The sequence below is a fragment of the Paenibacillus sp. CECT 9249 genome (assembly GCF_918697855.1).
GTDB lineage: Bacteria > Bacillota > Bacilli > Paenibacillales > Paenibacillaceae > MSJ-34.
The window spans coordinates 57,672-115,342 of record NZ_CAKKLI010000007.1 but is presented as its reverse complement, the minus strand read 5'-3'; the positions used below and the strand labels follow the sequence as shown (position 1 = coordinate 115,342).

Genomic DNA, 57,671 nt, shown 5'->3' with positions numbered 1-57,671 from the left:
GCCTCCACCGCCGGAAGCGCGATGCCGGGAATCGGACCGAGCGCAGAATATTTCTCCAAAAGCAGTTCGATTTGTTCCATATTCAGATGTGTAAGAAAACGGTACGCTTGTTCAAACCAGTTTGCCATAAATGCTCCAAATGCTCCTTGTCGTCATAATACATCCACTACTATATTATAGCGGATCGATGTCCAATTCACATCATCCGGCGCCGGGGATCCGCTTCGGACTATCGTCGGGTTGAAAACTGGACTATCGTCGGGAACGGCGCGAAACAAGATCGTTCATGTTTGCTTGAATTGTTCATGTCCAGAAATGCCGTTTCATTGTACAATGGATGCGAAAGAGGGGATTTTGACGTGAAACCGTTCGCTTTTGCATCTTATGCGCTATACTTTCTTGCAGGCCTTGTCATGACGACGGTCGGGTCTGTCATGCCGCAATTGTTGAAACATTATGAACTGTCGTATACGGACGGAGGGCAGCTCGTTTTTTTAAGCTCGGTCGGTTTTTTGCTTGGCGTGCCCTTTTCCGCCTTGATCATGAGCCGCTTGAGCGTCCAAAATGCGCTGGCGCTGGCCTGTTTGACCGTTACGGTGTCGCAGCTTGGCATTGCGGCGCTCCCGCCTTTCGGTGTGGTGTTGTTGTTGAACTTTATCAACAGCTTCGGCGCCGCGACGGTTGAGGTGACGGTCGCCGCCCTCATGATGGAAGTGTTCGTCGGGCGCCGCGCGGTCGTCATGAGCTATTTGGAAGTTTCCTTCGGGCTGGGCGCATTGCTTATGCCGATCATTGCAAGCATTCTAATAGGAAACGGCGTATGGTCTTATTCTTTTTTCATTACCGGGACGCTGGCGCTCCTGCTGGCCGTCGTCTGGAAGAAAATCGTGTATTCCCAGGAAGGGGCGGACGTTACGGAGGCGGCGGACGCGGCGGAGGCGGCTCCGCCGCAGCATTTGTCGCGCGTTGGCAAAGGGCTGCTGCTATCCTTGTTTCTGCTCATGATCTTTATGTATAGCGGCATCGAAGGCAGCTTAAACAATTTTCTGTCTTCCATTTTCATTGATTATGTCGGAACGGCGCAGAATTACGCGGCGCTTAGCATCGGCGTATTCTGGGCCGCCATGGTACTTGGCCGGCTTGCTACCGGCTGGATTATCCGCAAGGTCAATTACAGCCGGTTTTTGCTCGCCAGCATGCTGGGCAGTTTGGTGATTTGGACCGTGTTTATCGTTTCGCATAGCGCGATTGCGAGTTTCCTGCTCATTCCGGCTCTCGGCTTGACGTTATCCGGCATTTATTCCATTACGATGGTATACGCCAATCATACGTTTCCGGGAAAGGCGAGAGTCGTCACCAGTTTGGTCACGGGATTTGCGGGCATTGGCGGAGCGGTCTTTCCCGCGCTTGTCGGCTATACGATGGACCGCGCCGCGCCGGCGGCGGCCCTTTGGCTCGTTGCAGCGTATATTGCGGCTTATCTTCTTCTCTTGTCCACGGTCATCATGTCCTATCGAAAAAGGGCGGCGGTTGCGCTGGAGCAGGGAATAGATTCGAAAATATGGAAATAAAATGGCATATTTCTGTTTTATTTCCAATATGATTGCATTGAGATGCCTGTCCTCCGTCTATATAATGACAAGGGAAAGGAGGACAAGCATGAAAAAATTGTATTGCCTTTCCTAGCGGCCATCATTTGTTTGTCGACCATCGTGCCGGCGGCAGCGGCGGCTCCCACCATTCAGCACGGAAGCTATAGCGGCGATGTGTGGGACTTGCAATTTCGACTGCAAATACTGGACTACTACCGTCAACCGTTGGACGGGGTGTTCGGTTCCAATACAACGCAAGCCGTCAAGCGGTTCCAGCAAGATTACGGTTTGCGGGTGGACGGCATTGTCGGTTCGCAAACATGGCAAGCCTTGAAACGAGTGTCGGTCAACGCCGACGAATTGACGATGCTGGCGCGAACCGTGTACAGCGAGGCGCGCGGCGAGCCTTACACCGGACAAGTGGCGGTGGCGGCCGTCGTGATGAATCGCCTGAAATCGCCGGATTTCCCGAATACGGTAGCTGGGGTTATTTTCCAACCGCTCGCATTTACGGCGGTCGACGACGGCCAATATTGGCTGGAGCCGGACAGCACGGCCTATGCCGCGGCATGGGAGGCTGTGCGCGGATGGGATCCGACAGGCGGGGCGCTTTATTACTTCAATCCTGTCACAGCGACATCCAAATGGATTTGGTCGCGGTAGCAAACCGGCAAAATCGGCAGTCATATTTTTGCTATCTAATTCGGATATGGAACAGTCGGGACCTCTTCGGAGGTCCCTTTTATCGTCTTTAACATAACTTGACAGTAATATAACTAATGGGTAATATAAATGTATGAAAAACGATAAATTGTTTGAAATATTGGCCGAACCGAATCGGCGGACGATTCTCGATTTCTTGCGGGAGAAGGAGCGTTCGGTCGGCGAACTGGTCGCCGTATCGTCCTTGAGCCAGCCGGGCGTATCGAAGCATTTGCGGATTTTGCGGGAAGCGGGTCTCGTAACCGTGCGCAAGGACGCGCAGAAGCATGTGTACAGCCTTTGCGCGAAGCCGCTCAAGGAACTCGATCATTGGCTGGAGCCATACCGGCTGTTTTGGTCCGACAAACTGGATGCTCTGGAAATGCATCTCAACGAGGAGGATAACCATGTTAGCAGTGATCAAAAAAAGTAAAGACGGAACGGTCGTCCGTTTCGAACGTCATTTGAAGCATTCGGTCGAAAAGGTATGGGCTTCGTTGACGGAGAACGAGAAATTGGCGAAATGGTTTCCCGAGCTGCGGATCGACGATTTGCGCGAAGGAGGAGTCGTCAAGTTCGACATGCAGGACGGGACGTTCGAGGAGCTTGCGATTCTCGAAGTCAAAAAGCATGCGGTACTCGAGTATATGTGGGGCGAGGACAAAGTCCGTTTCGAATTGTATTCGGAACCGGAAGGCTGCCGTTTGGTACTGGAAGAGACGATTTACAAAGTTACGGATCATTCCCCGAGAGATATTGCCGGCTGGCATGTATGCTTGGATGTGATCGAAGCGTTGTTGGATGGGAAGACACTAGACTCTCGCAAAGAACAATGGAAAAAGTGGTACGAGAAGTATGTGCGCGAATTCGCGGAAAAACAAAGTTAAATTGCGAGGAGCGGGCCTGAAGCGACGGCAAATCGTTTCAGGCCGCTTTCTCGTTTCAGGAGAGCGCACGCATTGGATGAGCCGGGAATTACTTTCGTCCTAAATTTGCATATTATGGATGCCCTTCCGGTCAACATCGTGTATAATTATGGCGATATATGGGCAGGAGGATCATGCATGGAATTGTTTACGAAGCCGATGAGTGTCGGCGCCATTTTAGACCGGAGTTTTCAGTTGTACCGCAATCATTTTACGGTCATTTTTTTGCTTATGCTTTTGTTTTTCGGACCGATCTATTTGCTGCAAAATGTGTTGATGTACGATATGGGCGGAGCGTCGTTCCTGCCGCAACACGGGGATACGGCGGCGGACTCTTTCGATTATTTCCTGAGCGGGAGCGGCGTTGACGACGACTCCGCTATCGGGTCCGTCGTATTTATTTTGCTGCTGATGCCGCTTTATATGGTCGCCGTCTTTCCGGCTGCGATCGCTTCGCAGCTGCATTTGGTCCGCGCGGCCGCGTACGGTTCGGGCGTACGTTTCGGCGAACTGCTCCGCAAATCGTTCTCTCCGTATTGGCGGATGGTCGGCAACACGTTTTTGTACGGATTGATGATGTTCGGCATTTACATCCTGTTTACGTTCGCCGTTCTCATCGCCGTTGGCTTCGTGGGAATGATGATCGCCTTGCTCGGAGTCGGATTGCTTCAGTTAGGTTCTTCCTACGGAGGCAGTATCGCATCCGTCGCCTTGGTGGTCGTCCTTTACTTGTCAATGGTGCTCGGACTCGTCGTCGGATACGGTTTTTTCGTCGTCCGTTTCGGTTTTTATTTGCCTGTGGCGGCGCTGGATAACGGCAGACAAACGCTGCGCCGCAGCTGGAGATTAACGAAAGGGAATTTTTGGCGCATTTTTTGCGTTTATTTTGTCGTGGCCGCGATCGGTACGGTATTGATGATAGGGATTTATGCGCTGCTCATTGCCGTATTCAAAATGTCGCTGCTCGGACAGTTGATTTACATCTTGTGCAGTCTTTTGATCGTACCGATTTATTTGATTCCGTACGGGGTGATCTATCTCGATTTGCGGGTGCGCAACGAGGGGGCGGACATCGAGCGGATGCTGGACGCGGAGGAAGGCGCATATCGTCCTTTCGACCGTTTCGCATTTGCCGGCAACCCGCCGGCATTCGGGGGAAGCGGATTAACGAATCCGTCTGCAACATTCGTCGAACCGGGGCAAAAAAATGAGTAACGCGGGTTGGCAGGAAGATAAAGAAAAGCTGGAGCAAATATTGGGGCGCGACGAATTTACGGCATATGAGCGCGGCGAGAATCGAAACGTTGTGCTTGAATGGCTGGAGAAGATGTGGAACAAACTGTTCGAATTGTTCCCGGATATACCCGTACCGCCGGGTACGCCGAAGGTGCTTGCTTATACGTTGGTTGCCGTTCTGCTTCTTCTCGTTGCCGGCGCCATCGTGTGGCTTGTCAGGAACATCGTCGTCATGCGCCGCGCCGGACGGCGCCATTCGCTCTTGGGCTCCGAAGAACTGGGGAACTCTTCCGCCATGCTGATGCGGAAAGCGCGGGATTGCGCGGCGGACGGCGATTACCGGGAAGCGGTTCGCCATGCGTTTCTGGCACAATTGCTGCTTATGCATGAGCGGGATTGGATTCGTGCGGAGAAATGGAAGACGAATCTGGAATACGTTGACGAACTAAGCGAGCGCAAACCGGCGGCCGTGGCCGCGTTTACCCGAGCCGCGCGCTTGTTCGAAGGGGTCTATTACGGCGGCGACGAGGCGGGAGAACGGGAATATGTACATATGACGGAGCTTCTCGCTCCATACTGGACGGAGGAGGCTGCCGATGACTAGAGAAAATAAGCAACGTATCGCGTTAGCGGTAAGCGTCGTCGCTTTCGTCTTGATCGGACTCGTTCTCATGAAGCCCGACATGCCCGATCTGCCGCCTTATTTGTCTACTTCGGCCGACCGTGACGGGGTGAAGGGATTGTACACCCTTCTGAAAGAGCGGGACGCCCCCGTGAAAGAGTGGAAGCGGGCGTGGAATGGATTGCCCGCTACGAAACGTCATACGCTTGTTTCGATTCAACCTTACGGCATCGGATCGGAAGAAATCGAGGAAATCGAGCGTTGGGTCGGCAGGGGCAACCATTTGCTCTTGTTTGACAGCGCACCCGAGCAATGGGAGAGGTTCCCGTTAACGGAGCTCGATCGTTCCTTGCATTCCGTCGTTCCCATCATGGACGCGAATCGGCCTTCCGGCCATCGGTTGTCGGGCGAAGTCGCTTCCGTATACCGGCTTGAAGAAGCGGACGGCATAGAGCCGCTGCTGCTGGACGAGCGCGGAATGATTGCCGGGCGGATCCCGATCGGCGAGGGAAGCGTCACGCTGTTTCTCGTCCCGGAGTGGACGAGAAACGACAGCATTTTGAAATATTCGCATTTTGAACTTATCTGGCCATATTTGCTCGCGGACAGCGATGCGATTTGGTTTGACGAATACTATCACGGGATCCGTGAACAACCGGGCCTGCTGGCCGTTTATCCGAACTGGCTGCTCGCGGTGCTGCTGCAGCTCGTCATCGGCGTGCTGCTATGGCTCTGGCTGAAAGCCGTCCGCTTCGGTCCGGCCTATACGCCGCGCGCTTGGACGGTGCGGCGCGGGGACGAAACGCTGCTTGCCGCCGCCGGGTGGTATGAGCGAAGGAAGCTGGCGCGCGAAGCGCTGCGGCATCAAGCGAATTATGTGCGCAGTTTGCTCGCCAGGCGCTTTGGCGTTCGCGCCGATGCGAACGACAGCCAGGTGATGGCGGCGGCCAGGCTTCATATGAGCAAGGAGGACGCGGACCGGCTCGAGCAGGTGCTGCAAAGCTGGCAGGATGCGGAGAAGGCGCCTTCCTACACGGTGAAACAGTTTGTGAAGGACAGCCGTAGAGCGGATTATATGATACAGAAACTGGAGAGGGAGTGAACCGATTGCAGCAATTATTGGAGCAGATGGAGCGGATCGTCATCGGGCAGCGCAAAAATATTCGGCTGCTCGTAACCGCATTTTTGGCCGGGGGACATGTATTGCTCGAAGGCGTTCCGGGGCTAGGAAAAACGAAAATGGTGCGCACGCTCGCCGAATTGAGCGACGGCTTGTTCAGCCGGGTGCAATTTACGCCGGATATGATGCCGAGCGATATTACAGGCAGCGTTATTTTCAATATGAAAGAGAATGAATTTCAGACCGTTCGGGGACCGGTATTTACGAATTTGCTGCTTGCCGACGAAATTAACCGCACCCCGCCGAAGACGCAGTCGGCTTTATTGGAAGCGATGGAGGAACGGCAAGTGACGATTCAAGGAACGACGTATCGGCTGCCCGACCCGTTCTTCGTCGTCGCTACGCAAAACCCGGTGGAGTACGAAGGGACGTATCCGCTGCCGGAGGCGCAGCTTGACCGGTTTTTGTTCAAATTAACGGTATCCTATCCGTCATTGGAAGCGGAAACCGATATATTGAAGAATCATGTTCCGTTCTATGCCGAAGAGCGGCGGCCGGCGGAACCGGCGTTGACGCTCGAACGATTGAAGGAGCTGCGCGCGGGCTTGGGGCAAGTGGTCGTGCAGGACTCGCTCGTGGAGTATATCGCCGCGCTGATCCGCAAAACCCGCGAGGACAAACGGCTGTCGCTCGGAGCAAGCCCGCGGGCGGGGATTGCCTTAATGACGGCCGGCCGCGCGTGGGCGCTCCTCGACGGACGGAACTTCGTTACGCCGGACGACATTAAGACGGTGGCCGTGCCGGCGCTGCGCCATCGCCTCATGTTGACGCCGCAAGCCGAACTGGAGGGGGAAACGAGTGACCACTTCATCCAAGAAACGTTGGCAACGGTTCCGGTTCCTCGCTGACGCGTTCGAACGCCGTCTGATCGTTCCGACGATCCGGATGGCATGGCTCGCGAGTGCCGGGGCGGTGTTGGTGGCCGCCGGATACGCTGCGGGTTACGGAACGGCCGCATTGCTGCTCGTCAATGGTGCGCTGCTCGGAGCAAGCGTGCTCGACGTATCGCTGCTTCCGCGGCGCAGAAGCGTTAGCGTCAGCCGCTCCTTGCCGGAGCAGGCGGATATCGGCATGCCTTTCGAAGTGACGGTGCATGCGGAAGCGTCGCGTCCGGTCGACTTAATCTTGGAGCTCGCCGACGATTTGCCGCAGCAATTTATCGCTCCGGCCGAGCCGCTGAAAGTAGCCTGGCGGGGGAAAACGGCGGCGATCCGCTATATGACGGCCGGCTGCGAGCGGGGGGAGTACCGGCTGCGCTTTCTGCGTCTTCGCTTTCGCGGCACCATGGGGCTGTGGATGAAGCAGATGCGGGTTCCGCTGGAGCAGGACGTGAAAATCTATCCGGATTTATCCGGCGTTCGGGGCATTCTCGCTTCCATGCAAAATCACTTGGTGCTGGAAGGGAAGCGAATATACCGCAAGGAACGCGCAGGTTCGGAATTCCACTCGATTCGGGAATACGTGCCGGACGACGATCCGAGGTTTGTCAATTGGAGGGCTTCGGCCAGAACCGGGACGTTGATGGCCAATGTGTTCCGGCCGGAGCGGGGCAAGGTGATTACGATATTGATCGATTGCGGCCGGATGATGGGCATTGAGCTTGACGGCCGCACCAAGCTCGACGTATCGCTCGAGGCGGCTCTGTCGCTCGCGGCTGTCGCCCTGAAGCAAGGGGATAAGGTTGGATTGCTTGCCTTCTCGAGCCGGGTGAAAGCATATGTCCCGCCGGGCGCAGGCTTGCTCCATTTGCAGGCGATGACGGAAGCCGTTTACGACTTGAAGAGCGATTTTGTGGAATCGAGCTACGGCACCGCTTTGCAATATTTGATGCTTGTGCAGAAAAAGCGGAGTTTGACCGTGCTCTTCTCCGATATGGACAACTACATGTTCGAGGAAGGGTTGAAACCGCTCTTAATGCGGTTGAAGCGGCAGCATCATCTGCTCCTGCTCGGACTGCGCGACGAAGCGCTGCACCGCTGGACGCTTGCCGAAACGAAGAGCGCAAGCGACGCTTTCGTCAAGAGCCTGTCGCATAAATTCGCGCTCGATCGGCAAGCGTATACGGCCGAGATGGCGGCCGGCGGCATTGAAGTGATCGACGTTCCCGTAGGAGAACTTGCCTGGACCGCCGTCAACCGTTATTTGGACGTCAAAGAGAAAGACGTGCTATAGCCCGGCGGCCGGGGATTCCGGCTGCGGCGCCCGCTTCTCGGTCAGTTTGCCGTAGAAGACATAGAGCGCCAAGGCCGCAAGCGTTACGGCGGCGACGCCGTACTTCGCTTCCAGCGAGAGCGCGGAAGGCGTAATATAACCTTCGATGATGCCGGCAATGACGAACAGCGGGATCGTTCCGACCAACAGCAGCGCGGATTCTTTAACGGAACGCAGGAACATATACTTGCGCGTGTAAGGCCCGGGATTAATCATCCGGTAGCCCATATAGAGGCCTGCGCCGCCGGCGATGAAGATCGCCGTCAATTCGATGATGCCGTGCGGCAATATATACGCCCAGAATACGTAGCTTTGGCCGGATTGCCAGAACACCGCGGCTAACGCGCCGAGCAGAAGGCCGTTATATACGAGCACATATACGGTCAGCATGCCGAAGGTAATGCCGCTGACGAACGCAAGAATCGCAACCCGAATATTATTCGTCATAATCGACGAGGAGACGATCGCGCTTTGCAAATCTTCGTGGCCTTCCCCTACGCGATGCGGGTCGATCCCGTCGGCGATCTCGGCCGGAATCACGGCATGCAAATGGGACGGCTCCTGCCATACGACGATAAAGCCGGCGAGCGCTCCGACGCCGAACAGGAGCAATGCCAGCAAGACGAACCATCTTCGTTCCAGAATATAGCCGGTAAACCGCCGTTTGAAAAAATCGCCCAACCGGCGGGACGTTTTCCATTGTTCGGCATGCAGCGCGTGATGGGCGCGGGAAACAAGCTGGTTCAAATAGAGTCCGATTTCATCGTTCGGATAATACGTCTGCGCATAAGCCAAATGAGCGGAGGCTGTCTTGTACAGCTGGGTGAGGCGGTCGATTTGGGCCGCCTGCACCGAACGCTTCTGCCGTTCGAACCGGCCGAGCACCCCGTCGAGTTCGGACCAAACCCGCTTATGTTCGCGAATAAATCGTTGAATATCCATGGATCGCTTGGTCTCCTTCCATTATTAAATAAATAGTACCATAAATTCGGGAAGAAGGTGAGAAATGAATGAACGAAAGCTATAACCGCGAAGCGACCGTCGTTACGCCCGAGCATGTCAGGCTCCATTTGCAGACGGCCGGACTCGGCAGCAGGGCGGCCGCGCTGATCGCCGACATGCTCCTGCTGCTTGCGGCATTCGGCATCGTCAGCCTGCTGACGGGTTTGATTCTCATTCCGCTTGATCTCGCGGTCGCGGACCTATTCGGGGAATATGCCATCGCGTTCCTGATCGTCTTCGCCGCGCTATTGACCGGCGCTTATTACGCGCTGGCGGAATATTACATGGCGGGGCAAACGTTCGGCAAAAGATGGCTCGGCTTGCGCGTCGTCCAAGAGAACGGGCAGCCGGTGACATTTCTGTCGGCTTTAATCCGCAATTTTTTTCGTTTGATCGATTTTATGCCGTCGTTCTACATTGCCGGCGCGTTATGGATGTTCTTTCATCCGCTGGACAAAAGGCTCGGCGACCTTGCCGCAGGGACGATCGTCGTCCGCGATTTGGAACACGAGCGGAGAAGGATCCGCCATCGAACGCAGAAATGGCTTGACAAATGGAGAATGCAGCATCGCTTCTCCTTAACGATTCCTGACGCCGCCCGCGGCAAGGTGGAGCGGGAAGACTGGCTGCTCCTCGCCGCCTATGCGGAGCGGTTGCCTTCGCTTGACAATCGGAAAAGGGACGAACTCGCCTGGAGAATTACGCAGCGGTTGCTGCGCAAGCTCGAGCTGGACCTGAATCCGTACACGTTGTATCCGGCCGCCTTCCTCGTCGAGCTGTACATCCTGCTATCCGAAGAATGGTCGCTATGAAACAAGCATGCGGCCAAGACGAAAAACCTCCGTCAACTGCCCAATCGCAGTTGCGGAGGTTTTTGCATTTGTTCATTATACGCTTGCTTCGGCGGCCGTTTCCGCTTGATTTTTTCTTCTGAACAGTCTCTTCAACCAATTCGAGAAATCGTCAAGATACGTATACATGACCGGTACGAGCAGCAAGGTGAATACCGTCGAGCAGGCCAGGCCGAAAATAACGACGATCGCAAGCGGAGCTTGCATTTCCGCGCCTTCCCCGATGCCTAACGCGAGCGGCACCAAGCCGAGCACCGTCGTTAAGGTGGTCATGAAGATCGGACGGATCCGGCTCGGAGCCCCTTGCATGATCGCCTCGTTGCGATCCAGCCCTCTTCTTCGCAAAATGTTGATGTAATCGACGAGAATGATCGCGTTGTTCACGACGATCCCCGCGAGCATAATGACGCCGATCAACGCGGTTACGCTAAGCGCCGTTCCCGTAATAAACAGTCCCAGCAATACCCCGACGAAGGACGTCGGCATGGAGAACATAATAATAAACGGATACAGCAGCGATTCGAACTGGACGGCCATAACGACATACACGAGAAAGATCGAGAAGATGAGAGCAATCCCCAGATCGACGAACGATTCCATCATGTCTTCCGTTTGTCCGCCCATGGAGTAGGAATATCCGTCCGGGAAGTTCATCTTCTCCAGCGTTTGCCCGATCTCGGTCGAGATGCTGCCCAAATCTCTGCCGGCAATGTCGGCTGTAACGTTAATTTGGCGCTGCTGGTTTTCGCGCTGAATCATGACCGGGCCTTGAATCTGCTTGAATTCCGCCACAGCCGACAATGGAATCAATTGGCCGCTTTGCGATTGAATCGTCAACGTTTGCAGCGAAGCGATGCTCGATCTGCTCTCTTCGGGCATGATGACTCTGACATCGTATTCGTTTCCGCCTTCGCGGTATTGCGTCGCCAATTGCCCGTTAACGGCGAGCGAAATTTCATTCATGATCTGTTGGTACGTCAAGCCGTATTGAGCCGCCAGACTGCGGTCGACCGAAATGTTCATTTCCGCGTTTCCTTCCGCCGCCGACGATTCCGCGTTATATACGCCCTCGATGCCGGAAATCATCCAGACAACTTGATTCGCGACTTCTTCCAGCACGTCCTGTTCCTGCCCGTTCAATCGGATTTGGATCGGAGAGCCTGCGCCGAAGCCGGATTCCATCGCCGAAACGGTAATTTCCGCTCCCGCGATATCTTTGGTCTTATCGGTTAATTGCTGCATCATTTCTTTCGTTGTAATCTCCCGTTCCGATGCGCGTATCAGTTGAATCGTAAAGGACGCCGAATTGGCGCCTCCGCCGAACGGACCTCCTCCTCCGATCGATTCGGCCGCAGTTTCAATCACATCCTTGTAAGGGGCAAGCAAGGAGGACACTTCGCCGGCGACTTTCTCCGTCTCTTCCAGCTTCGTACCGCTTGGCGTTTGCACCGAAATTTGAATCTGTCCTTGGTCGCCGCCGGGCATAAACTCCATGCCGATCCCCGGCACCAGGAAGAAGCTTCCGAGCAGCAGGACGATCGTGCCGAATACCGTCGTTTTGCGGTGGCCGAGCGCCCAATTCAGTATCTTTTTATAAAAAGTAATGAAATGGTTGAAAATACCGAACAGTCTTGCCATCCGTCCCTGCTTCTTTTCCTTCAACAGCTTTTTCTCGGATACCAGCTTCGAAGAGAGCATCGGTATAAGGGTAATCGCCACGACGAGCGACGCGACGAGCGAGAAGCAAACCGTCAAGGCGAGCGGGCGGAAGATATCCGCTGTCAGTCCTTGGACGAACACGATCGGCAAGAAGACGACCAATGTTGTTGTGGTCGACGCGATGACGGCCGATGCCAGTTCCGAAGCGCCTTTGACGGCGGCTTCTTTCATCGACATTCCTTTTTGCCTGTACGTAAAAATATTTTCCAAAATAACGATCGAGTTGTCCACCATCATGCCGATGCCGAGCGCAAGCCCGCCCATGGAAATAATATTGAGCGTTTGGCCGGTAAAATACATGAGCGTAAACGTCGAAATGACGGCGATCGGCATCGAGATGCCGATAACGATCGTCGAACGGACGCTGCGCAAAAATAAAATGAGAATAAGCATGGCAAGCGCCGCGCCGCTAATCATATTGTTGACGACGCTGTCGATCGATTGCCGAATAAAGATGGAAGTATCGGCAACCATCGATAATTCGATTCCTTCCGGCAGCTCGTCATGCAGCCGATTCATCGCTTTATGCACTTGATCCGCCACTTCGACCGTATTCGCGTCGGATTGTTTCTGGATCGACAGCACAAGAGCGGGCCCGCCGTTAACGAGCGTTAACGAGCTTTGCTTCTTGAACGTATCGCTGATCGCGGCCACATCGCTAACTTGAATTTGGCCGCCGGCAGGCAGATGAATCAACGTTTGCTTAATGTCTTCCACCGAGGTGAATTCGCCCTTCACCCGAATTTGCAGTTCCTGTATCCCTTTGGAAACGGCGCCGGCGGACGACGATTTATTCTCCATATTTAACGCTTGTACGACTTGCGAAGGCGTTAAGCCGTACCGGGCCAAATTGGCGCGGTCCAGCTCGACGAGAATTTCGCGCGTTTTTCCGCCTTGGACGGATACGGACGCAACGCCGTTTTGTCTTTCCAGGAAAGGCACGATGTTGTTATCCGCGATCTCCTGCAAATTCTCGGGTTCGGCGCCGGTCAAGCCGAGCGTTATAATCGGCATTTGGTTCGGGTCGAACCGGAGTACGGACGGATCGTTCGCATCATCGGGCAGCATCCCTTTGATCTGGTCCACCTTCTCCCGAACGTCAAGCAGCACGTTATCCATGTTGGTTCCGTTTTTAAACTGCAGCATGACAAGCGAAGAATTGGCTTGCGATTGGGATGACACCGTATCGATCCCTTGTATCGTGCTTAACGAAGATTCCAGCGGCCGGGTAATCAATTTCTCGATTTCTTCGGGCGCGGCCCCCTGGTAGGAAGTCGCGACGACGGCAATCGGCAGATCGATTTTCGGGAACAGGTCAATCGCCAAATTGCGCAAACTGACGAGGCCAAGGGCGATGATCGCCAGAACGATCATGAACACGCCGACCGGACGCTTAACGGAGACGTCAATCAATTTCACGTTATCGCGCCCCCTCGATAATTTTCACCTTATTGCCGTCGGCAAGCGTAATCTGACCTTTGACGACGACTTGATCGTTTTCGTTAAATTCGCCCTTCACGGCGGACGATTCCGTTTGCGATTCCAATACTTCCACGGTTTTCTCCACCGCGCGCCCGTCTTTCACGATAAAGATATACGACTCTCCGCCCTTTTCCACGATCGATTCGGTCGGAACGATCAGAGCGTCCTTCATCAGCTCTTGTTCGACAATGAATTTGGCGATCATGCCAGGCTTGATTTTCTCTTCCGCATTATCGAGTTCCGCTTCCATTCGGTAGAAACCGGAGTCGTTCGCAACGGGCGCCAAATAGGTGATGCGCGCGGTTAACGTTTGCCCTAGATCCGGCACGGTCACTTGCGCCTCGGCGCGATCCTGCAGCATAAGCATTTGATTGGTGCTTACGTTCGCGGTCAGCGTCACCGGATTGGTAGATACGATCGTGAACAGCGGGCCGCTCGCGGTAACGAATCCGCCTTCTTCGGCGGTAACGCGAATGACCCTTCCGCTAATCGGCGCCGTCAAATGAGCGTCGTTTAACCGGCTTTGTGCTTGCTTCACCCGCAGTTTGGCCTGCTCGACGCCTCTTTCGGCCTGGTCGAGATCCGGGCCCGATTGCGTTTGGGCGTAGACGGTTTTATATTGGTCTTGCGCTTGTTCAAGCCCGAATTGCTCCAATTGAAGCTGAATCTCCAAATCTTCGGCGTCGATCTTGCCGAGCGAAGCGCCTTTTTTGACGAAATCCCCTTTTTTGACATTCAGTTTCACGAGCTCGCCGTTTAACTTCGGTATGACGTCAACGGATTTGCTAGGTTCGGCCGTGCCGATAATTTCATTCTGTTGGCTAATCGTCCCCTTTTCTATTTTGGCAATTTGAACGGGGGTTTCCTTCTCCTCCGGTGTTTGCGACGTTTGCTGCGGTTCAGGGCTGCAACCTGTTAACGCTGTGGCGATCGCAATCGCAAATATGCCGGCTGCGAACCATTTTTTTCTCACGATTTGTCCCACTCCCTCTAATATAAGGCTTGTCTCTCTTCATCCGAAATATAGCTCTAGTTGCTTCGCATATCTTCCGATTCCTTTCGAATGAAAATCCTGATCAGTAGTTATACGAATGAAACGGGCTGCCGTTTCATGAAATCGTGGGGAGCGTGGTTCGTTTTTCCTAGCAAATGCCTGAAGCATTTACTGTACTTCAAACTGGGAAACAAAAAAGCATCGCGAGGGCGCCTGCTTATGCATGCTTGCCCCCGCCATGTAACTGCGAAATCCATTTACAATAGTCAAATGAGGCGAATTTCGCCTGAGCAGTTGCAATAATCCGGTTATTTCCGCCCAAATGACCATATAATCGGAGAAACAAGCTTGATTAGGCACTAGCGTTGCATCGGGAAATTGCTATCCGGACCGTACGGCCGTTATTTCTCGTCAAAATCGCTTTTTCGCTGTTTAGACGGACATTGGTTCCTTTATTCGTTCGTCGGAGGGCTTATTTTTACGCTTTTGCCGCGAATAAAGGATCGTGTGTCCGCAAACTGTCCGAAATCGGACCGATTGTCACAATTAGCGTATCCAGTGTCCGCGAACTTCGGAGCGGGGAGGTTGAAAGATGTGCTTGGCCTTGACTGTGGATATTTTCAACTTTGCAACTGCTACCTCTAATGCTGTAGGGAAGGCACAATATATTCGCGGAAATAATCGACCGGCCTGCTCGATCGCTTGAAGTTGTCGCTCGCGATCGCCACGACCATATGGCGCGAAGGGACGACAATAATATATTGTCCTCCGTATCCGAGCGCGAAGAAGTAGCGTTCTTCCCGGGTTTCTTGCCCGTCGCCGGCGCGGAAGGAAGACGCCCACCAATGCCGGCCGTAATAGCCGACTTGTTCATAGGTCAGATGCAGGGGAGCCGTGGTCCGCTTCACCCAATCTTCGCCGATCAGCCGCTTCCCTTTCCATTGCCCGTTATTGGCGTACAAGAGGCCGAATTTGACCATGTCCCGGATGGATAGATGGAGGCCGAAACCGCCGATGCTCATGCCTTGCGGATCTTCCTCCCAATAATATTCGCCGAAGCCGAGCGGGGCGAACAGATGAGTGCGCGCGTAATCGCTCACATTCATTCCGGACGTTTGCCGCAAAATGGCTGCGAGCAGATGGGAGCAGCCAGAGTTATAGACCATGCTTTCTCCGGGGTTTGCAATCAGCGGCTGTTTCAATGTATATTGCACCCAGTCTTTGCTGCGGATCATGGCGGGATAAGAAACCCGCTTGCGGTATTCCTCCCATTTGAATCCTGCGGTCATCGTCAGGAGATGATCGATCGTTATTTCTCTTTTCCGGTGGTCTTTATCTTTGTCCAGCACCGGAAAGTAACGGGAAATGGGGGTATGCAGCCCGGGGATAATCCCTTGTTCCACGGCAATGCCGACAAGCGCGGACAAGATGCTTTTCGTGCATGAATTGATTTTATGCAAGCGATTCGCCGAATGAGGGTCGCGATCGTATCGGAACGCGACGGTTTCGTTGATTGCAATGCAGCAGCTTAGCAATTTTTTGGATTTCATCTTCCTCTCCATTTCTTGTAAATAGAGAGGATTCATATGTTGACGTTCCGAATCGGAAATTTCCCAAAGCTCCTTTTTCATACCGCCCATGCTCCTTGCCGACATTTTATCCAATCGTTTGTCAATTTCTCCACATCTTACTTTCCATACTTTACATCATTGTGCCCCTTTGGGCAAAACCGTAGTCGGGCGTTCGGATGGGTTCGGTTCGCAGAAGGGGAAGAGGAGATTGTCGACGAATGGGACGTTCAACATTTGTAAAATAATTGTCTCGGATTCGGCGGCCGCCGTTTATTTTACAATAGTACCTTATTAGTGCTGCGAAATTCGCAAATGAGGACAGGAAATCGTTCAAATCGCCGCCGGAACAATTCAAAAATAGGTTGCCTTTTTCGTCATCGGACGGTAAAATAAACATAATAAAATTGTACGTACAAGTAAATGATTATCGAGTTTATCTAAGTTAATGTATGTACAAGTTGCACCAAGGCATGATAAACATTTTACGGAGGCGATTGATTTGATGAAGTTGAAACCGTGTTCATTTTGGTTCGTGACCGGCAGCCAGCATTTGTACGGTCCGGAAACGTTGGAACAAGTTGCGGAGCATTCGCGCATGATCGCCGAACAGCTCGCGCAAGATCCGATATTCGCTTACCCGATCGTTTTCAAACCGATTGTGAAGACGCCGGATGAAATTTACAGGCTCATTCTGGATGCCAATAGCGACGATTCTTGCGCAGGCATCGTTACATGGATGCATACGTTCTCCCCGGCCAAAATGTGGATCGCCGGATTGTCGCAATTGCGGAAGCCGCTGCTTCATTTCCATACCCAATTCAACCGGGATATTCCGTGGGAAACGATCGATATGGATTTCATGAATTTGAACCAATCCGCTCACGGCGACAGGGAATACGGCCATATCGGAGCTCGGCTCGGCCTTGCCCGCAAAGTTGTGGTCGGCCACTGGGAAGACGGCGAGATTCGCGCAAGCATTGCGGGTTGGATGCGCACGGCGGCCGCGTTCGCGGAGAGCCGCAGCCTGAAGGTGGCGCGTTTCGGAGACAATATGCGCGAAGTGGCCGTAACCGACGGGGACAAAGTAGAGGCGCAAATCAAATTGGGCTGGTCTGTCAACGGATACGGCATCGGCGATCTGGCGCAATTGATGAATGAGGTCGAAGAAAGCGAAGTAAAATCGCTGTTGAACGAATACGCCGAACGGTATACAATTGCCGCAGCGGGACTTGGCGAGGGGCCGGTCCGCGATGCGATCGCGTATCAGGCGCGGATTGAAATCGCCTTGAAACGGTTCCTGGAGGAAGGCGGATTCGGAGCGTTTACGACGACGTTCGAAGATTTGCACGGGCTGAAACAATTGCCGGGTCTGGCGGTACAACGGCTGATGGAGGCAGGCTACGGGTTCGGCGGCGAAGGAGATTGGAAGACGGCGGCATTGACCCGGGTATTGAAAGTGCTCGCCGGCAATAAGAGCACTTCGTTCATGGAAGACTATACTTACCATTTCGAACCGGGCAACCATATGATTCTGGGGGCGCATATGCTGGAGGTATGTCCGACCATTGCGGCCGGACGTCCGACGGTTGAGGTGCATCCGCTCGGCATCGGGGGCAAGGAGGATCCGGCGCGCCTCGTATTCGACGGGCAGTACGGACCGGCGGTGAACGCTTCGCTCGTCGATTTGGGACATCGATTCCGTCTGCTCGTTAACGTCGTGGACGGCGTGAAGGTGGAACAATCGATGCCGAAGCTGCCGGTTGCGCGCGTACTGTGGAAGCCTCAACCTTCCTTGCGCGAATCGGCCGAAGCCTGGATTCTGGCGGGCGGGGCGCATCATACCGTTCTATCGTACGCCATCACGGCCGGGAATTTGACCGATTGGGCGGAAATGGCCGGGATCGAAGCCGTTGTGATCGATAAGGAAACGTCCGTACAACGGTTCAAGAACGAATTGCGCTGGAGCGACGCGGCTTACCGTTTATTAGGTTAAACAAGCTTTGCCTGCGGCCATCCGGGCGGTATGGCGCATCCATTGGACAAATACAAGCTGCGGCGGCTGAGGTGAAAGATGAGCAACGCACGAATTCCTAAATATGTACAATTAAAAAACGAATTGTTGGCATGGCTGCAGGACGGCAAGTTGCAGCCCGGGGAACAGTTCCCGTCGGAAAACGAAATTGCGGAGCAATTCGGTTTGAGCCGTCAGACGGTACGGCAAACGTTCGGGGAACTGGAGCAGGAAGGATGGCTGGAACGGATTCAAGGCAAAGGAACGTTCGCCAGAAACCCTCTGCGGCGCGAAAACGAACAGGTCAAAACGATCGGCATCGTAACGACGTATATTTCGGATTATATTTTTCCGCATATCGTGCGCGGTGCGGAGGCGGAACTGCGAAGCCGCGGCTACCGTCTGCTGCTGTCCAGTACGGACAATAATAAAGAGAAAGAGATGGAAAGCCTGCAATTGATGACGAGCCAGCCGCTCAGCGGGCTCATTATCGAGCCGACCAAAAGCGCGGAGGGCAATCCGAATCTGGAATATTTCCTGAAATTGCAGGAAAAGGGCATCCCTTATTTGATGATCAACGAAAAATACCGCGAGCTCGATTGTCCCTGTTTGAAAGTGGACGACGAAGCGGGCGGATTTGCGGCGGCGCTTCATTTGCTCGACCGTGGCCATCGCTTGATCGCCGGGTTCTTCAAACGGGATGATTTGCAGGGTGTAAATCGGCTGAAAGGCTTTCTCGCCGCGCACCGGAAATACGGATCGGCCGTTTCTTCGCGACATGTGGTAACCTTTACAACCGAACAAAAGCGTGAGGTGCCTTACCGGCAGGCGATCGAATTGCTTAGCGGCAATGAAGAGGAAAGGCCGACCGCGTTCGTATGCTATAACGACGAATTGGCGGTCGTCCTGATGGAAGCGGTCGCCCATTGCGGACTGCGCGTTCCGGAGGATGTGTCCATCGTCGGATTCGACGATTCGAGCTTGGCGACGGCTTCGGGAACGAAGCTGACGACGCTGACTCATCCCAAATCGGCGATGGGCGAAGCTGCGGCCAAGCAACTGGTCGGCATGATCGAGCAAGGGGACGTCTATGAAGATACGATATTCGAACCTGTATTGATCCGCCGCGATTCGGTGATCGACAGAAACTGACATTTTACATGGAAAGGAAGTGGGGGCAATGCTGGAGGCCCTGAAGCAGCAAGTGCTGGAAGCGAATTTGGAGTTGCCCAAGCACGGGCTCGTTACTTTTACTTGGGGGAACGTAAGCGGCATCGACCGGGAGAGCGGGCTGTTCGTCATTAAGCCGAGCGGCGTGCCGTACGAACAATTGAAGGCGGAGCATATGGTTGTCGTCGATCTGGATGGCCGCGTCGTCGAAGGGGAATTGCGCCCTTCATCCGATACGCCTACCCATATGGTTCTGTACCGGTCGTTCCCGGATATCGGCGGCGTCGTGCATACGCATTCGCCTTGGGGAACAAGCTGGGCGCAGGCGGGACGCCCTCTTCCTGCGTACGGCACAACGCACGCGGATTATTTCTACGGGGAAATACCGGTCACCCGCCCGATGACGAAAGAAGAGATCGAGGGCGCGTACGAACTGGAAACCGGGAATGTGATCGTAGAGCGATTTGCCGATTTGGATCCGAACCAGGTGCCCGGAGTGCTCGTTCATTCCCACGCGCCGTTCGTATGGGGAAAAGATGCGCATAACGCGGTTCACAATGCGGTCGTTCTGGAAGAAGTGGCCAAAATCGCTTCCCGGATGCTTCTGATCCGGCCCGATACGCCTCCCATGGATCAAACGCTGCTGGACCGGCACTTTTTGCGCAAGCATGGGGCCAACGCTTACTACGGCCAAAAAACGACAATGTAGTTGACGGTTCGAAACGTTCTTTCCGGTGCGGAAAGTCGACTTTTTGAACACGCAGTTTAAGCGTAAGCAAAATGTCATTGGAGGGGAAAGACATGGACAAGAAATATGCGATCGGAATTGACTATGGCACTCAGTCGGGCCGCGCGGTATTAGTGGATTTGGCGGACGGGCGCGAAGTAGCCGACCACGTGACGCCGTATCCGCATCATGTGATCGACGAACGGTTGCCGAATTCGGGCGTCAAATTGGAACATGATTGGGCGCTGCAGCATCCGCTGGATTATGTGGAGGTGCTGCGCCAGTCCGTCCCGGCCGTCATACGGCAATCCGGCGTAAGCCCGGACGATGTGATCGGCATCGGCATCGATTTCACGGCTTGTACGATGCTCCCGGTAGATGAAGCGGGAGAACCGTTATGTCTTCTTCCGGAATACGCCGATCGGCCGCATAGTTGGGTGAAGCTGTGGAAACATCATGCCGCCCAGCCGGAAGCGGACAAGATCAACCGGATCGCCGCGGAGCGCGGCGAAGCGTTTTTGCCGCGATACGGCGGCAAAATATCGTCCGAATGGATGATTGCCAAAATTTGGCAAATTCTCGACGAAGCCCCGGACATTTACGAACGGACCGATCTATTCCTCGAAGCTACGGATTGGGTTATCTCCCAATTGACCGGCAATATTGTCCGCAACAGTTGTACGGCGGGCTATAAAGCGATTTGGCACAAGCGGGAAGGTTACCCGAGCAAGGAATATTTCAAAGCGCTCGATCCTCGGTTGGAGCATTTGGTCGAAACGAAGCTGCGCGGCGACGTCATTCCGCTCGGAACGAATGCCGGAGGGCTGACGGAGCGAATGGCGGACATGATGGGATTGAAACCGGGCATTGCGGTTGCCGTCGGCAATGTGGACGCCCATGCCGCGGTACCGGCCGTCGGCGTCGTGACGCCGGGCAAACTCGTTATGGCGATGGGAACGTCGATCTGCCACATGCTGCTTGGCACCGAAGAGAAGCAGGTTGAGGGCATGTGCGGCGTCGTCGAGGACGGAATCGTTCCCGGCCTGTACGGATACGAGGCGGGCCAATCGGCCGTAGGCGATATTTTCGAATGGTATGTGGAGGAGGCGCTGCCGGCTTATGTCAAGGAAGCCGCCGAACGCGAAGGATTGAACGTCCATCAATGGCTGGAGAGGGAAGCGGCGGCGTATAAGCCCGGACAAACCGGTTTGCTGGCGCTCGATTGGTGGAACGGCAACCGTTCCGTCTTGGTCGATACCGATTTAACGGGACTCATTCTCGGCATGACGCTGCTAACAAAGCCGCAGGAAATTTATCGGGCGCTGCTGGAAGCGACCGCCTTCGGCACGCGGAAAATCGTCGATGCGTTTCACTCGAACGGGGTGAGCGTGGATTCACTGTACGCATGCGGAGGACTCCCGCAAAAAAACAGGCTTCTCATGCAAATCTATGCCGACGTAACGAACCGCGAAATATTCGTGGCCGATTCGAAACAAACGCCCGCGCTCGGGGCGGCGATGTTCGCGGCGGTGGCGGCCGGAGCGGATGCCGGCGGTTACGACACGATTCTGGACGCTGCGGCCAAGATGGCGCGGGTGAAGGAAGAAACGTTCAAACCGATTCCGGAGAACGTGGAAGTATACGAGCGGTTGTATCAAGAGTACAACGCGCTGCATGATTATTTCGGCCGCGGAGCGAACGATGTGATGAAACGGTTGAAACAAATCAAGACATCGGTGGAATAGCCATGAATACGATCGAACAACATCCGTTCGAACGTCTTGTGCTGGCGCCGGGGGCGACGAAGGAAATAGTCTCTTATTTCCACGAACGAGGCATCGCGCGTACGGTGCTCGTCGGCGACCGCAATACTTACGAAGCGGCGGGAGAAGCGATCGAGCGTACGCTCCGGGAGGCAGGGGCGCAGGTCGGGCTGTGCCTCGTCACGCCGGGCGACGCGGGCGATGTCGTCGCCGACGAGGCTTCGATCGTCCAGTTGCTGCTCGAAATCGAGCCGGGGAGGACCGATATGCTCATTGCCGCAGGAGCCGGGACGATTCACGACATCGTTCGCTTCGCCGGCTTTACGACCGGTACGCCGTTCGTTTCCGTGCCGACGGCTCCTTCCGTGGACGGCTTCACGTCCGCGGGAGCGCCATTGATCGTTCGCGGCGTGAAGAAGACGGTGCAGGCAACCGCGCCTGTCGCCATCTTCGCCGATACCGATATTCTCGCCAAAGCGCCGCAGCCGCTCATTGCGGCCGGATTCGGCGATATGATCGGCAAGTATACGTCCCTGTTCGATTGGAAGTTCTCGCATTTGGCGGCGGGCGAACCTTACGACGAATCGGTCGCGTCGATGACCGAACGGGCTTTGGCGTCTTGCGTGGAGCATGTTCGCGAAATCGGCGAACGCACGGAGCGCGGCATACGCGTTCTGATGGCGGCCTTGATCGAATCGGGCATCGCCATGCTGCGGTTCGGCCGGTCGCATCCGGCTTCCGGCGCGGAGCATCATCTATCCCATTACTGGGAAATGGAATACTTGCGCCGCGGCAATAGAGCTTTGCTGCATGGCGCCAAAGTCGGCGCGGCTTGCGCCGAAATTTCGCGCATGTACCACGAGGCGGCGGAGCGAGGCATTTATCCGGGGCGGCAACCCGAGGAACTGCGGCGGTACGGCGGCCAAATCAGGGAGTGGCTCGCCGCCGTGCCGAGGGAATCGCAAATCCGCGAGCTGTTAAGTCAGGCCGGCGGACCGACCGATCGGGCAGAGCTCGGAATCGACGACGAATTGTTTGCCCGCAGTTTGCGGGAAGCGCATCGGCTTCGCGACCGTTATACGCTGCTGCGGGCATTGAACGAGGCTTGATTCATAGGCCTTTGATCCGGGGGCGGCAACCTGCCGCCGGATCAGACGTTCCCGTCGCGGACGTCGTACAGGACGCGAGCCGGTAGATCCTGGCTGTAATTGCCGAAATGCTTGCCGTAGATCGTAAGTCCGCGCTTATTCGCCGGCTTGTCGGTAACGGCGATGAAGATCGAAATAATGGGCTTACAGTCCGTTTCATAACGGCTCGAAGGTTCTGTCGATCCGAGGCATCTTCTTCTCCCCCCTTTTGTCGAAATCCCCTTCGCTCAGCAGAATGAAATGGTGTGTCCGGCATAACAACTCCAGTTTCATAAAAGCAATTAGGATGCGATATACACCTGAAGCGTAATGGTATCGAACAATACCGGCAGTTCCCGCGGACAAGTTCATTTATTCGGAACTTCACGCATCGATCCGGTCGCATTTTAACTTACAGAACCCGGCTTTCTGAACTTCTGAATGAGGGGGATTTTCACAAAGGGCCGAAAAAACGCTTGATCTGCACGAAAGGTATGAAGAAGCTAATGCAGTGCTAATGAGGTCAAGCCGGGTCATTGGATTTTATCCAATGGTTTACCCGTATTGAACCGGGACTTGGCCTTTTCATTGGAAATGATCCAATGAAATCTTCGAAATAGCGCTAAAACATGAAGAATGAGGGGGATCCGCTGGACAATTTCCAATGGAAGGCCGCTTGGAACGATAAATGGGCATTTTCTGTTGGATATTTTCCAATGGGAGGCGGGGAGACGGGGGGCATTTTCTGTTGTTTAGTTCCAAAAGTCGATAATTTGTCATTTTGGGAACCGGAATTCCCCGCCGCCGAGAGGAAAAGTGCCCTAATTCGCATGCTGTCGCGGCCGGATCGAACCGCGATTCCCCCGCCGAGAGGAAGAACCGCCTCTTCGCGGGCGGTTACGGCGAGTTTCGGAACCCCTTCCCCAAACGCGATCGCTTGTCCGCGAGGCATTCGGGCGAAGTTCATAGATTATGCGGCAAACTTGGTATACGAAAAACGTCCGTATCCTTATAATATAATATAGTTTAAGCGACGGAATTTACCATGCATCGAAGGAGTGAGGATATGCTGATCGGAGTTGTGTCGGATACCCATATGCCGCATAAGGCTAAGGCTTTGCCGAAAGCGCTGATCGAAGGCTTGACCGGTACCGAGCTTATTATCCACGCGGGGGACTGGACATCGCCCGATGTGATTGCGATGCTCGAACGGTTCGCCCCGGTGGAATCGGTGGCGGGCAATAATGACGGAACGGACATTGTCCGCCGCTTCGGGCGCAAAAGAATCGTCGAAGCGGGAGGAAAACGGATCGGCATCGTGCACGGAGACGGTTACGGGCGGTCGACGCCGGATAATGCGTTTCAGGCCTTCGCGGGACAACATGTCGATGCGATCGTCTTCGGCCATTCGCATGTCCCGTACAAGGACGTCAGGGACGGGATTCTCATGTTCAATCCCGGATCGCCGACGGACAAAAGAATTCAGCAGAAGTATTCGTTCGGCTTATTGCGCGTCGGCGCCCGCATCGAAGCGAAACATATCTATTTCGCCCGTAAAGACTGACTTTATCTCCATACGCTGATCCGTTCCGATTTTTTGACAAAAGCGGATGACATCGATTTGGCCCGGGCTTGCAGCAATCGCTGTCTTCCTTCCGTGTTCCGGGTAAAGATCAGTTCCGCTTTCCCGACGATCCGCTTCCAGGCTTCGCAGAAATATTGAGCGCTGTCTTTCGCCCGCCCGATGTGCTGCGGAACGGCATGGTAATCGGTTCTTGCAACGGGACCCCATTTGGACTGCCGCACCAGCAAATATCTCGGATTGTCGATCTGCCCGACCGCCTCTTGGACAGCGTCCAGAAACAGCGTCTTCTCGTACGTTGTCCCTCCGTCCATCCAACAAGTGACGAAGCCGTTCGCATCGCGGTCCGCATGGATCCGCAAATGTTTCGATGCGGTTCTGATGAGGTTCATATGCTGCAATGTGTCGCAAACCGCAAGCCCGACTTGCTTCATGCTGGATTCGATCGTGCCGTGCTTGATCAAGAGCCGCACCGCTTTTACCGTTTTTGGCAAGGCGGCGATCATTCCCAGAATCAGCGCATACACGGCAAACGTTAGGAGCGCTTGATAAGGAAGACGATGATGCGCGTCGATGCTATTGAGCAGCGATAGAGCGACGGAACTTCCGAGAGACAAACCTTGCAGCAATAACATGCGAATCGTATTTTGCAAGATGAACGGCCTTGGCAAAACTTCCGGATCCGTCCGGAACGCTTCGGTCATCCGTTTCGGCTTGTCCCCGAGCGCTTCGTTCCATTGCTGCCGCAATTGCTGCCGATTTCCGGCGAGCCGGAACGTTCTTTCATTCATGCGTTCGATCGTGTCCGCATCGTACGGAGGAGCATCCAATTCCAGACGCCCGATTCCGCTCTCAATGCGATATCCTTCATAGGAGACGCCGACAAAGGATTGAAATCGGCGCGTCAAGGTGTCCATATCGTAGCCGCGTTCGCTCTGCGTCGGATCGTGACAAACCAAATGCCATATATTCGACGTTTTATCTTCATTTCCGGGTTGAACCCGGATTGCCCTCCCCCGCATTTGATTTGACAGCATGAAGGTGCCGACATAGGAAGCGAGAATCAGCGCGTTTATGCATGGGGCGTCCCAGCCTTCGCCTAGCAGGGCCGTCGTCCCGATGAGAACGTGAATCTCCCCCTGTGTAAACAGATCCGTAATGATGCGCACCAATTGCTGATGTTGCTTGCCCTTCATTTGAAAGGATACGTACCGTTCGTCATGCGGAAGCGGCGTGCAGCGAATGCGCTCTTGTTCCAGTTCCGGCGTACTAGCTTCCAAAGCGGGGACAGCATCCGCCGGGATGATGGCGATCGATCCGGTCAGCACTCCGACTTTCAGACGCGGATCCTTATCGTCTCTGCGCAATTTCTCAAAAATAGGTATGACGCCCAGCCGGTGAAGCGGCTTCTCATCCTCTTTGCTCTTCGGCAAATCGGGCAACCGGATATAATCGGTCAGAACGACCAGCCGCAAACGGTCTTGCAGGACGCCCGCCTCGAAACGGACGATATCGGAGACGCTCTGCAGTTTGGATACGCTGCTTACGAGAATCCGGTTAATTTGGGTTGACGTCCGCAAGTATACTTTCCTGCGTTCAACCGCCCCGATTTGCTGAAGCCATTGTTTTAGTTCATGCAAAATATCGTCCCGGTTTTTCGTATATTCGTCTTGAAAAAGACAGCCGGTCAACAATTCCTCCAACCATTCCAACGTCAAATCGGGAACCGAATGTTGATCCGTGCCTAATATAGGAATAAGTCGCTCCCATCTCCGGCTGTCCGTCTGCTTCAAAAATATAAGCAAACTCGAGAAGTACCCCGGATTCGACAATATCGCTTCGAGATGTTCGTTCGGCTGTGCAATCCAAGGATGGCTGTCGATCATGCGGACGAACGCTTCGTCTTCCAGCAAGCGGTTGCGAACAAGCCCGACGTTCGTTCGAAACGTATGGATGATGTTGCGTTCCTCCGCCGTAGGTGCCGAAAAATAAATATAGTCCTGATGAGGGCATAAATCCCGTTCCTTCACCAGTTCGGGAACGCTGATTTCCAGATCGATCGGCCCGCACAGCTCGATGTACCTGTCCCACTCCGCAGGGGCGGCGTCATAGGGAGGGGTAGCGGTAAGTGCGACAACGTTGGGCCGGTCTAACCCGTTGCGAAATTCCACCGCGCTCTTCCACCACTCCGACCGAAGATGATGCGCTTCGTCGAGCACGATCGTTTGAAACCCGATGTCCCGAATCGCCGCTTCGATCCGGGCTTTTGCCGTCACATCGATCTCATCGGCTGCCGGAATATCGCTAGCCGCATCCGAGCGGGATTCCACATCCGCAACTTCAGCAGTTGCCGCATCCTCTTCGATTTGCGCTCCGGCTTCGTAACCGACCGAATTCGAAACAAGGCTGTGAAGCGCCTGATACGTAGTTACCGTCAGAAAACGCGGGTTTTTCAAATCCGTCGATATCCAATCGGGGACATCCGTCCGGTTTAAAAACAAAGCGACGAACCGGTCGACCCATTGTTCTTTGATCGTCAAGGTGGGAGCCAAAATAAGCGTCGGCTCGTTCAGGCGCAGAATGACTTCCAGTCCCAGCACCGTTTTGCCCGAACCGGGCGGAGCGACAAGATGGAGATGCCGGTTGCGGAGATGATGATCCAACTCGTCGAGCGTTCTTTGCTGATACGTTCTCCATTCGTAAATGAATTGCGCGTCTTGGGGAAACGACTTCATGCCGGATTCCTCTCCTTTCAGGCAGCTTAGGTTTGTTCGGCGCTTCATTAAGTATAAAACGGTTCGTTCGCGAGGAAAAGTACGATTTGACAAAACGGTAATAACGTAATAAAATAACTTTACGTAAAATATCATTTTTATGTGAGGAAAATATGGAGCATCAAATACTGGAATCGTATGTCGTTGAGTCGCATGAGCAAGGAATGGCCTTGATGAATCCCTTCCGCGCGGACATGTTGACTTATTTAAGGGAACCGTCGTCCGCTTCCGAAGTCGCCAGAGCGATGAACGAGCAGGCGCAGCGCGTCAATTACCATTTGAAGGCGCTTGAGAAAGTCGGTTTGGTCCGGCGCGTCGGCACGCGCAATGTGCGAAATTTGGTGGAAGTGCTTTATCAGGCGCTTGCCCGCACGTTTATTTTGGCGGATCAGCTCGGATGGAACGCGGATACGGTGCGGAAAATGAAAGATCAGAGCTCGCTTGCGCATTTGGTCGCTGCTTCCACTCGATTGAAACAGGATGCGCTGCGGCTGATGGAAGTTTCCGACGAAGGAGAAGAGGTGCCCTCGGCCTCGCTGCAATTGCAAATTCATCTCACGGATGAGAAACAGCGCGAAGCCTTCGTCCGGGAGTATGTAGAGACGATGAAGAAGTTGGCCGAGAAATACCAGGGATCCGGGGAAGGGGTTGCGTATCAAGTGTTGGCAGCCGTTTATCCGGAGCCGGATACGGACAAAGGAGGATCCGAAACGTGAAAAACGATGAAACGGAAAAGACGAATGCAGCCGAACAAAATGAGCCGACCATTGTTTGGGAAACTGCGAATGGGAGGGAGGAGCGGGGCCGATCCGAATCCGGCCATGTCATCCCGTTTCCCGTCCAAACAAGCGAATCGTCGTTTGTTCGTTTGCACATACCGCTGGAAGACGGAAGAAAGCCGCTCGTCATCACGCGCGTCTCTTCGGGATTCGGCAACGTGCAGGCGACGTATCGCTCGTCGGCGCCGAGATGCGCCGCTTAAGTCTGATTTGGGAAAGGGGATCATTGCATGAATTTCACTCCTATTGTTGTTGAACAAACGTCGCGCGGGGAACGTTCCTACGATATTTATTCCCGCTTGCTTCGCGACCGCATTATCTTTTTGGGCAGCGCAATCGACGATCAAGTAGCGAATTCGATCATTGCCCAATTGCTGTTTCTCTCGGCCGACGATCCGGAGAAAGATATCTCGTTATATATCAACTCGCCGGGCGGCAGCGTCACGTCCGGATTGGCCATCTACGACACGATGCGGCATATCAAGCCCGACGTGTCCACGATTTGCGTCGGCATGGCCGCTTCCGCGGCGGCGGTATTGCTTACGGCCGGCCATCCCGGCAAACGGCTGGCCTTGCCGAATTCGGAGATCATGATTCATCAGCCATGGGTTTCCGGCGGAATCAAAGGCCAAGCAAGCGATATCGAGATTCACGCCAAGCAAATTCTTAAATTGCGGACGACGACGAACCGCATTATCGCGGAAACGAGCGGCCAGCCCCTCGATAAGGTCGAGCGCGATACGGACCGCGACCATTTCTTGACCGCCGCCGAAGCGAAGGAATACGGCTTGGTCGATAAAGTGGTGGATGGCATCGGCATGAAATGACTTCGCGCCTCCCTCCGCCCCCCCCTTCTTCCGGGAGGGGAGGGCCTGTCTCGGACCATTCGATCCGGTTACCGGGCCGAACCGTGCGCAGCGCTGCGGTCGTCCACACGCTGGAAGAGCATGTGCGCGAAGCTGCGATTCTGGAAGGGCAGGCCGTCCGGCTTGAACCGGGCGAGATGATGCGGCTGCGGATCGTAAGCGAATAACTAATAAATAGAACCGCTGGAGCGAGAACTCCAGCGGTTTCTTGTTCCTACATGTTCCAGCCGCGCCCGTATTGAGGCGGGGCCGGAATCGTTGCTCCCAATTCTTTGGCCGCGGTGCGAGGCCAGTACGGATCGCGCAGGAGCGCCCTGGCGATAAAGATGAGATCGGCCTGTCCTCCCCGTATGATTTCTTCCGCTTGCGTTCCGGTTGTAATAAGCCCTACCGCGCCGGTCATCAGTTCCGCTTCCCGTTTAATCCGTTCCGCAAACGGAACTTGGTACCCCGGGAACGCATCGATATGGGCGGGAACGACGGCGCCGCTGCTGCAATCGATCAGATCGATTCCTTGCGATTTCAGCGTACGCGCGTAGCCGACATAATCGTCGACGGTCAATCCTTCGGGATGGTAGTCGCTTGCGGAAATGCGGACGAACAGCGGACCGGACCAAACCTCTTTCACCGCCTCGACAATCTCGCTCAAGAAGCGGTATCTTCCCTCCGGCGTACCGCCGTATTCGTCGCTGCGCCGATTCGTGAGCGGCGACAAAAACTCGTTGATCAAATATCCGTGCGCCGCATGAATTTCAATCACGTCGAAACCGGCTTGTTTGGCGCGGCTTGCCCCTTGCTTGAAAGCTTCGATCGTTTCGCGGATTTGCCCCTGCGTCATCTCCTCCGGGGTTTTGTATCGCTCGTTGAACGGGAGCGCCGACGGTGCGACGATCGGTCCTTCCAATTCCGCTTTTCTTCCGGCATGGGCGAGCTGAATGCCGATCGCCGCCCCCGCTTCGTGCGCCAGATTGACAAGCTCCTTCAATCCCGCGATATGTTCGTCGCTCCAAATGCCTAGATCGCGGTCGGATATTCTTCCTTGGGGAGTAACGGCGGTCGCTTCTACTACGATGAGTCCTACTTGGCCGACAGCCCGGCTCGTATAATGCGTTTTATGGAAATTCGTCACTTTGCCGTCTCGGGCGTCGCAGGAATACATGCACATCGGCGACATGACGATTCGATTTTTCAAGGCGAGTCCGTTCACGGTTATTGGCGAAAAAAGTTGGCTCATGCCATCATCCCTCATTTCTGCGTATTTGTAGTCGTTATTGTCGTTACTATCGTTTGCAATTCTATTGTAACGCTATCCAACGGCGGGAGCAAAAATATGAAACATATGAGTCAAGTACTAGAATATTTTGTGAAATTTTGTTTCGTACACATCGAAAATGAGACTTCCTTCCTTATTTTGCCCCTTAACAGAGATTTTACTCTGATGAGGTCATCGTTTAACAATCCTATATCATACTTATTTTATTGATAGCTAGGCTTCATAGGTTGAGATGAAGGGAGGAGTGCTCCGGAAACTTCGCATATGTCGCTCAGGAGAATGGAATGGCGTTAGACAAATGAAGCATGGAGGTAACGATCTAACATGAACAAGCGGCGAAAAAACACGGGTATCATTCTTGTCGTTCTATTGTTGCTGTCTCTCATGCAGCCTATCCCGAATGCGGCTGCGCAAGAGATGCCGGAAACGTCATTCGGACAAGTGCTCGATATGCGGACAGGGGAATTGGCGCCGGATGCGGATTATTATTGGTACAATATGAAACTGGATCGAGGCTTGCAAAAAGTCCATTTCGTGGAGTTCAATCCCGCCAATCCGAACCTGGAATTGCAGGCCGGAAGATCGAACGGCAAAGTATACGGGTTCCAGGGCGTGACGAAAATGGCGGATGATGCCGACCGGGCGGGAAATCGGGTCATTGCCGGAATTAACGCCGATTTCTACGATTTGTCCAACGGCGTTCCGTACGGGCTTTTCGTCGATGACGGCATCATTTTGAACAGTCCCGTGAACGGCAGATCCGCATTCGGCATGCTGGAGGACGGCACGACCGTATACGGTCCGAGTCCCGAGCTTATCAAAACGGTCTCGATCGGAGGCGCGGCGGAGACGATTACGCATATTAACCGGCCGAGAGGCGCGGAAGAACTTGTGCTTTATACCGCCGATTTCTTCGCTTCCACGAAGACGAGCGATCAAGGGGACGAAGCGATTTTGAACGTCTTGGAAGGGCAGGTCAAGAGCGGACAAACGCTGAAGTTGCAAGTGTCCGCAATTCGAAACGGCAAAGGCGACGCTCCGCTTGCGGAAGGAACCGTTGTCTTATCCGCATCCGGGAAATACAAACAACTGTTGGCAGGCCTACGGGTCGGGGATATAGCAACCGTAACGATTGCGTTGCCTGAACCGTGGGATCAAGCCAAAACGGTGGTAGGCGGTTCCGGCTTGCTTATTAAGGACGGCGTGGTGCACAACGGGATCGGGCCGGAAGGCGTTCATCCCCGGACCGCCATCGGCACGAAAGCAGACGGATCGGTCGTCTTGTTCGAAATCGACGGCCGTTCGCCCGGTTTCAGCGAAGGCGTAGAGACGCTGGAGTTGGCCAACATTTTGAAGGACCTCGGCGTCGTGAACGCCATGAACTTGGATGGGGGCGGCTCGTCGACGTTCGTCGCGAGGCTTCCCGGGGAAACGTTCCGCAACATGATGAACAGAGGCTCGGACGGCGGGGAGAGACAGACGGCGAACGGGCTTTTGCTCGTCAATAAGGGACCGGAAGGAGCCGCCGACAAATTGGTGGTTCAACCGAATTTCGAGAGAGTGCTGGAGGGCTCGTCCTTTTCTTTCGGAGCGGCCGCGGTCGATGCGAGCGGCCATCCCGCAACCTTTGAGGGCGTCCGGCTATGGAGCGCGGATACGGCGATAGGCACGGTCGATCAAGCCGGAACCTTTACGGCTGGCGCCGCCGCGGGAACGGGGACGATCGAAGTTCGAGCGGGAACTTTGACGGGCAAAGGCGAGGTGGAAGTCGTCGATCGCTTGACGGAATTGAAATTTCCCGATGCGGAGAAAACGTTCGAATCCGGGGCCGAGGCCGTACTTCAAGTGTCCGCTTTGCGCGACGGCCAAGTCATCCAGGCGGACAACAGCCGATTGGAATGGCGGGTCGAAGGCGAGATCGGCACGATCGACGGCGACGGACGCTTCCTCGCCACGAACGAAAACGAAAAAAGCGGCAAAATTTACGTAAAGTACAAGGATGTTGAAACGTCTATGGACGTCAAAGTGGGGCTGCCTCCGGTCGTTTTGGAGGATTTCGAAAGCGGATTGGATCGCTATATCGCCTCCGGGGCCCGCTACAATAAAGTGGAAGCGACGCTTGAAACGGATGAAGACATCGTCCGCTTCGGCGGTCACTCGCTAAAACTCGAATACGACTTTATCGGAACCCAAGGCACATCGGGAGCGTATTTGCAGACGTTAACGGGGACTTATGTCGATATACCCGGGTATCCCGAGAAGATCGGCATGTGGGTGTACGGAGACGGGAAACGCCACTGGCTCCGCGGCCAAATGCGGGACGGGAAAGGGAATGCGGTCCCGATCGATTTCACCGACCAGACCGTCGGCGTGGATTGGATCGGGTGGAAATACGTAGAGGCGGAGGTGCCCCCGGGAAAACCGCTTCCGTTGAAATTCGACCAGATGATCCGATATATGGAAACCGATAACGGCAAGAAGGATGCCGGCGTTATCTATGTCGACCAAATACGGGCCCTTTACGGCGCGACCGACGACGATACGAATCCGCCGCTGATTCGAGATATCAGTCCTGCCGATAAAAGCACGCTAACGACAAACATGCCGACGATCAGGGCTTATGCGGAAGATGACGGATACGATCCTTCCCTTCATCCGGGAACGACATTGATCGATCCGGACAAGATCCGGCTGTACGTTGACGGCGTACGGGTCGATCATGCGCTGTATCCGCCCGAAGGGAGAATTTCTTATACGCCGAACGAACCGCTTGCGGACGGCGTTCATCGGGTGAAGCTGGCCGTTAGGGATCTCGCCGGCAATCAAACGATTCGCGAATGGATATTCAATGTCGATACGGGATCGCCCAAATTCGTATACGACAGTCCGGCGGAGGTCTATGCAGGGAACACGTACGAATTGAACGTAGGGGCGGAGAAAGCGGCGGAACTTCGCGGCGGGCATGTCGAATTCGGCTTCGATCCGTCCAAGGTGGAAGGTTTGAACGTCGTACGGGGCGCCAAACTGACGGAGGAGCAGCTTCAACCGGCCGTAGACGAAGAATCGGGGACGGTTCGATTGAATTTGCAGCAGTTGAACTCCGCGCAGTTAACGGACAATGATTTGCTCGGGCAAATCCGGTTCACGGTCAAACATGACGCTTCCGGCACAAATGTGATCGACTACAAATCCGGTTTGATCGTATTGAACGGGGGGCCGGATGAAGGCAAGGAATACATCGGCATGCCGGTGGAAGCGGCGGTGAAACATCATCTGTCGCTCCAATGGGATGAAACGGGCGCGGCGCAAGGGTTTACGACCCGATTCCGCGTGACGGACGAAAGCGGCTCGCCCGTAGCGGGCGCCAAGCTGCTGGCGGACGGCGCAGAAGTCGGCGACGGCAGCGGCGTGTTGTTAACCGATCAAGAGGGTGCGCTCGCGACGGACGCCCTGACGCGGGACGTCAAGCAATACCGGCTTCAGGCGACCAAGGACCTGCGGTTCAGTCCGGTTGTGACGTTCAAAGTGTCCCCGCTCGCCGGATCCGAGCTTCCGCGCAACGTAACCGTCAATATGGGTGCGGATCCCGCCGCTTCGCGCGCCTTTACATGGCAAACCAATCCGCTCGCCGAGCGAACGGTAGTGGAATTTGCGAAGGAAGCGGAGTTTACCGATTTCCGGCAGCCGAATGTCATGAGAACAGACGGCGAAAGTTATTTGTATCTCACTGAGGACACCGGCTTGATGAGAGTTCATAAGGCGGTCCTTGCGGATTTGGAGCCGGGCACCCGTTATGTGTATCGGGTGGGCGACGGCGACGGTAATGTAAGCGGGCAAGGCAGCTTCGCAACCGCCGAAGCGTCGGGCGACGGCACGAAGTTTCTCTTTTTCGGCGATTCCCAGGCGGGCGATCAGAAGGGATTCGAGCTATGGGGCAATATTTTGCATAAAGCGATCGCCGATCATCCGGATGCCGAGTTTATCATGCATGCGGGCGATATGGTTGATAAGGGATACTTGGAAAAGGAATGGAATATGTGGTTCGACGAAGCGCAAGACGCATTCATGAATACGACGCTCGTCGGGATTATCGGAAACCATGAAGTGATGGGAACGAGAGCGAACAGCGATTTTCTCGCGCATTTCAATCAGCCCGGCAACGGTTTGGCAGGCTTGGAAGGCACCAACTTCTCCTTCGATTACAAAGACGTGCATTTCGTTGTTCTGAATAGCGAATACGAATACGAGCGCCAGGCCGAATGGCTGCGGGACGACTTGGCCAAGACGGAAAAACCGTGGAAGATCGTCGCTTTCCATCGGGGGCCGTACGGCAGCCAATACGACACGGAAGTGGTGAGAAGCAACTGGGTGCCCGTTCTGGAAGAGTTCGGCGTCGATCTGGTGTTGAACGGGCATGACCATATTTACTTGCGCACGACGATGAAGGACGGCGAGAAAAAAATGCTGGGAGAAGGAACGACCTACGTCGTCGCCGGCTCGACAGGCCCGAAATTTTACGGTCTGACACAGCGGCCTTGGCATCAAATCGTCGACGACGAACACACGCAAATCTATACGTCGATCGAGACGAAGGGCAATACGTTAACTTTTGAAGCGAGAACGATTGACGGACGGGAAGTGGATCGTTTTACGCTCACGAAGGAGATGGGAGAACCCGATCCGATCGCTGGAATATCGTTGCTGGGCCGGACGATGCTGAAGCCTGGGGGAACCGACCAGGTTGCCGTTGAAGCGCTGCATGCCTCCGGGAAGCGCAGTCCGATTGCGGAAGGAGTTATGTTCGCCAGCAGCAACCCGCAAGTCGCCGACATCGACGGCAACGGGAAGGTTCGGGCGTTTGAAGTCGGCGAAACGGTCATATCCGCGACATATTCCGGATTTACGGACAGTTATATGCTGCGGGTGTCGCTTGATGAGCCTTCGCTTGTCGATATTTCATTGACGGGTCCGGCTATGCTGCAAGTCGGCGAAACGAGCCAAACCGTTACGAAGGCGGTATATAGCGACGGCTCGCAAGAAGTATTGACGGAAGGCGTTGCCTTTGCCAGCAGCAACGAGCAGGTTGCTACGGTGGATGCCGCGGGAACGATTACGGCGCATCAGGAAGGAACGACCGTCATTACAGCGACGTATGCCGCGATAACGACAGGATATGAATTGACCGTCATTCCGCGGATCGCTCCGGAACCGCAGCTTGTAGCATTGGAAATTCGCGGACTGGAATCAAAGATGACAGTCGGCCTTGCGAAGCGGGCGGAAGCGCTGGGGCGTTACAGCGACGAGAGCGTCAAACCGTTGAAGGACGGGGTCGCATTCGCCAGCAGCCTTCCTCAAGTAGCCTCCGTGAATGAAGACGGGCTCGTCAAGGCGCTTCGTCAAGGTTCTACCGTCATTACGGCTACCTACGAACAATGGTCGGCGAGCTTTTCGCTTACCGTGGAAGGAGCGACGACATCTACTCCGCCGTCCGGAGGTGAGTCCGGAGCGTCGGGCGGAACGAAGCCGGATCGGGCGCCGAAACCGGAAACGCGGACAGGCCGAATGGAATTAACGGCTGAGCAAATCAAGAAATTGGCCGGGCCGGACGGAGTCGTCATTGAAACGGATCAAGCGCTGCATGAGCTTGTTTTGCCGGGGAATGCGGCGACATTGACCTCGAATGCGCGGTTTACGATCGTATCGAAATGGATGGAGCTTGCCATTCCGGGCGAGGTGATCCGCGCGCTGGAACAGCTGGTGTCCGAGGAGGAGAGGGCGGCCGCCAAAATGATTCTCAAATCGGTTCCGTTAAGCGCCCCCGAAGCGGAGAAGCTGTTGGCGGGTGCGGAACGGCGTTCGGGCGCGCGCTTGCAAGCCGCGACACCGTTATTCAAGTTCAGCTTCGCCATAATAATCAAGGACGGGCATGAGCGCGCGCTGAGCGAATTTGCAAAACCGGTCTCGCTGAAACTACGGACACAATCGGAAGTCAACCGTAAATTGGCGGGCATGTATGGCATCGCCAGCAACGGAGCGCTGCAATATGCCGGCGGAACTTGGGCGGGCGGAGCGTGGACCGCATCGATCGATCGCGTCGGCATCTACTCCGTGCTCGAATACAACAAGACGTTCTCCGATATGGCGTCCGAACACTGGGCAGCGGATGCGATCCGGGAACTGTCGGCCAAACATATCGTTAACGGGGAGTCCGGCGACCGCTTCTTGCCGAACCGGCATGTTACGCGCGCGGAATTCGCCGCATTGCTCGTAAGGCTGCTCGGCTTGCAAGGAGAAGGCAATGCGGTATTCAGCGACGTGCCGGCGGATCGCTGGTATGCGAACGAGGTGGCTCTTGCCGCGAAAGCCGGATTGATCGTCGGTGTCGGCGGAACGTCCTTCGCGCCGGATGCCGAAATCAAGCGGCAGGAAATGGCGGCGATGATCGTGCGCGCGTATGAATACGCGCTTGGAAAGAAGGCGGACGCAACGGCGCCGCTGCCGTTCGCCGATACGCGTTCCGCTCCGGAATGGGCGCGGAACGCTGTTCGAACGGCTTATGCCCTCGGGCTCGTTCACGGCCGTTCGAGCGTTGAATTTCAGCCCGAAGGCTATGCGACAAGGGCGGAGAGCGCCAAAATGATGCATAATCTGCTTTACCTCATGGAGAAATGATTCATGCATGGAGAGAACCTGACCCATTGCGTCAGGTTCTCTTTATTGCGATTCGACGATGTGTGCGGGCGTATGATGCACAATATACAACATATAAGCCCTTTTTGCCCCGTCGTTTGCGTCTATGCTGTAAATTTTACAACATTATTGGGGAAAATGAGCGGATTTGGCCTGCGATTTTGCGATGTTGTTGTATATTCTGCAACATAACGGCCCAACATACGATTCAACCCTGTATTATGTTGTAAAACGTACAACTTTGTGCAAACCGGCGCTTACGCCTAGAATGACGGGTGTTCGAGATCCGTAACCGCGCCTTTGGAGGCGGACGACACGAGCCGGACATATTTGCCCAATACGCCGGTCGTAAACTTATACGGCGGCCGCACCCAATGTTTCGCTCGCATCTCCAATTCTTCCCGGCTCACGTCGAACGAAATTTCTTGCGTCTCGCTGTCGATCGTAATCGTATCGCCTTCCTGCAGCAAGGCGATCGGACCGCCTACTTGGGCTTCCGGCGCGACATGACCGATGACGAAGCCGTGGGAACCGCCGGAGAATCTGCCGTCCGTGAGGAGCGCCACTTTCCCGCCGAGCCCTTTGCCGACCAACATGGCCGTCACCGACAGCATTTCAGGCATGCCCGGTCCGCCTTTCGGTCCGGCGTAACGGATAACCAGCACGTCGCCTTCGCGGATATTATCGTTCATGATCGCCTCCGTCGCTTCCCGTTCGCTATCGTAGACGCGCGCGGGACCGGTGAAACGTTGAATCTTCAAGCCCGACATTTTGGCCACCGCGCCTTCCGGGGCCAGATTTCCCCGCAGAACGACCAACGGGCCTGTCGGTTTCAACGGATTGTCGAACGGCCGGATAATCCGCTGGCCTTCCTTCAATGGAGCGGCCTCTGCCAAATTTTCGGCTAACGTTTTGCCGGTAACGGTCAAGCAGTCTCCATGCAGCATGCCTTGCTCAAGCAGCAGCTTCATCACGCCCGGCACGCCGCCGATATCGTTCAAATCCTGCATGACGTATTTGCCGCTCGGCTTCAGATCGGCCAAATGCGGCACATTGCGCCGAATCCGCTCGAAATCGTCCAACGTCAAATCGACTTGAACCGAGTGGGCGATCGCGATCAAATGCAGCAGCGCGTTCGTCGATCCGCCGAGCGCCATCACTACCGTAATAGCGTTCTCGAACGCTTTTTTGGTCATAATGTCTTTCGGCGCAATATTGTTCCGCAGAAGCTCCATCACGGCTCGGCCCGCTCGTCCGCATTCTTCCGCTTTGCCCGGGGAAATCGCGGGCGTGGAGGAGGAGCCGGGCAAACTCATGCCGAGCGCTTCGGCCGCGGCCGCCATCGTGTTCGCCGTGTACATACCGCCGCAAGCTCCCGCGCCCGGGCAGGCATGGCATTCCACTTGATGGAGTTCGCGTTCGTCGATCGCGCCTTCGTGGAATTGGCCCACCGCTTCGAATGCGGATACGATATCGATATCTTTTCCGTTCAATTTGCCGGGTTGGATCGTACCCCCGTATACGTATACGGCGGGAAGATTCAACCGGCCGATCGCCATAAGGCAGGCGGGCGTATTTTTGTCGCAGCCGCCGATGGCGACGAGACCGTCGAAGCGCTCCGCGCCGGCGACCGTTTCGATGGAGTCGGCTATGACCTCTCTGCTCGGCAGCGAGAAGAACATGCCGTCATGGCCCATCGCGATGCCGTCCGATACGGTGATCGCGTTAAAAATGAGCGGCGCTCCGCCGGAAGCTCGAACGCCGAGCTTGGCTTCTCTGGCCAACTGGTCGATATGGATATTGCAGGGCGTCACTTCGCTCCATGTACTGGCCACCCCGATCATCGGTTTTTGGAAATCTTCATCTTGAAACCCGACAGCCCGCAGCATGGCACGGTTCGGGACGCGGTTAACGCCCTCGCTGATCGCACGGCTGCGAATTCGTAAATCTTCTTGCTTGGACATGGTATCACCCTTCTTCCTTAGAAATGAATTGTTGGAGTTCCGTCATCGGCCGCCATATATTTTGCTTCATGATATCGGCCGCGGACTTCCCGTCCCCCTTCTCCAATGCCGCAACGAGCGCTTCATGCTCCAGTACCGAAGCATTGGCGCTGGGGAAGGGCCGTTTCAAAAATACATACTTATAACGGCGAATATGAATTTGGAGCGACGCGCTGAACGATGAAATATAAGGATTATCCGCCGCGTCAATAATCATGCCGTGAAACTGTTCGTCGAGTTCCATCGCCTGATATGGCTGTCCCGTTTCGATCGCCTGCGCGAACTCTGCGTTAAGTCGCTTTAACATTTCGATCTGCTCCGGCAGAATGAGCGGGGCGGCAAGTTCGGCGGCTAACGCGTGCAGGGCGGAGAGGGTGGAATACATTTTCAGGATGTCTTCCTTTTCAATCGTTGTCACTCTCGTATCTCTGCCGGGTTGCATCTGAACCAATCCTTGCACTTCAAGCAATTGCAACGCTTCTCTGACCGGCGTCCGGCTGACTCCCAAAGCTTCGGCCAACTCGGCGTCGTTCAATTTCTCGCCAGGTTGGAGCGTTCCGTCGATGATCCATCGTTGAATTTGCGATAAAGCCCGGTCTTTGGCAGAGATTCGGACCGGCGTCGAATAATTGGCGGGGATAGGCATGTCTTCTGTCTCCTTCTTTAATATTAATATGTAATATATCGCATACGAATATGAAATGCAATATTAAAAAAACTGCTAGCTATCCTTATTTTGAATCGATGAGTTGGTGTTCAATAATCTCGAATTTATTTCGATGCTTGTGCGGTGGGAATTAAGGTGCTTAAGCGGGGCGAATGTCATGCAGGGGAGATTGTTGTGCCCAATGCGGGAGGTCGGGGAAGCGGAACCGGTCGTCGACCGGAGCCGTCCAAGCCCGGAGGACAACGGAAAGTCGCGCATGAGGAAGTCGTCCTGACAACATAAACTCCCCCTTATCAGTCGAAAGATGCATAATAAGGGGGAGTTTCATTCCATGTAAAGAGTATTCATTTATCATATATATCAATAATCCGTACAGGTGCTTTTTTTTTCAATGTTAGACGGGTTTTCTGCGAAGGGTTCGGATCGATACTTCATGTTCGCCCAGAATTTCATGGATCGATTTTTGATCTTCGATGATGGTTTCAAGCTTCGAGGTTGCTTCAGAACGAAATTCGATAAGGTTGGCGGTTTGTTCGAAGATAGCGTTAATTGTGACTTCTTGGCGGTCGACTTTGGTCTCCAACCGGTCAAGCCGTTCATTGGTTTTGCGTTGTTCGGCTTTAACCTCCTCAAGTTCGGCTTTGAGTCCCTTAATGTCTGTCTTGACGCCACCAAGTTCGGCTTTGATTCCCGCAATGTCTTCCTTGACGCTGCCAAGTTCGGCTTTGAGTCCCTTAATGTCTTCCTTGACGCCACCAAGTTCAGTTTTGATTCCACCGAGTTCCTCCAAAATTTGATTTAAAATTTGGTCGCTCATGCTGCTTGTCCTCCTCTCTAAAGTCATCGTACTCTTCACCATTATACTATATTGGATCGTTTTATAGCGAATATAAAATGGAGAGATCGAGGCGAATTCGATCGAATTATCGTATCCTATGTCGACAAGCGGCCAGTTAAACTCGTAACGGACCGTAGAGCCCTTATTTCCGCCAAACGGGCTGTTTTATCGCATGCTCCGGACACAGATGCGCTTATTTCATGCAATATCCCCGATTTTCGCCTGATTTTTACCAAATAAGATCATCTGAGTCCGCTAGCTTTACCAAAAGGCTGCTGTTATGCCGAATAAGGTCACTGGAGTCCGCTCAAATCTACGGGATGAGAGGGAACGGCACAACATTTCACGAGATTAAGCCGCAGCACTGTTTGAACTTTTTCCCGCTGCCGCACAGGCATAAGTCGTTTCTGCCCGGCAGGCGCCGGCCGGACGACTTGTAGCTTGCAAGCCACCGCTTCTTGACGGCTTCGGCGAGCGTCGTCATTCGCTCATGCGCGTAAGCGTAGATCTGCCGATAGCTCTCGCAGAAATAATCCGCATCGTAGCTATCGTTTGCGGCGTTCCAATTGCGGTTGCGGGGGCAGCCGCCAAAGCACATGTTCAACCAAGGGCAGCTTGCGCATCGTTTCGGCAGCGCCGGCTTCATAGCCCGAAACCGTTCGTACACAGGGTTGGAGAACAAGGACTCCAACGAATCGATACCGACATTTCCCAATTTGTAATCGTCGTTGATATAGAAATCGCAAGTATAAGCGTCTCCGTTGCGCTCCAATACGAGCGTGCTTGCACATTCGGGGCGATGGATGCATAATTCCGCTTCGCGGTGCAGGTAGACGCTTAACATATTATCAAAGAAACGCACCGAAAGTTCCGGCATCCCGTCGTTATACCATATATCGAACGCTTCGCATAAAAAACGGCCGTACTGCTCGGGAGTGATTAAATATTTGCCCTCCGCTTCCGTTTGCTGCGAACGAAAGTCCATGCATGGAATGAATTGGACGAATCCGAAACCTTCCTGCCGATAAAACTCCATCAGTTGTTTCGCTTTTCCCACATTATCTTCATGAATGACCGTTAAAATATTGAAATCGACTGCCGCCTCGCGCAAATATTCGATGCCGCGCATTACGAGCCGATAGCTGCCTTTGCCCGACCCGGTGGTCCGCCTAGCGTCGTGGATTGGTTGAGGCCCGTCCAGACTTACGCCGATTAAAAAGTTGTACGCCTTAAAAAAACGAGCCCATTCCGCATCGATTAATGTGGCATTCGTCTGCAACGAATTGCCGATTCTCGTATGGGGAGGGGCGTACTTGGCCTGCAGAGCGACCGCTTCGCGAAAAAAATCAAGCCCGGCGAGCAGCGGTTCGCCGCCTTGCCAGGCAAACGACGCGGTCCCGTTCGATAGCGCCATATACTCCCGGATCAATTTGTCGAGGATGTGCGGATCGATTCTATTGATTTGCGGTCCCGGTTTTCCTTGGCATGTGCTGTAATAGCAATAATCGCACGCCAAATTGCAATCTTCCGAAACCGTTTTCCACATCATCCCGAAGGTTTCGGGCCGACTCGAGGATAGACATGCTGCTGCCATAGGCGAAAACCTCTCCTTCTCTGACATAATCACGCTATTGATACTTGTCCGGTTATTCCGCATCGGCCGCGCAGCGGAATCCCATGTTTCCGGTGGAACTGTCCGGAGTGTTGGAACTGCGGGCCGCGACCCGATAACGATTGCAGTACGACTTATGGCATAAATACGAACCGCCCCGCATCACCCTGGCTTGTCCGTTCGGCGGGCCTTGAGGATCGACGCGCGGCCCGTCGATATGAAAGGTCGGGCTGAACCAATCCGCGCACCATTCCCATACGTTGCCGACGACATTAAACAATCCGTATCCGTTCGGTTGATAGGACATGACCGGCGCCGTTCCGATATACCCGTCGCTTGCGTTGTTTTTGAGGGGAAATTTCCCTTGCCAAATGTTGCAGCGGTGTTCGCCGTCCGGTTTGAGCAGATCTCCCCAAGGATAACGCTTTTGCACGAGACCGCCTCTGGCGGCGTATTCCCATTCCGCTTCCGTCGGCAAACGCTTGCCCGACCACTTGCAGTAAGCCGCCGCGTCGTTCCACGACACATGCACGACCGGATGGTCCATACGATCCGTTATGCCGGATGCCGGTCCCTCCGGATGCTTCCAGCTGGCGCCGTCGATTTTTTTCCACCAAGGGACTTGCGGTACCGAAACGGCATCGCGAGCCGTCGCTTCGTCAAGGAAAAGATGGAACACGTAAGACCAGCCGAATCGTTCCGCCTCGGTCACGTATCCCGTTTCGTTGACAAATTGCTCGAACCGTTCGTTGCTGACCGCACACGGGTCAATGTAAAAAGGTTTCAACGTAATTTTGCGTATAGGCCCTTCTCCGTCCTGCGGAAATCCTTCCCGGTCGTCGGTTCCCATCCAAAATTCGCCCCCGTCCAAATAGATCATTCCTTCGCGGGATGAGGCGCCGGGCTTAGCGGCGACGTTTAATTCGGATAACGGAGCCGGAGCCGCCTGTTCTCCTGCGGAAGTTCTGCGGGCTGCGCAGCACGGCTTCAATTGCGGGTTCGTCATATGTTGTTCCTCCGTTCGACTTGATTGCTTAATCGGCAAGCTTATGAATGGTCATTACGGCCGCGCCGAGCACTAACGCTTCTTCGCCGAGATTCCCCCGGCTGAACTCGGCCCGGTAATCCGAATGATGATACGTGTTGCGATTGGCGACTTCGACAGCGGTTTCAAACACTAACGGATGGCTGTACAAAATCGGACCGCCGAGAATGACTTTCTCGGGATGCAATATATTTAATAAATTGGCGAGGCCGATGCCCAGATACGCGGACGCTTGCTTGAAAATTTCCGTCACGAGCGGATCGTTCGCCGTCAACGCTTGCTGCAAATGAATGAAACCGATTTTTTCCGGATCAGGCTCCATCATCGTTACAACGCTTTGCCGCCCTTGCTTCAGTTTCGAGCGGGCTTCCCGTTCAATGGCCGGGATCGAGACGTAAGATTCCAGCGATCCGAAGTTGCTGTCGGGAGTAAGCCGATGGCCGTCCGACTGGATAATCATTTGACCGATCGCGTTTTCGGTATCGACAGCGCCGTATACGACGCTGCCGCCGGCGATCATCGCCGAGCGGATGCCGGCGCCGACATGAACATAGAGCAGGTGCTTGTACCTTTTGTCGCGTACATGCCAATATTCCCCAAGGATCGCCGTATTCGCCCCATTGTCCAAAAAGACGGGGATATCAAGCGACCGGCTCAGGATGTCGGCGACAGGCACATTGACCCACCCCGGAGCCGGGAAATGCTGAGGCTTTAGCAACGTGCCGGTTGACCGGTCCAGAGGCCCGACCGAACCGATGCCCAGGCCGAGAACGTCTTCTTTGGCAATTTGTCGATCGGCCAACATATAGTGAGCGCTTTGCGCGATGCTTTGCAGCAAATAATCGGGCGTGCTATGCTCGTCCATTCTCCATTGCTCGGAAGCCAGTTTTTTTAGATCCATATCGTAGAGAACCAGCTTCGATCTTGTGCGGGAAATTTCGAGACCGAATACATAAGCATAATCGGAATGAATTCGGTACAAAACAGGCTTTCTTCCGCCGGTTGAATCCCCGAAACCCGCTTCTACGATGAATCGCTGCTGAATGAGTTCTTCCAATAATCTCGTTAACGTGCTGACAGGCATTTTCGTCTGTTCCAACAATTCCAATTTCGAAACGGTAGGATGGTTTCGAATGAGCCGATAGATCGCTTTATGCTTCGGATTAGAGATCCGATCTTCGATACGTAGCACGCTTCCACTTCCTTTGTCCGATGAAATCGGGAACTTGGGCTAGCTGTAAACGGCAATCCCGATCAGTCCCGATAAAAATATGACATACAACGGATGCATTTTCAAGCGGATTAAGGCGAAAAGCGAGAAAACGAACAAAGCGAGAACGATGGCGGTGTTCCAACCGAGCGATCCGATCATGCCGCTGTTTACGGCGAAGCGGTACGCACCGTACATGATCATGGCCGTAATGACGGGACGCAGTCCGTACAGGGCCGATTGCACCCATTTGTCGGCATAATATTTATACAAAAAGACGCTGATAACGATGACGAGCAAAAAAGAAGGAAACACAATTCCGGCGGTGGAAATGACGGCGCCCGGCACACCGGCCGTATGGTACCCGGCGCTGACGGCGATGTTCGTCGCAATCGGACCGGGGGACATGCCGGCCAGCGAGACGGTATCCGTGAATTCGGCGGCGCTCATCCACCCGTACTGCTCGACGACGGCATGCTCGATCATAGGAATCATGGCATAGCCTCCGCCGAAGGAAACGAAACCGATGAATAAAAAAGTATAGAATAATTGCCATAGCATGCCGGTTTCTCGTCCCTTCTATATATAATATTCAATTTGATGCTGCTCATTTTTGTTGCGGGGAGCGGTGGAATGTCCCAACTTTTTCTTCAACGGCATGATCGCCATTCCGGCTGCCGCGCCTCCGATAATGACGAGCAAAGGATGAAGCGGCGTAAACAACAGCACCAATATCGTTATAATTGCCGTTGCGAGCGCAGTCTTGTCCGAAATCGCCGTTCGTCCGACGCGAATTCCTGCATAGACGATCAGCGCGACGGTAGCGATCTTGATTCCGGCGAAGGCTGCATTGATTTTGGGCGAATCGTTCATGAGCGTAAATAAGACGGACAGTATGAGCACGATGACAAACGTAGGAAGGAGGATGGCGAACGTCGCTACGGCGGCCCCGGCCACCCCGGCGGTACGATACCCGATGAGCGTTGCCGAGTTGATGGCGACGGTGCCCGGCAATGAGCCGGTAAGGGCGAACATGTCGGTCAATTCCTCTTGATTGAGCCACTTTCGCTTCGTGACGATTTCCCGCTCGATGAGCGGGATCATCGCGTACCCCCCGCCGAACGAAGTCGGGCTAAGCTTGGCAAACGACCAAAACAACTGAAGGAGCAGTTTTGCATCTGTTTTATTCAATTGTAATCACCTTTCAGTTTGGATTGATTCCAGTATACTATACTTAATACCAAAATGGAATAAACCATAGTTTGTTTTTGAGAGTCGAAGTCTGATTTACTTATTTTTACAATGATTTAAACCCGATTAAAGCGGGTTGTTTCATTTGTTATGACCATTTTGGAATTAAGGTAGAGATAGTTTGCTATGACAATTTGAACGGAAGGAGGGATGCTGTCTGTCGAAAATGTTATTCGCCAGTTGCGTGAAGTTCGGCCTTTTGTGGAAATCCCCTTTCAGAACTGAGTGAAAGGGATATCGACAAAAGGAAAATAAGGAGGATGCCGAGATCGGAAAAATAAAATTACGCCAAAAAAAACGATGCCGCCTTATGAACGAATCTCAATTCGCGAATAAGACAACATCGTTCCCAACTCGTCCCGCAACTATATGGGGGCATCGCCTTGCTTATTTAAAAAACGCCAGCAGCTGTTCGATCACTTGTTGTTTGTCGCTATCGACGACGGTCATCCGCTGCGGCTTATCCCACAGTTCCGCAATCGGCTCGGGGAACGTTTGCCGGATGCCGCATTCGGCGATCGCCTCGTCGAATTTGGCCGGATGGGCGGTGGCAAGGGCGACGCATTTGCCGCCGCCGTTCTTGAACATGCGTTCGTAGGCTGCGACGCCGCAAGCCGTATGCGGGTCAAGCAAATAGCCGTGCCGTTCGTTGTAATCTTTGATCGTCTCGAGGCATGCCGCGTTGCTTACGGCATAAGAGGCAAAGTCGCTTTGCACGCGGCGCAGCGTATCTCCCTCGGCGGCGATCAAGCCTTTTTCCCGGAAATCGTTCATGATGCGGGTGACCGCCGCACCGTCTTCTCCATGCAAATAATACAGGTAACGCTCGAAGTTGCTGGCGATTTGGATGTCCATGGCGGGGCTGTACGTCGTTTTGAAATTTTCGGGACGATATACGCCGTCGTTCACGAACCGTTCCAATATATTGTTTTCATTCGTCGCGAGCAGAAATTTGCCGGCAGGCAATCCCATGAGCCGCGCCAGGTAACCGGCGAAAATATCGCCGAAATTGCCCGTCGGCACGCTGAAATGGATTTCCTCCGTCATACTGTCGTCCGCGACTTTGAAATAAGCGTAGAAGTAATATACCGTTTGCGCCAGGATGCGCACGAAATTAATCGAGTTGACCGCGCGCAGCGAATGCTCGCTTTTGAACGCGACATCGGAGAACAATTCCTTTACGATTTGCTGGCAGTCGTCGAAATTGCCGCGCACGGACAAATTCAGCACATTGTCGTCAAGGAGCGAAGTCATTTGCAACTCTTGCACTTTGCTAACTTTGCCGTGAGGATGCAAAATGCAAATTTTGATGCCTTCCTTGGACTTGACGCCGTGGATGGCTGCCGCGCCCGTATCGCCGGAAGTCGCGCCGATAATGTGTATTTTTTCACCGTATTTCTGCGAAACGTAAGCGTACAGATTGCCCATAAACTGCAGAGCCACATCTTTAAACGCAAATGTCGGGCCGTGGAACAGTTCCAGTACGTACAATCCGTCTGCGATCGGCTGTACCGGCGTTACTTCCGGGCTGCGAAACGTGCTGTAGCTGTCGTGCACTAATTTTTTCAAATCTTGCTCCGGGATTTCGTCGCCGACGAAGGGAGCTGCGATTTTCAAGAATAGCTCTTGGTAGGAAAGCCCGCGCCAGCTCTTCAACTCATCCTTGGACACCTTCGGAACATGGGCCGGAACGAACAATCCTCCGTCATTCGCCAATCCTTGCAGAAACGCCTCTATGAAACCGCAGCGCACTCCGCCGCGCGTACTGACAAATTCCATCTCTCATTCTCCTCGTTTACATTGTCTATTTCATCTATTGTATTAGATAATTCGCTAGGAATAAAGTTTTTTCGCAAACTTTCCCGTTAATTTTTCATTTGATCACAATGCCGCCGAACGGAATAACCTCCCGCAAAATCCGCTTGACGAGCCCGTCGTCTTTCATGTCCCGCTCCAGCTTGTCGTTTTGCCGTCCCGCTTGGATCAGAACCGAACCGCGGCCGGTCATTTTCCAATGATAGTTCATATGCTGGCTTGCGAGATGATTGCCGTACACGCATAGTTCAAGCTTGGCGTTCTCGGGATAAGCGATGACGCTCCCCGCATCCACGAACAGCGGTTCGACGGGGTGAAGCTCGGCTTCGCATACGATCCCTTGCGTCAAAATGCCGATCTCTCCGTTTCCGGCAAATTTCATCTTGACCGCATCGCGGGTAACGAACATATTTTTGACGCTTAGAATTCGGGTTTTCATCGTAACGCCCGTACTGTAGAAGAACAGATGGCGGGCATCGTAGAGCAGATCGCTTTCCCCTTCGAGACGGATCGCCTTCATGCTGAAGCTGGGGGGAAGGGCGGCCAGAAATTCGCTAGGTCCCGAAATGCGCGCCTGGATCAGCTTTTTTTTGCGGTACATGCCTTTGATGTTCATCAGGCTGTCCGCTCTTCCTTCGGGATTTCCGCGGTACGCGATAATTTGCTGCGGATGCAGCACATGGACGAGTTCGCCCTGCTGCAGTGAAAAGCGGACGGCTTGTCCGCTTCCGTATCCGCCTTGTTCTTCGAAAACGATATTCATTCGGCAATCCCTCCCCGTATCCCGCATTGGCTGCGTTCATCCGCCATAAGTGATTCTCTATCCATGCTGCCTCGTCCGTACGCGCATCGCGAAACGAATCGCGCGCAGCAGCATAAAGTACCCCGCCAGAACGCCGATTGCCGCGAACAGGAACGATCTAACCTTTCGAGCGTTTTCCTCGCGCGTTTGTTCCGCCTGCCGCAACTCCAGCACCATTGAGGCGAGCGCTTTGTTTTGCTCGATCAGCTTATCGTTTTCTTCCCGGTACGAACGGATCGATTCATTGGCTTGATCCAGCTTCGTCAACGTTTCATTATAGTTATCCAAAGTTTGCCGGTAATTTTGCTTCAATTCATTGACCTCGGACGGCAGTTCGGAAAATTGCTTCAAATTGTCCCATAAACCCGCTTTGGCGACAGGGGCAAAAAAGAAGAACATAAAACAAAAAAAAGACAGGGTTGCAGCTTGTTTTAACGCCGCCCGGAACGCCGTGTTTCGAAAAAATCCGTTCATTCCCGCCACCTCCGTTACTGAACTTGTACAACAATAATACGAAAAAAATGTCAATTAAGTTTCCCTTTTGTCGTTTCGCCTGCAGCGAAAAAAAAGATTTGACAAATTTAATTATTATAATGTTATAATATTATCATAATTCAAAGGAGGATCGTTCGATGTTGGATAAAAAGAATCCGCTTTCTTTATACATCCAAATGAAGCAAATTATTATGAATAAAATTAACGACGGGGAATGGAAAGTCGGCGATAAAATCCCGTCGGAAACCGAATTGTGCGAGCAATACAATATCAGTCGGATCACCGCCAGAAGAGCGATGACCGAACTGGAGCACGAAGGCCTGATCGAAAGAAAACCGGGCAAAGGGACATTTGTGAAGTTTGCCGGGATCAGTCAAGAGCTTTCGAAATTTTACAGCTTTACGGAAGAAATGAAAATTAGAGGTTTTACTCCTTCGTCCAAGCTGATCGATATTGAAGTCGTTTATCCGGACGAAGAGATAAGAACGGCTTTGAGTATGGACATTCAGGAGAAAGTTTATTTGATCAAACGGTTGCGGTTAGCGAACGGGGAAATTATTGTCATCGACCGCTCCTACTTGCCGTGCAAATTGTTTCCGGAACTCGAACAATACGATTTTGAACAGCATTCGCTTTACCAGACGTTACAGGAACAATACGGCATCGTCGCCAATGTGGCCGAGGAAACGATCGACGCTATCTTAATCAACAAAGAAAATGCGGATCTTCTGGAAATTAATAAAAATACGCCGGGATTGTTAATCAAGCGCGTCACCTATTCCGACGAGACGCCGATCGAATTCAATCATCGCATCGTGAATAGGGACAAGTACAAATATAAGGTTGTCCTGCGCTAATGCCAATTCAGCGGACCGCGCGGGAACGGTACGGAAGGGAGGTGAATATCGAAACAGGCAACATTCGTTTTACAACAATTTGAAAGCGTTTGCGTTTCGGGTTAGTAACAGACTATTGACAACGAGGGGAATGAAAATCGAAATGAAAAAAACGGTATTCATCGTAACAATGTTGGTTTTCACGTTGTTGGCCGCAGCTTGTTCCAATGGAGGGAGCGGTGCGGCGGTTCAGGAAAATAACGGGGGGAATAAAGCGGAGAGCCGGAACGAAACAGAGACAAAGAACGACCCGGCCAATCCATCGTTGAAAATCGGATACACCGTGATGAATCTTTCCAATCCGTATTTTGTCGATTTATCCGAAGGCGTAAAAGCGCGGGGCAAGGAACTGGGTTACGACATCACGATTCATGACGGCAAGTCGGACGCCCTGCAGCAAATTAACGCGATCGAGAACTTTATTACGAAAAAAATGGATGTCATCGTTATTAGCCCGATTGACGACCAATCGCTCGTTCCCGTCGTGCAAAAAGCCAAAGAAGCGGGAATTCGCGTCATCGGCGCCAATCAGAAAGTCGAAGGAGTCGACGCGTTCATTACGGTGCCGGAATATGAATACGGACTCGCCATCGGGGAGGTCGCAGGCCAATGGATCGCCGACAAATTAAACGGGGAAGCCGAAGTCGCCATTCTCGATTTTCCGGAATTGAAGCCGATTATCGACCGGGCGAACGGCATCAAAGACGGAATCTTGAAGAATGCGCCGAATGCAACCATCGTGGCGAACCAATCCGCGAATACGCCGGAAAAAGGAATGCGGGCGATGGAGACGATTTTGCAGGCGCACCCTAATGTGAAAGTGGTGGCGGGAGTCAACGATGCCGGAGCGTTAGGAGCTTTCGAAGCGGTCATGGCCGCGAACAAAAATAGCGACGATTTCTTCATTGGTGGTTTGGACGCAACGAAAGAAGCGATTGCTAAAATTAACGAGAATAGCATTTACCGGGCAACGATCGATATCGATCCGTTCGGCACAGGGAAGTTGATTGTCGACACGGCCGCGAAAGTGGTGCAAGAAGGACCGATCGAGGAAACGATCGCCGTTCCTATGAAAGCGGTTACGACCGAGAATGTAGCCGAATATATCAAGCAGTAGACCGATGTACGCGATACCGAATCCCTCTCGCAGAGTACAGCATGTTCATTTCCGCATTATATCATCTCGGAGAGGGATTCTTGTGGCAGGAGGGAAAGCATATGAACGGTACCATATTAAGTCTCGACCAAATACGGAAAGTGTATCCCGGCGTCGTCGCGTTGGATCAATTAAGCATCGAGTTTAAGGAAGGGGAAGTCCATTCGATCGTAGGAGAGAACGGGGCCGGTAAATCGACGCTGATCAAAACGATAACCGGCGCCATTCAGCCCACATCGGGGCTCATCACGTACAAGGGCGTTGAAATGCCGTTCATGGATCCGATTTATGCGTTGCGGGAAGGGATCGGCGCCATATACCAGGAATTCAACTTAATTCCGAGTTTGACGGTAGCGGAAAATATTTTTTACGGCAGGGAAATGACAGGAAAATATTTTTTGAACAAGCGGGAGATGAATCGCAAGTCCGAACAAATCTTGTCTGAGTTGGATATTCCTATATCTCCAAAAACGCTGGCCAAAGATCTGAGTGTCGGATATCAGCAAATTGTGGAAATAGCCAAATCGGTATCGAGGGATGTAAAGGTATTGATTATGGACGAACCGACAGCGCCGCTCACCGATAAAGAGGTGGAAAAGCTCTATGAAATCGTATGGAAGCTGAAACGGAAGGGCGTAACGATCATTTATATCTCTCACAAGCTGGAGGAAGTGTTCCACTTGTCCGATCGCATTACTGTGATGCGAGACGGCAAGTATATTAAAACATTGGCCTGCGGGGAGACGAACAGCCAGGAATTGATCGGTTTAATGGTAGGGCGCGAACTAGGGCAAAACTATCCGCCGAAGACAGGGCGGGAAGGAGAGCCCATCCTCGAAGTCAAAGGCATATCGACGAACAAAATTCGCGACGTTTCTTTTCATCTGAAACAGGGCGAAATTCTGGGAATCGCCGGATTGGTAGGCGCCGGAAGAACGGAACTGGCCCGGGCGATATTCGGGGCGGACCCGATTCTGAAAGGCGAGATCGTCGTACGCGGACAAAAAGTGAATATACGCCATCCGCTGGACGGGATTAAGCATAAATTGGGACTCATCCCGGAAGACCGCAAACAACACGGCGCTTTACTGCAAATGGATATCAAATTTAATATCTCTTTCGCTTCTTTGCCGAAGCTTTCAAAGTACGGTTTCATCCGCAAGAAAAAAGAGAAAGAAATGGCGAGCCGCTTTATCGGCGCCCTTGCCGTGAAGACCCCGTCCGAGCATCAATACGTCAAAAATTTAAGCGGAGGCAACCAGCAAAAAGTGGTCCTCGCCAAATGGCTGGCGATGCAATGCGATATTTTGATTTTCGACGAACCGACGAGAGGGATCGATATCGGCGCGAAACAGGAAATTTACCAGTTGATGCGGGAACTCGTATCGGAAGGAAGATCGATCATTATGATTTCTTCGGAAATGCCGGAACTGATCGGCATGTCCGATCGGATTCTCGTGATGAAGGACGGAAGGATCAAAGGAGAAGTCCGCGGTGCCGAAATATCGCAAGAACGTATATTAACCTTGGCGACAAGCGAAGAATCAGATGGAAAGGCGGTAGGCGAATGAGTGCGCGGAATATATTTTCGAAATACGGGATTTATGTCGTCCTGGTATTTCTGATCGTTTTCTTTTCTATCGCGTCCGACGCGTTTTTATCCGTAGATAATTTTATGAATATATTGAGACAGGTGGCGGTCATCGGAATCGTTGCGGTCGGCATGACATTCGTCATCCTGACAGCCGGCATCGATTTGTCCATTGGAGCGGTGATCGGCGTATCGGCCGTCTTGACCGCACAACTGATGGTTTCCGGAGTTCATCCCGTCATAGCCATTATCATTACGTTAACGGCGGGCGTTGGGATCGGCTTTTTGAACACCTATTTTATACACGAAATCAAAATTCCGCCGTTAATTGTCACATTGGCCACGATGACCGTATTGCGCGGTGTCGCTTACTTAATAACAGGCGGGCTCCCCGTATACGGTTTCCCCAAAGGCTTCAGTGCGATCGGACAAGGATATGTTCTGGGCGTTCCCGTCCCGGTCATCATTATGGTCGTTTGTTTCGCCATCGGATATATTGTGCTGGAGAAAACAAAATTCGGCCGCTACGTATACGGCATCGGCAGCAACGAAGAAGCGTCCCGCTTGTCCGGGGTCAACATTCGCAAAGTGAAGTATATTACGTATTGTTTTTGCGGTTTTTTGAGCGCGTTGGCGGGTATCGTTCTATTGTCCCGCGTGAATAGCGGCCAACCGATCGCGGGAACCGGATACGAATTGGACGTTATTACCGGCGTCGTGCTGGGCGGCGTCAGCATGAACGGCGGCGAAGGGCGCATTACCGGCGTCATTACCGGAATTATTATTATGGGAGTTTTGACGAACGGCATGATCTTGCTTAATATTAGCGAATATTTCCAATTGGTAGTGAAGGGAAGCGTGTTGCTCGCGGCCGTCAGCTTCGACTACATCACGAAAAAACGGAGGGTTTCTATTGAACATACATGAATTCAAACGGGGATTGATCGTATCTTGCCAAGCGCAGCCGGACGAGCCTTTCTTCGGATCGGACTATATGGCCAAAATGGCGGTCGCGGCTGAAATGGGAGGCGCAATCGGAGTTCGGGTAAATACGGTTCCGGATATCGTTGCGGTGCGCAAGGCGGTGTCCATTCCGGTTATCGGGATTATTAAACGGCAGTATCCGGATTGTTATCCTTATATTACGCCGACGATCCGGGAAGTTCAGGAGGTTGCGGACACCGGGGCCGACATTGTGGCGGTCGACGCGACAAAGCTGTTAAAGCCTGACGGCAAAACGACCGAACAATTCATTCATCATATTAAAGAACGATTCGACCTGTTGGTGATGGCAGACGTATCTACGGCGGAAGAAGGCGTTGCCGCATGGAAGGCCGGCGCGGACATCGTTGCCACCACATTGGCGGGCTATACCGAATATACAAGGGAGAAATCCGATTTGCCGATGGAATTGCGCGAACCGAACTTCGATATTATCTCGGAACTGGCCGATCGCATCGAGGTTCCCGTCGTGGCGGAAGGAAGGTTCTGGGACTATCGAAATGCGGTGAAAGCCATGTCCCTCGGCGCTTATTCCGTGGTGATCGGCGCGGGCATCACCCGGCCGCAAATTATTACGCAAAAAAATGTAATGGAAATCAACCGTTATTTAACCAGCTTGCGTTCAATTTAATCCGTGGGGAGGCAACAGGAGGATGTTGGCAATCGGGATCGATATCGGCGGCACAAAAATAGTCGGCGGCATTGTCGACGAGCAAGGCAACATGATTCGGAGCGTAGAACGTGCGACGGAAGCGGAAAAAGGAAAAGCGTATCTTCTGGAAAATTTGGAACGTCTGACGGAAGAATTGCTCGCGGAAACTTCGGCGGATGCCATCGGCATCGGCAGCGCAGGGAGAATTGACGTGCATGAAGGAACCGTTTATTACGCTACGCCGAATTTGCCGGATTGGACCGGAGTCCGCTTGAAACAACATATGGTAGATCGATTCGGCATCCCAACCGCAGTCGATAACGATGTGAACGCGGCCGGCATCGGCGAAATGTGGCTGGGCGCCGGAAAGCGGTATTCTTCGGTCGTCTGCTTGACGCTTGGAACGGGCGTTGCTGCGGCCGTCTTCGTCAATAGGGAAATCGTGCGCGGACACCATTGGAGCGCCGGAGAGATCGGACATATGATTTTATATCCAAAGGGAAAACGTTGCAACTGCGGACAATGGGGTTGTATGGAGCAGTATTGTTCCGGTACGGCATTATTTAAAACGTATAACGAGATTTGCGGGAAACATGCGGTTTCATCCGGAAAACAGTTTTTCGCCCTGCTGCAATCCGGGGACGGCATCGCCAGACAAGTGCTCGACGCGTTTACGGACGATCTGGCGATCGCTATGGTCAGCTTATGCAATATTTACGATCCGGAAGTCTTCATTATCGGCGGCGGACTAATCGAGACGCAATCGTATTGGTGGGATGCGATGCTGGAGAAGATCGGCCGCTACGCCAATGAGGCTGTGCGCCGTCCCGTCGTTCTCCCCGCCCGGTTCAAGAATCAGGCCGGATTATTGGGGGCGGCCAAGCTCGCTTTCGACGAGCTCACCAAGCAATAATAATTCTCGCAAAACGGTTTTTCGCATCGAAAAGCCGTTTTTCCGTCCTTCAGTGAAAATCCCCGTCGCTCAGATTCAGGAAGAAGTCCAATATATTTTCCGTGAAAATGGCAAACACTACTTGGAAAAGGATGGAGGGTGTTTGCATGAGGCGTTCTTCAATTGGTCTTATTGTGGTTGGAGCGATTATAGCCATAGCGCTCGTTAGCGGAATCGGCGCCTATAACGGATTGGTATCCTCGGAGACGGCGGTGGAAAATAAATTTTCGCAAATCGACGTTAATTTGCAGCGGCGCGCCGATTTGATTCCGAATCTGGTCAATACGGTAAAAGGATACGCGGCGCATGAACGGGAAGTGCTGCAATCCATTGCCGACGCCAGAAGCAGATTGGTCGGAGCCGGCACGCCCGCGGAAAAAGCGGCGGCGGATGCGGAGTTGACGGGAGCGTTGTCGAGGCTGTTGGTTGTCGTGGAAAATTATCCGACGTTAAAAGCCGATACGCAATTTGCGCGGCTGATGGATGAATTGTCCGGGACGGAAAATCGGATCGCGGTGGCGCGCAAAGATTATAACGACGCCGTGTCCGCGTACAATGTCCGGCTGCGAAGGTTTCCGAATTCGATCTTCGCCTCCATGTTCGGTTTCGAAAGAAAGGAATTGTATAAAGCGACGGAAGGCGCGGAAAAAGTGCCGGAAGTGAGCTTCTAAAGATGAAACTTCGGAACATGGTCCGTTATGCCGCCATTGGACTCGCCTTGGCATTCCTCCTTGCCGGAACGATTCATGCCGAAGCGCGCGCTTCGTCGGAATTCGGCGTATACGTTCGGGACGAAGCGTCCTTGATCGGGCCAGGGGCAAGGCAATCGCTTTATCAAAACGCGGTGTGGCTTCATGACCGTACAGGTTCGGCGCAGGTGGGAGTCGTAACGCTGCCGTCGCTTGGCGATTCGACGATCGAGCAATTGGCTGTCTCCACATTCCGGGAAATGGGACTCGGGAGCAGGGAGAGAAACGACGGCGTGCTGCTGTTGTATGCGGCCGCGGAAAACCGCGTGCGCATTGAAGTCGGATACGGTTTGGAGGGAGCGATTCCGGACGGGAAAGCGGGAGCCATCCTGGATACGTATTTTCTCCCGCATAGGAGCGCGGGGAATATCGACGATGCGTTTCTGTACACGCAGTCCGCCATCATCCAAGAAGTTGCCGCCGAGTACGGCGTCGATCCTTCTGAAATTTACAATACGGATTTGACCGGCGTATATGACCGATATGGGGATGCGGGCTTGTTCGAAGGGGTTCCCGGTTATATGAAACTATTGGGTCTGGCCGTACTGATCATCCTGCTTATTCTCGATTTCAAGTTTACGGGAGGCATGGTAACGTTCGCGTTGTTGTCGATGTTCCGGCGCGGCGGTTTCGGGCAAGGCCCGGGCGGCCGCGGGGGACGGGGAGGAGGAGGCTCGTCCGGAGGGGGAGGAGCGAGCAGGTAAAGCCGTAGTATGCCCGCCGGCGCCTCGCTTTGAAAAGACGGAAGGCGGAGCATGCGCCGCGATGACGGCATCTTCGCCTTCTTGATTGATATGCTATTCGACCAGATCGAGCGGAACTCCGACTTCCCCGAGCTTGCCGCGCTGCGCATCGGCATAGAGCCGTTTCAACCAATGCAATTCGGTCTTGGAATGCTCGTACATGCCGATCATCAGATGAAGCGCTCCTTTCGGCACTTGATCGATATGATCCTCGTACAAAGCGTAATAGAAATTGACCTGGTGCTCGATTTGTTTGATTCGTTGTTCCAACAAGTCGGCCATTTTGTTCTGGTCGCCATGGTCGGAGAACGCAAGCGCCAAGTACATCGGATGAAAGATGGGCTCGGGCTCTTTAAATTTTTGCAGCAACAGCTGATGAAACAATTTCTTCCCTTTTTCCGTAATCCGGTAAATCGTTTTGTCCGGCCGGTTGCTGCTGCGGATCACCTCGACCGGTTCGATATACTCCTCTTTCGCCAACTGATCTACAGCATAGTAGAGGGAACCCATCTGCATCTTCGTATAATGGGTCATGGCGCGTTCTTTCATTTTCAATGTAATTTCGTACGGGTGCATATCCGCTTCGAGCAGCAAACCGAGAATCGCGAGCTTCATCGACACGGCCGCCTACCTCCTCGGTTCCGGCTTCCATTGTTTCTGCGGCGCGATTTCCACCCGTTCGTTGGACATCGTCAGGATGAACACCGCTCCGAGTACGGCGGGAACCAGAGCCCACATAAACGTTTGGGCGATGGACGACGATAGCGCTTCGGTAATAACTTTCAATACGTCCGGCGGGATCAATTCGCGCGTTTCCGGCGTTAACGCCGCGCGCGGGTCGCCTCCTCCGGGGAGGGGGCCGCCGCCGCCGAACGCTTCGGCCATCCTGTTCGTGAAAGCGTTGCGCTGCACGATCCCGAAAATCGAAATGCCGAGCGTCATGCCGAGCGAGCGCAGAAACGAATTCGTCGACGTTGCCGAGCCGCGCTGGCGCATATCGAAATTATGAATCGCCGCCATGTTCAATACGGAGAACGAGAAACCGACCCCGAATCCGGTAAGGATCATGTACAACGTTACCATGGAGCGGGCCGTGTCAGGCGCTAGCGTGCTTAACGTATAAATGCCCGCGACGAAAAATACGATCGAAACGACCATAATGTTGCGAAAACTCGTCTTCGTCGTCAAAAGCCCGCCAACTTGGCTGCCGACCACGGAGCCGATCATCATCGGCATCAGAATCAATCCCGAATTGGTCGCCGAACCGCCGAACACCCCTTGGACGAAAATGGGGATATATACGGTTGCAACGATAAATGCGGCGCCGTAGCACAAGGCTACG

At 53.6% G+C, this 57,671-nt stretch carries 49 protein-coding genes and 1 pseudogene (2 of these 50 cut by a window edge); 29 read left to right on the top strand and 21 right to left on the bottom strand.

Annotated features, from left to right (window positions below; genetic code table 11):
- A protein-coding gene (locus LQ229_RS08700) for a TVP38/TMEM64 family protein (RefSeq protein ID WP_230191465.1) crosses the window boundary here: on the bottom strand, positions 1–128 show its 5' portion. 481 nt of this gene lie to the left of the window's left edge; 128 of the gene's 609 nt are visible here — the first part of the coding sequence; it begins with the start codon at positions 126–128; the stop codon falls past the left edge of the window.
- Positions 129–359: 231 nt separating this feature from the next.
- Here LQ229_RS08700 and LQ229_RS08695 point away from each other — a divergent pair, with 231 nt between their 5' ends.
- From LQ229_RS08695 to LQ229_RS08655, 9 genes are all read left to right on the top strand, one after another.
- Positions 360–1,571 (top strand): MFS transporter, encoded by a 1,212-nt coding sequence (locus LQ229_RS08695; RefSeq protein ID WP_230191464.1) that lies wholly within the window; start codon positions 360–362, stop codon positions 1,569–1,571.
- A 42-nt stretch (positions 1,572–1,613) separates the two neighbouring features.
- Positions 1,614–2,255, top strand: a complete 642-nt coding sequence (locus LQ229_RS08690; protein ID WP_230191463.1) for a cell wall hydrolase — start codon at positions 1,614–1,616, stop codon at positions 2,253–2,255.
- A gap of 133 nt (positions 2,256–2,388) precedes the next feature.
- Entirely contained in the window at positions 2,389–2,727 is a 339-nt protein-coding gene (locus tag LQ229_RS08685; RefSeq protein ID WP_230191462.1) for a metalloregulator ArsR/SmtB family transcription factor, read from the top strand.
- Positions 2,702–3,181 (top strand): SRPBCC family protein, encoded by a 480-nt coding sequence (locus tag LQ229_RS08680; protein WP_230191461.1) that lies wholly within the window; start codon positions 2,702–2,704, stop codon positions 3,179–3,181. The genes LQ229_RS08685 and LQ229_RS08680 overlap by 26 nt, the downstream gene beginning before the upstream one ends.
- A 177-nt stretch (positions 3,182–3,358) precedes the next feature.
- Complete coding sequence (locus tag LQ229_RS08675) at positions 3,359–4,435, top strand: hypothetical protein (protein ID WP_230191460.1); 1,077 nt, start codon at positions 3,359–3,361, stop codon at positions 4,433–4,435.
- Positions 4,428–5,060, top strand: coding sequence for a DUF4129 domain-containing protein (locus LQ229_RS08670; protein ID WP_230191459.1), 633 nt, complete (start codon positions 4,428–4,430; stop codon positions 5,058–5,060). The genes LQ229_RS08675 and LQ229_RS08670 overlap by 8 nt, the downstream gene beginning before the upstream one ends.
- A complete protein-coding gene (locus tag LQ229_RS08665) occupies positions 5,053–6,180 on the top strand; it encodes a DUF4350 domain-containing protein (RefSeq protein ID WP_230191458.1) in 1,128 nt (375 codons plus the stop codon). Before LQ229_RS08670 ends, LQ229_RS08665 begins: the two co-directional genes overlap by 8 nt.
- A 5-nt stretch (positions 6,181–6,185) precedes the next feature.
- On the top strand, positions 6,186–7,106 hold the full coding sequence (locus LQ229_RS08660) for a MoxR family ATPase (RefSeq protein ID WP_230191457.1): 921 nt from the start codon (positions 6,186–6,188) through the stop codon (positions 7,104–7,106).
- The gene (locus tag LQ229_RS08655; protein WP_230191456.1) at positions 7,057–8,430 is read left to right on the top strand and encodes a DUF58 domain-containing protein; all 1,374 of its coding nucleotides are present in this window, start codon (positions 7,057–7,059) and stop codon (positions 8,428–8,430) included. The genes LQ229_RS08660 and LQ229_RS08655 overlap by 50 nt, the downstream gene beginning before the upstream one ends.
- Here the strand turns inward: LQ229_RS08655 and LQ229_RS08650 are convergent.
- A complete protein-coding gene (locus LQ229_RS08650; RefSeq protein ID WP_230191455.1) occupies positions 8,425–9,411 on the bottom strand; it encodes a stage II sporulation protein M in 987 nt (328 codons plus the stop codon). The genes LQ229_RS08655 and LQ229_RS08650 overlap by 6 nt on opposite strands.
- A gap of 68 nt (positions 9,412–9,479) precedes the next feature.
- On the opposite strand from LQ229_RS08650, the gene LQ229_RS08645 reads away from it, so the two are divergent.
- Positions 9,480–10,283 carry an RDD family protein gene (locus LQ229_RS08645; RefSeq protein ID WP_230191454.1) on the top strand — a complete coding sequence of 268 codons (804 nt, stop codon included), beginning with the start codon at positions 9,480–9,482 and terminating at the stop codon, positions 10,281–10,283.
- A gap of 75 nt (positions 10,284–10,358) precedes the next feature.
- Here the strand turns inward: LQ229_RS08645 and LQ229_RS08640 are convergent, their stop codons facing one another.
- The 3 genes from LQ229_RS08640 to LQ229_RS08630 all read right to left on the bottom strand — a co-directional run bounded on the left by LQ229_RS08640 (position 10,359) and on the right by LQ229_RS08630 (position 16,148).
- Positions 10,359–13,460 (bottom strand): efflux RND transporter permease subunit, encoded by a 3,102-nt coding sequence (locus LQ229_RS08640; RefSeq protein WP_230191453.1) that lies wholly within the window; start codon positions 13,458–13,460, stop codon positions 10,359–10,361.
- A gap of 1 nt (position 13,461) precedes the next feature.
- Positions 13,462–14,496 (bottom strand): efflux RND transporter periplasmic adaptor subunit, encoded by a 1,035-nt coding sequence (locus LQ229_RS08635; protein ID WP_230191452.1) that lies wholly within the window; start codon positions 14,494–14,496, stop codon positions 13,462–13,464.
- A 662-nt stretch (positions 14,497–15,158) separates the two neighbouring features.
- Entirely contained in the window at positions 15,159–16,148 is a 990-nt protein-coding gene (locus LQ229_RS08630; protein WP_230191451.1) for a serine hydrolase, read from the bottom strand.
- A 442-nt stretch (positions 16,149–16,590) separates the two neighbouring features.
- On the opposite strand from LQ229_RS08630, the gene araA reads away from it, so the two are divergent.
- From araA to LQ229_RS08605, 5 genes are all read left to right on the top strand, one after another.
- Positions 16,591–18,081, top strand: a complete 1,491-nt coding sequence (araA, locus tag LQ229_RS08625) for an L-arabinose isomerase (protein WP_230191489.1) — start codon at positions 16,591–16,593, stop codon at positions 18,079–18,081.
- 78 nt (positions 18,082–18,159) lie between these two features.
- Positions 18,160–19,251: a GntR family transcriptional regulator gene (locus LQ229_RS08620; RefSeq protein WP_230191450.1), complete on the top strand. Its 1,092-nt coding sequence runs from the start codon at positions 18,160–18,162 to the stop codon at positions 19,249–19,251.
- 28 nt (positions 19,252–19,279) lie between these two features.
- Positions 19,280–19,978 carry an L-ribulose-5-phosphate 4-epimerase gene (gene araD / locus LQ229_RS08615; protein WP_230191449.1) on the top strand — a complete coding sequence of 233 codons (699 nt, stop codon included), beginning with the start codon at positions 19,280–19,282 and terminating at the stop codon, positions 19,976–19,978.
- Positions 19,979–20,070: 92 nt separating this feature from the next.
- Positions 20,071–21,741 (top strand): ribulokinase, encoded by a 1,671-nt coding sequence (locus LQ229_RS08610; RefSeq protein WP_216538569.1) that lies wholly within the window; start codon positions 20,071–20,073, stop codon positions 21,739–21,741.
- Between the two features lie 2 nt (positions 21,742–21,743).
- Positions 21,744–22,868 carry a sn-glycerol-1-phosphate dehydrogenase gene (locus LQ229_RS08605; RefSeq protein ID WP_216538570.1) on the top strand — a complete coding sequence of 375 codons (1,125 nt, stop codon included), beginning with the start codon at positions 21,744–21,746 and terminating at the stop codon, positions 22,866–22,868.
- A gap of 41 nt (positions 22,869–22,909) precedes the next feature.
- Here the strand turns inward: LQ229_RS08605 and LQ229_RS08600 are convergent.
- Positions 22,910–23,044 (bottom strand): annotated as a pseudogene (locus tag LQ229_RS08600) (transcriptional regulator); the annotation flags it as partial.
- 908 nt (positions 23,045–23,952) lie between these two features.
- Between LQ229_RS08600 and LQ229_RS08595 the strand changes: the two are divergent.
- On the top strand, positions 23,953–24,450 hold the full coding sequence (locus LQ229_RS08595; protein WP_230191448.1) for a metallophosphoesterase: 498 nt from the start codon (positions 23,953–23,955) through the stop codon (positions 24,448–24,450).
- Between the two features lie 2 nt (positions 24,451–24,452).
- Here LQ229_RS08595 and LQ229_RS08590 read toward each other — a convergent pair whose 3' ends face one another.
- Positions 24,453–27,203, bottom strand: coding sequence for a DEAD/DEAH box helicase family protein (locus LQ229_RS08590; protein WP_230191447.1), 2,751 nt, complete (start codon positions 27,201–27,203; stop codon positions 24,453–24,455).
- Between the two features lie 152 nt (positions 27,204–27,355).
- On the opposite strand from LQ229_RS08590, the gene LQ229_RS08585 reads away from it, so the two are divergent.
- Genes LQ229_RS08585 through LQ229_RS08570 form a run of 4 tightly spaced genes read left to right on the top strand, consistent with a single transcriptional unit; the run spans position 27,356 to position 29,054 of the window.
- Complete coding sequence (locus LQ229_RS08585) at positions 27,356–27,958, top strand: helix-turn-helix domain-containing protein (RefSeq protein ID WP_230191446.1); 603 nt, start codon at positions 27,356–27,358, stop codon at positions 27,956–27,958.
- Positions 27,955–28,224, top strand: a complete 270-nt coding sequence (locus LQ229_RS08580; protein ID WP_230191445.1) for a hypothetical protein — start codon at positions 27,955–27,957, stop codon at positions 28,222–28,224. The genes LQ229_RS08585 and LQ229_RS08580 overlap by 4 nt, the downstream gene beginning before the upstream one ends.
- 27 nt (positions 28,225–28,251) lie before the next feature.
- Positions 28,252–28,848, top strand: coding sequence for an ATP-dependent Clp endopeptidase proteolytic subunit ClpP (clpP, locus tag LQ229_RS08575; RefSeq protein ID WP_216538575.1), 597 nt, complete (start codon positions 28,252–28,254; stop codon positions 28,846–28,848).
- Entirely contained in the window at positions 28,845–29,054 is a 210-nt protein-coding gene (locus LQ229_RS08570; protein ID WP_230191444.1) for a hypothetical protein, read from the top strand. The genes clpP and LQ229_RS08570 overlap by 4 nt, the downstream gene beginning before the upstream one ends.
- A 47-nt stretch (positions 29,055–29,101) precedes the next feature.
- On the opposite strand, the gene namA is transcribed toward LQ229_RS08570, so the two are convergent.
- A complete protein-coding gene (gene namA, locus LQ229_RS08565; RefSeq protein WP_230191443.1) occupies positions 29,102–30,121 on the bottom strand; it encodes an NADPH dehydrogenase NamA in 1,020 nt (339 codons plus the stop codon).
- Positions 30,122–30,484: 363 nt separating this feature from the next.
- Here namA and LQ229_RS08560 point away from each other — a divergent pair, with 363 nt between their 5' ends.
- Positions 30,485–36,832, top strand: coding sequence for a phosphodiester glycosidase family protein (locus tag LQ229_RS08560; RefSeq protein WP_230191442.1), 6,348 nt, complete (start codon positions 30,485–30,487; stop codon positions 36,830–36,832).
- 281 nt (positions 36,833–37,113) lie between these two features.
- Here LQ229_RS08560 and ilvD read toward each other — a convergent pair whose 3' ends face one another.
- From ilvD to LQ229_RS08505, 11 genes are all read right to left on the bottom strand, one after another.
- Positions 37,114–38,814 carry a dihydroxy-acid dehydratase gene (gene ilvD, locus LQ229_RS08555; RefSeq protein ID WP_230191441.1) on the bottom strand — a complete coding sequence of 567 codons (1,701 nt, stop codon included), beginning with the start codon at positions 38,812–38,814 and terminating at the stop codon, positions 37,114–37,116.
- Between the two features lie 4 nt (positions 38,815–38,818).
- Positions 38,819–39,499, bottom strand: a complete 681-nt coding sequence (locus LQ229_RS08550; RefSeq protein WP_216538579.1) for a GntR family transcriptional regulator — start codon at positions 39,497–39,499, stop codon at positions 38,819–38,821.
- 415 nt (positions 39,500–39,914) lie between these two features.
- Positions 39,915–40,337 (bottom strand): hypothetical protein, encoded by a 423-nt coding sequence (locus LQ229_RS08545; RefSeq protein WP_230191440.1) that lies wholly within the window; start codon positions 40,335–40,337, stop codon positions 39,915–39,917.
- 364 nt (positions 40,338–40,701) lie between these two features.
- Positions 40,702–41,952, bottom strand: a complete 1,251-nt coding sequence (locus LQ229_RS08540) for an anaerobic sulfatase maturase (RefSeq protein ID WP_230191439.1) — start codon at positions 41,950–41,952, stop codon at positions 40,702–40,704.
- 52 nt (positions 41,953–42,004) lie between these two features.
- The gene (locus LQ229_RS08535; RefSeq protein WP_216538582.1) at positions 42,005–42,976 is read right to left on the bottom strand and encodes a formylglycine-generating enzyme family protein; all 972 of its coding nucleotides are present in this window, start codon (positions 42,974–42,976) and stop codon (positions 42,005–42,007) included.
- A gap of 28 nt (positions 42,977–43,004) precedes the next feature.
- Complete coding sequence (locus tag LQ229_RS08530; RefSeq protein ID WP_230191438.1) at positions 43,005–44,207, bottom strand: ROK family protein; 1,203 nt, start codon at positions 44,205–44,207, stop codon at positions 43,005–43,007.
- A gap of 39 nt (positions 44,208–44,246) precedes the next feature.
- Positions 44,247–44,786, bottom strand: coding sequence for a chromate transporter (locus LQ229_RS08525; protein ID WP_230191437.1), 540 nt, complete (start codon positions 44,784–44,786; stop codon positions 44,247–44,249).
- Between the two features lie 18 nt (positions 44,787–44,804).
- On the bottom strand, positions 44,805–45,416 hold the full coding sequence (locus LQ229_RS08520) for a chromate transporter (protein WP_230191436.1): 612 nt from the start codon (positions 45,414–45,416) through the stop codon (positions 44,805–44,807).
- 447 nt (positions 45,417–45,863) lie between these two features.
- Positions 45,864–47,255 (bottom strand): threonine synthase, encoded by a 1,392-nt coding sequence (gene thrC, locus LQ229_RS08515; protein WP_230191435.1) that lies wholly within the window; start codon positions 47,253–47,255, stop codon positions 45,864–45,866.
- Positions 47,256–47,349: 94 nt separating this feature from the next.
- On the bottom strand, positions 47,350–48,054 hold the full coding sequence (locus tag LQ229_RS08510) for an AIM24 family protein (RefSeq protein ID WP_216538586.1): 705 nt from the start codon (positions 48,052–48,054) through the stop codon (positions 47,350–47,352).
- A 57-nt stretch (positions 48,055–48,111) separates the two neighbouring features.
- Positions 48,112–48,567 carry a hypothetical protein gene (locus LQ229_RS08505; protein WP_230191434.1) on the bottom strand — a complete coding sequence of 152 codons (456 nt, stop codon included), beginning with the start codon at positions 48,565–48,567 and terminating at the stop codon, positions 48,112–48,114.
- Positions 48,568–48,725: 158 nt separating this feature from the next.
- Here LQ229_RS08505 and LQ229_RS08500 point away from each other — a divergent pair, with 158 nt between their 5' ends.
- From LQ229_RS08500 to LQ229_RS08465, 8 genes are all read left to right on the top strand, one after another.
- Positions 48,726–49,445, top strand: coding sequence for a GntR family transcriptional regulator (locus tag LQ229_RS08500; protein WP_230191433.1), 720 nt, complete (start codon positions 48,726–48,728; stop codon positions 49,443–49,445).
- Positions 49,446–49,587: 142 nt separating this feature from the next.
- Entirely contained in the window at positions 49,588–50,601 is a 1,014-nt protein-coding gene (locus LQ229_RS08495; RefSeq protein WP_230191432.1) for a sugar ABC transporter substrate-binding protein, read from the top strand.
- Between the two features lie 101 nt (positions 50,602–50,702).
- Positions 50,703–52,211, top strand: a complete 1,509-nt coding sequence (locus tag LQ229_RS08490; protein ID WP_230191431.1) for a sugar ABC transporter ATP-binding protein — start codon at positions 50,703–50,705, stop codon at positions 52,209–52,211.
- A complete protein-coding gene (locus LQ229_RS08485) occupies positions 52,208–53,158 on the top strand; it encodes an ABC transporter permease (RefSeq protein WP_230191430.1) in 951 nt (316 codons plus the stop codon). The genes LQ229_RS08490 and LQ229_RS08485 overlap by 4 nt, the downstream gene beginning before the upstream one ends.
- Positions 53,145–53,864, top strand: a complete 720-nt coding sequence (locus LQ229_RS08480) for an N-acetylmannosamine-6-phosphate 2-epimerase (RefSeq protein ID WP_216538592.1) — start codon at positions 53,145–53,147, stop codon at positions 53,862–53,864. The genes LQ229_RS08485 and LQ229_RS08480 overlap by 14 nt, the downstream gene beginning before the upstream one ends.
- Before the next feature lie 22 nt (positions 53,865–53,886).
- Complete coding sequence (locus LQ229_RS08475; protein ID WP_230191429.1) at positions 53,887–54,798, top strand: ROK family protein; 912 nt, start codon at positions 53,887–53,889, stop codon at positions 54,796–54,798.
- A 146-nt stretch (positions 54,799–54,944) separates the two neighbouring features.
- The gene (locus LQ229_RS08470; protein ID WP_230191428.1) at positions 54,945–55,508 is read left to right on the top strand and encodes a LemA family protein; all 564 of its coding nucleotides are present in this window, start codon (positions 54,945–54,947) and stop codon (positions 55,506–55,508) included.
- A 2-nt stretch (positions 55,509–55,510) separates the two neighbouring features.
- Positions 55,511–56,290, top strand: coding sequence for a TPM domain-containing protein (locus LQ229_RS08465; protein WP_230191427.1), 780 nt, complete (start codon positions 55,511–55,513; stop codon positions 56,288–56,290).
- 93 nt (positions 56,291–56,383) lie between these two features.
- On the opposite strand, the gene LQ229_RS08460 is transcribed toward LQ229_RS08465, so the two are convergent.
- Together LQ229_RS08460 and LQ229_RS08455 are read right to left on the bottom strand one after the other, a co-directional pair.
- On the bottom strand, positions 56,384–56,944 hold the full coding sequence (locus tag LQ229_RS08460; protein ID WP_356710139.1) for a PadR family transcriptional regulator: 561 nt from the start codon (positions 56,942–56,944) through the stop codon (positions 56,384–56,386).
- A 12-nt stretch (positions 56,945–56,956) separates the two neighbouring features.
- Positions 56,957–57,671, bottom strand: partial view of an MDR family MFS transporter gene (locus LQ229_RS08455; RefSeq protein ID WP_230191425.1) — the final stretch only. 806 nt of this gene lie beyond the right edge of the window; only the last 715 of its 1,521 coding nucleotides appear in the window; the start codon falls outside the window, past its right edge; the stop codon is at positions 56,957–56,959.

Bases quoted from the DNA above. Each gene is read 5' to 3' on its own strand.
- LQ229_RS08650 (WP_230191455.1), bottom strand. From the start codon at position 9,411: ATGGATATTCAACGATTTATTCGCGAACATAAGCGGGTTTGGTCCGAA.
- LQ229_RS08470 (WP_230191428.1), top strand. From the start codon at position 54,945: ATGAGGCGTTCTTCAATTGGTCTTATTGTGGTTGGAGCGATTATAGCC.
- LQ229_RS08645 (WP_230191454.1), top strand. From the start codon at position 9,480: ATGAACGAAAGCTATAACCGCGAAGCGACCGTCGTTACGCCCGAGCAT.
- LQ229_RS08585 (WP_230191446.1), top strand. From the start codon at position 27,356: ATGGAGCATCAAATACTGGAATCGTATGTCGTTGAGTCGCATGAGCAA.
- LQ229_RS08465 (WP_230191427.1), top strand. From the start codon at position 55,511: ATGAAACTTCGGAACATGGTCCGTTATGCCGCCATTGGACTCGCCTTG.
- LQ229_RS08605 (WP_216538570.1), top strand. From the start codon at position 21,744: ATGAATACGATCGAACAACATCCGTTCGAACGTCTTGTGCTGGCGCCG.
- LQ229_RS08485 (WP_230191430.1), top strand. From the start codon at position 52,208: ATGAGTGCGCGGAATATATTTTCGAAATACGGGATTTATGTCGTCCTG.
- namA (WP_230191443.1), bottom strand. From the start codon at position 30,121: ATGAGCCAACTTTTTTCGCCAATAACCGTGAACGGACTCGCCTTGAAA.
- LQ229_RS08590 (WP_230191447.1), bottom strand. From the start codon at position 27,203: ATGAAGTCGTTTCCCCAAGACGCGCAATTCATTTACGAATGGAGAACG.
- LQ229_RS08540 (WP_230191439.1), bottom strand. From the start codon at position 41,952: ATGGCAGCAGCATGTCTATCCTCGAGTCGGCCCGAAACCTTCGGGATG.
- LQ229_RS08675 (WP_230191460.1), top strand. From the start codon at position 3,359: ATGGAATTGTTTACGAAGCCGATGAGTGTCGGCGCCATTTTAGACCGG.
- LQ229_RS08670 (WP_230191459.1), top strand. From the start codon at position 4,428: ATGAGTAACGCGGGTTGGCAGGAAGATAAAGAAAAGCTGGAGCAAATA.
- LQ229_RS08490 (WP_230191431.1), top strand. From the start codon at position 50,703: ATGAACGGTACCATATTAAGTCTCGACCAAATACGGAAAGTGTATCCC.
- LQ229_RS08630 (WP_230191451.1), bottom strand. From the start codon at position 16,148: ATGAAAAAGGAGCTTTGGGAAATTTCCGATTCGGAACGTCAACATATG.
- LQ229_RS08595 (WP_230191448.1), top strand. From the start codon at position 23,953: ATGCTGATCGGAGTTGTGTCGGATACCCATATGCCGCATAAGGCTAAG.
- LQ229_RS08505 (WP_230191434.1), bottom strand. From the start codon at position 48,567: ATGAACGGATTTTTTCGAAACACGGCGTTCCGGGCGGCGTTAAAACAA.
- LQ229_RS08685 (WP_230191462.1), top strand. From the start codon at position 2,389: ATGAAAAACGATAAATTGTTTGAAATATTGGCCGAACCGAATCGGCGG.
- araA (WP_230191489.1), top strand. From the start codon at position 16,591: ATGAAGTTGAAACCGTGTTCATTTTGGTTCGTGACCGGCAGCCAGCAT.
- LQ229_RS08495 (WP_230191432.1), top strand. From the start codon at position 49,588: ATGAAAAAAACGGTATTCATCGTAACAATGTTGGTTTTCACGTTGTTG.
- LQ229_RS08665 (WP_230191458.1), top strand. From the start codon at position 5,053: ATGACTAGAGAAAATAAGCAACGTATCGCGTTAGCGGTAAGCGTCGTC.
- LQ229_RS08690 (WP_230191463.1), top strand. From the start codon at position 1,614: ATGCCTGTCCTCCGTCTATATAATGACAAGGGAAAGGAGGACAAGCAT.
- LQ229_RS08620 (WP_230191450.1), top strand. From the start codon at position 18,160: ATGAGCAACGCACGAATTCCTAAATATGTACAATTAAAAAACGAATTG.
- ilvD (WP_230191441.1), bottom strand. From the start codon at position 38,814: ATGTCCAAGCAAGAAGATTTACGAATTCGCAGCCGTGCGATCAGCGAG.
- LQ229_RS08680 (WP_230191461.1), top strand. From the start codon at position 2,702: ATGTTAGCAGTGATCAAAAAAAGTAAAGACGGAACGGTCGTCCGTTTC.
- araD (WP_230191449.1), top strand. From the start codon at position 19,280: ATGCTGGAGGCCCTGAAGCAGCAAGTGCTGGAAGCGAATTTGGAGTTG.
- LQ229_RS08550 (WP_216538579.1), bottom strand. From the start codon at position 39,499: ATGCCTATCCCCGCCAATTATTCGACGCCGGTCCGAATCTCTGCCAAA.
- clpP (WP_216538575.1), top strand. From the start codon at position 28,252: ATGAATTTCACTCCTATTGTTGTTGAACAAACGTCGCGCGGGGAACGT.
- LQ229_RS08510 (WP_216538586.1), bottom strand. From the start codon at position 48,054: ATGAATATCGTTTTCGAAGAACAAGGCGGATACGGAAGCGGACAAGCC.
- thrC (WP_230191435.1), bottom strand. From the start codon at position 47,255: ATGGAATTTGTCAGTACGCGCGGCGGAGTGCGCTGCGGTTTCATAGAG.
- LQ229_RS08525 (WP_230191437.1), bottom strand. From the start codon at position 44,786: ATGCTATGGCAATTATTCTATACTTTTTTATTCATCGGTTTCGTTTCC.
- LQ229_RS08560 (WP_230191442.1), top strand. From the start codon at position 30,485: ATGAACAAGCGGCGAAAAAACACGGGTATCATTCTTGTCGTTCTATTG.
- LQ229_RS08460 (WP_356710139.1), bottom strand. From the start codon at position 56,944: ATGAAGCTCGCGATTCTCGGTTTGCTGCTCGAAGCGGATATGCACCCG.
- LQ229_RS08535 (WP_216538582.1), bottom strand. From the start codon at position 42,976: ATGACGAACCCGCAATTGAAGCCGTGCTGCGCAGCCCGCAGAACTTCC.
- LQ229_RS08500 (WP_230191433.1), top strand. From the start codon at position 48,726: ATGTTGGATAAAAAGAATCCGCTTTCTTTATACATCCAAATGAAGCAA.
- LQ229_RS08610 (WP_216538569.1), top strand. From the start codon at position 20,071: ATGGACAAGAAATATGCGATCGGAATTGACTATGGCACTCAGTCGGGC.
- LQ229_RS08475 (WP_230191429.1), top strand. From the start codon at position 53,887: ATGTTGGCAATCGGGATCGATATCGGCGGCACAAAAATAGTCGGCGGC.
- LQ229_RS08570 (WP_230191444.1), top strand. From the start codon at position 28,845: ATGACTTCGCGCCTCCCTCCGCCCCCCCCTTCTTCCGGGAGGGGAGGG.
- LQ229_RS08545 (WP_230191440.1), bottom strand. From the start codon at position 40,337: ATGAGCGACCAAATTTTAAATCAAATTTTGGAGGAACTCGGTGGAATC.